General features: G+C 71.2%; 54 protein-coding genes and 4 tRNA genes (2 of these 58 cut by a window edge). 29 read left to right on the top strand and 29 right to left on the bottom strand.

What is annotated here, in order from left to right; genetic code table 11:
- Window positions 1-554, top strand: the 3' portion of a protein-coding gene (locus IG05_RS0132885) for a hypothetical protein (protein WP_030347708.1). 7 nt of this gene lie to the left of the window's left edge; only the last 554 of its 561 coding nucleotides appear in the window; the start codon falls outside the window, past its left edge; it ends in the stop codon at window positions 552-554.
- 8 nt (window positions 555-562) lie between these two features.
- The gene (locus IG05_RS0132880) at window positions 563-1,228 is read left to right on the top strand and encodes a class F sortase (protein WP_030347707.1); all 666 of its coding nucleotides are present in this window, start codon (window positions 563-565) and stop codon (window positions 1,226-1,228) included.
- Window positions 1,229-1,339: 111 nt separating this feature from the next.
- Here IG05_RS0132880 and IG05_RS0132875 read toward each other — a convergent pair whose 3' ends face one another.
- Together IG05_RS0132875 and IG05_RS0132870 are read right to left on the bottom strand one after the other, a co-directional pair.
- Window positions 1,340-2,029: a FadR/GntR family transcriptional regulator gene (locus tag IG05_RS0132875; protein ID WP_030347706.1), complete on the bottom strand. Its 690-nt coding sequence runs from the start codon at window positions 2,027-2,029 to the stop codon at window positions 1,340-1,342.
- A 76-nt stretch (window positions 2,030-2,105) separates the two neighbouring features.
- Window positions 2,106-2,179 (bottom strand) — tRNA-Lys (locus IG05_RS0132870).
- 186 nt (window positions 2,180-2,365) lie between these two features.
- Between IG05_RS0132870 and IG05_RS0132865 the strand changes: the two genes are divergently transcribed.
- From IG05_RS0132865 to IG05_RS0132850, 4 genes are all read left to right on the top strand, one after another.
- On the top strand, window positions 2,366-3,643 hold the full coding sequence (locus IG05_RS0132865; protein ID WP_030347705.1) for a peptidoglycan-binding protein: 1,278 nt from the start codon (window positions 2,366-2,368) through the stop codon (window positions 3,641-3,643).
- A gap of 74 nt (window positions 3,644-3,717) precedes the next feature.
- Window positions 3,718-4,854 (top strand): SPFH domain-containing protein, encoded by a 1,137-nt coding sequence (locus IG05_RS0132860; protein WP_030347704.1) that lies wholly within the window; start codon window positions 3,718-3,720, stop codon window positions 4,852-4,854.
- Between the two features lie 125 nt (window positions 4,855-4,979).
- On the top strand, window positions 4,980-5,585 hold the full coding sequence (locus IG05_RS0132855) for a lytic polysaccharide monooxygenase auxiliary activity family 9 protein (RefSeq protein ID WP_030347703.1): 606 nt from the start codon (window positions 4,980-4,982) through the stop codon (window positions 5,583-5,585).
- Between the two features lie 119 nt (window positions 5,586-5,704).
- The gene (locus tag IG05_RS0132850) at window positions 5,705-6,172 is read left to right on the top strand and encodes a DUF3592 domain-containing protein (protein WP_030347702.1); all 468 of its coding nucleotides are present in this window, start codon (window positions 5,705-5,707) and stop codon (window positions 6,170-6,172) included.
- Between the two features lie 80 nt (window positions 6,173-6,252).
- Here the strand turns inward: IG05_RS0132850 and IG05_RS0132845 are convergent.
- The 7 genes from IG05_RS0132845 to IG05_RS0132815 all read right to left on the bottom strand — a co-directional run bounded on the left by IG05_RS0132845 (window position 6,253) and on the right by IG05_RS0132815 (window position 11,441).
- Window positions 6,253-6,326: transfer RNA gene (locus IG05_RS0132845), tRNA-Lys, on the bottom strand.
- A gap of 91 nt (window positions 6,327-6,417) precedes the next feature.
- Window positions 6,418-7,170 (bottom strand): IclR family transcriptional regulator, encoded by a 753-nt coding sequence (locus IG05_RS0132840; RefSeq protein WP_030347701.1) that lies wholly within the window; start codon window positions 7,168-7,170, stop codon window positions 6,418-6,420.
- Between the two features lie 195 nt (window positions 7,171-7,365).
- The gene (locus tag IG05_RS0132835) at window positions 7,366-8,148 is read right to left on the bottom strand and encodes an amino acid ABC transporter ATP-binding protein (protein WP_030347700.1); all 783 of its coding nucleotides are present in this window, start codon (window positions 8,146-8,148) and stop codon (window positions 7,366-7,368) included.
- Entirely contained in the window at window positions 8,138-8,788 is a 651-nt protein-coding gene (gene ehuD / locus IG05_RS0132830; RefSeq protein WP_030347699.1) for an ectoine/hydroxyectoine ABC transporter permease subunit EhuD, read from the bottom strand. The genes IG05_RS0132835 and ehuD overlap by 11 nt, the downstream gene beginning before the upstream one ends.
- Window positions 8,785-9,432, bottom strand: coding sequence for an ectoine/hydroxyectoine ABC transporter permease subunit EhuC (gene ehuC / locus IG05_RS0132825; protein WP_030347698.1), 648 nt, complete (start codon window positions 9,430-9,432; stop codon window positions 8,785-8,787). Before ehuC ends, ehuD begins: the two co-directional genes overlap by 4 nt.
- The gene (gene ehuB, locus IG05_RS0132820; RefSeq protein WP_199808422.1) at window positions 9,432-10,346 is read right to left on the bottom strand and encodes an ectoine/hydroxyectoine ABC transporter substrate-binding protein EhuB; all 915 of its coding nucleotides are present in this window, start codon (window positions 10,344-10,346) and stop codon (window positions 9,432-9,434) included. Before ehuB ends, ehuC begins: the two co-directional genes overlap by 1 nt.
- A 141-nt stretch (window positions 10,347-10,487) precedes the next feature.
- A complete protein-coding gene (locus IG05_RS0132815) occupies window positions 10,488-11,441 on the bottom strand; it encodes a D-2-hydroxyacid dehydrogenase (protein ID WP_030347696.1) in 954 nt (317 codons plus the stop codon).
- Between the two features lie 269 nt (window positions 11,442-11,710).
- On the opposite strand from IG05_RS0132815, the gene IG05_RS0132810 reads away from it, so the two are divergent.
- The 4 genes from IG05_RS0132810 (at window position 11,711) to IG05_RS0132795 (ending at window position 13,633) form a co-directional block, all read left to right on the top strand.
- The gene (locus tag IG05_RS0132810; RefSeq protein ID WP_030347695.1) at window positions 11,711-12,415 is read left to right on the top strand and encodes a decarboxylase; all 705 of its coding nucleotides are present in this window, start codon (window positions 11,711-11,713) and stop codon (window positions 12,413-12,415) included.
- 106 nt (window positions 12,416-12,521) lie between these two features.
- Window positions 12,522-12,890, top strand: coding sequence for a hypothetical protein (locus IG05_RS0132805; protein WP_030347694.1), 369 nt, complete (start codon window positions 12,522-12,524; stop codon window positions 12,888-12,890).
- Between the two features lie 109 nt (window positions 12,891-12,999).
- Window positions 13,000-13,569: a bifunctional DNA primase/polymerase gene (locus tag IG05_RS44150; RefSeq protein WP_030347693.1), complete on the top strand. Its 570-nt coding sequence runs from the start codon at window positions 13,000-13,002 to the stop codon at window positions 13,567-13,569.
- A tRNA-Lys gene (locus tag IG05_RS0132795) sits at window positions 13,560-13,633 on the top strand. The genes IG05_RS44150 and IG05_RS0132795 overlap by 10 nt, the downstream gene beginning before the upstream one ends.
- An 85-nt stretch (window positions 13,634-13,718) precedes the next feature.
- On the opposite strand, the gene IG05_RS0132790 is transcribed toward IG05_RS0132795, so the two are convergent.
- Window positions 13,719-14,978 carry a M6 family metalloprotease domain-containing protein gene (locus tag IG05_RS0132790; RefSeq protein ID WP_030347692.1) on the bottom strand — a complete coding sequence of 420 codons (1,260 nt, stop codon included), beginning with the start codon at window positions 14,976-14,978 and terminating at the stop codon, window positions 13,719-13,721.
- A 331-nt stretch (window positions 14,979-15,309) separates the two neighbouring features.
- On the opposite strand from IG05_RS0132790, the gene IG05_RS0132785 reads away from it, so the two are divergent.
- Window positions 15,310-17,115: a putative bifunctional diguanylate cyclase/phosphodiesterase gene (locus tag IG05_RS0132785; RefSeq protein WP_030347691.1), complete on the top strand. Its 1,806-nt coding sequence runs from the start codon at window positions 15,310-15,312 to the stop codon at window positions 17,113-17,115.
- On the opposite strand, the gene IG05_RS0132780 is transcribed toward IG05_RS0132785, so the two are convergent.
- On the bottom strand, window positions 17,094-18,191 hold the full coding sequence (locus IG05_RS0132780; protein WP_030347690.1) for an LLM class flavin-dependent oxidoreductase: 1,098 nt from the start codon (window positions 18,189-18,191) through the stop codon (window positions 17,094-17,096). The genes IG05_RS0132785 and IG05_RS0132780 overlap by 22 nt on opposite strands.
- 248 nt (window positions 18,192-18,439) lie before the next feature.
- Here IG05_RS0132780 and IG05_RS0132775 point away from each other — a divergent pair, with 248 nt between their 5' ends.
- Both IG05_RS0132775 and IG05_RS0132770 read left to right on the top strand, forming a co-directional pair.
- Window positions 18,440-20,197: a recombinase family protein gene (locus IG05_RS0132775; RefSeq protein WP_078894660.1), complete on the top strand. Its 1,758-nt coding sequence runs from the start codon at window positions 18,440-18,442 to the stop codon at window positions 20,195-20,197.
- A 70-nt stretch (window positions 20,198-20,267) separates the two neighbouring features.
- On the top strand, window positions 20,268-20,879 hold the full coding sequence (locus IG05_RS0132770; protein WP_030347688.1) for a hypothetical protein: 612 nt from the start codon (window positions 20,268-20,270) through the stop codon (window positions 20,877-20,879).
- 188 nt (window positions 20,880-21,067) lie between these two features.
- Here IG05_RS0132770 and IG05_RS0132765 read toward each other — a convergent pair whose 3' ends face one another.
- Window positions 21,068-21,454: an STAS domain-containing protein gene (locus IG05_RS0132765; RefSeq protein ID WP_030347687.1), complete on the bottom strand. Its 387-nt coding sequence runs from the start codon at window positions 21,452-21,454 to the stop codon at window positions 21,068-21,070.
- 311 nt (window positions 21,455-21,765) lie between these two features.
- On the opposite strand from IG05_RS0132765, the gene IG05_RS45930 reads away from it, so the two are divergent.
- From IG05_RS45930 to IG05_RS0132745, 5 genes are all read left to right on the top strand, one after another.
- Window positions 21,766-21,993: a helix-turn-helix transcriptional regulator gene (locus tag IG05_RS45930; protein WP_324605032.1), complete on the top strand. Its 228-nt coding sequence runs from the start codon at window positions 21,766-21,768 to the stop codon at window positions 21,991-21,993.
- Window positions 21,994-22,022: 29 nt separating this feature from the next.
- A complete protein-coding gene (locus tag IG05_RS48050; RefSeq protein ID WP_158839070.1) occupies window positions 22,023-22,367 on the top strand; it encodes a hypothetical protein in 345 nt (114 codons plus the stop codon).
- Between the two features lie 14 nt (window positions 22,368-22,381).
- On the top strand, window positions 22,382-23,290 hold the full coding sequence (locus IG05_RS0132755; RefSeq protein WP_030347686.1) for a hypothetical protein: 909 nt from the start codon (window positions 22,382-22,384) through the stop codon (window positions 23,288-23,290).
- Window positions 23,291-23,788: 498 nt separating this feature from the next.
- A complete protein-coding gene (locus IG05_RS0132750) occupies window positions 23,789-24,523 on the top strand; it encodes an Lsr2 dimerization domain-containing protein (protein ID WP_030347685.1) in 735 nt (244 codons plus the stop codon).
- An 88-nt stretch (window positions 24,524-24,611) separates the two neighbouring features.
- Window positions 24,612-26,018, top strand: a complete 1,407-nt coding sequence (locus IG05_RS0132745) for a DUF3987 domain-containing protein (protein WP_030347684.1) — start codon at window positions 24,612-24,614, stop codon at window positions 26,016-26,018.
- A 53-nt stretch (window positions 26,019-26,071) separates the two neighbouring features.
- Here IG05_RS0132745 and IG05_RS0132740 read toward each other — a convergent pair whose 3' ends face one another.
- Entirely contained in the window at window positions 26,072-26,557 is a 486-nt protein-coding gene (locus IG05_RS0132740) for a hypothetical protein (protein WP_030347683.1), read from the bottom strand.
- Window positions 26,558-26,642: 85 nt separating this feature from the next.
- A complete protein-coding gene (locus IG05_RS0132735) occupies window positions 26,643-26,867 on the bottom strand; it encodes a hypothetical protein (RefSeq protein WP_030347682.1) in 225 nt (74 codons plus the stop codon).
- A gap of 801 nt (window positions 26,868-27,668) precedes the next feature.
- Between IG05_RS0132735 and IG05_RS0132725 the strand changes: the two genes are divergently transcribed.
- From IG05_RS0132725 to IG05_RS0132715, 3 genes are read left to right on the top strand one after another with little or no spacing between them, the layout of a single operon-like run.
- Window positions 27,669-27,923 (top strand): hypothetical protein, encoded by a 255-nt coding sequence (locus IG05_RS0132725; protein ID WP_030347680.1) that lies wholly within the window; start codon window positions 27,669-27,671, stop codon window positions 27,921-27,923.
- Complete coding sequence (locus IG05_RS0132720) at window positions 27,895-28,410, top strand: DUF6879 family protein (RefSeq protein ID WP_030347679.1); 516 nt, start codon at window positions 27,895-27,897, stop codon at window positions 28,408-28,410. Before IG05_RS0132725 ends, IG05_RS0132720 begins: the two co-directional genes overlap by 29 nt.
- A gap of 14 nt (window positions 28,411-28,424) precedes the next feature.
- Window positions 28,425-29,273 carry a helix-turn-helix domain-containing protein gene (locus IG05_RS0132715; RefSeq protein ID WP_030347678.1) on the top strand — a complete coding sequence of 283 codons (849 nt, stop codon included), beginning with the start codon at window positions 28,425-28,427 and terminating at the stop codon, window positions 29,271-29,273.
- A gap of 21 nt (window positions 29,274-29,294) precedes the next feature.
- Here IG05_RS0132715 and IG05_RS0132710 read toward each other — a convergent pair whose 3' ends face one another.
- From IG05_RS0132710 to IG05_RS0132695, 4 genes are read right to left on the bottom strand one after another with little or no spacing between them, the layout of a single operon-like run.
- Window positions 29,295-30,632, bottom strand: coding sequence for an AAA domain-containing protein (locus tag IG05_RS0132710; protein ID WP_030347677.1), 1,338 nt, complete (start codon window positions 30,630-30,632; stop codon window positions 29,295-29,297).
- On the bottom strand, window positions 30,629-32,218 hold the full coding sequence (locus tag IG05_RS0132705) for a hypothetical protein (protein WP_030347676.1): 1,590 nt from the start codon (window positions 32,216-32,218) through the stop codon (window positions 30,629-30,631). The genes IG05_RS0132710 and IG05_RS0132705 overlap by 4 nt, the downstream gene beginning before the upstream one ends.
- Entirely contained in the window at window positions 32,209-33,396 is a 1,188-nt protein-coding gene (locus IG05_RS0132700) for a hypothetical protein (RefSeq protein WP_078894656.1), read from the bottom strand. Before IG05_RS0132700 ends, IG05_RS0132705 begins: the two co-directional genes overlap by 10 nt.
- Complete coding sequence (locus IG05_RS0132695; RefSeq protein WP_030347674.1) at window positions 33,293-34,237, bottom strand: phosphatase PAP2 family protein; 945 nt, start codon at window positions 34,235-34,237, stop codon at window positions 33,293-33,295. The genes IG05_RS0132700 and IG05_RS0132695 overlap by 104 nt, the downstream gene beginning before the upstream one ends.
- 241 nt (window positions 34,238-34,478) lie before the next feature.
- On the opposite strand from IG05_RS0132695, the gene IG05_RS0132690 reads away from it, so the two are divergent.
- Window positions 34,479-35,075 (top strand): histidine phosphatase family protein, encoded by a 597-nt coding sequence (locus IG05_RS0132690; protein ID WP_030347673.1) that lies wholly within the window; start codon window positions 34,479-34,481, stop codon window positions 35,073-35,075.
- A 10-nt stretch (window positions 35,076-35,085) separates the two neighbouring features.
- Here the strand turns inward: IG05_RS0132690 and IG05_RS0132685 are convergent, their stop codons facing one another.
- Window positions 35,086-36,588 (bottom strand): hypothetical protein, encoded by a 1,503-nt coding sequence (locus tag IG05_RS0132685; RefSeq protein WP_030347672.1) that lies wholly within the window; start codon window positions 36,586-36,588, stop codon window positions 35,086-35,088.
- Between the two features lie 266 nt (window positions 36,589-36,854).
- Between IG05_RS0132685 and IG05_RS0132680 the strand changes: the two genes are divergently transcribed.
- Both IG05_RS0132680 and IG05_RS0132675 read left to right on the top strand, forming a co-directional pair.
- Window positions 36,855-37,262, top strand: a complete 408-nt coding sequence (locus tag IG05_RS0132680; RefSeq protein ID WP_051790527.1) for a hypothetical protein — start codon at window positions 36,855-36,857, stop codon at window positions 37,260-37,262.
- A gap of 48 nt (window positions 37,263-37,310) precedes the next feature.
- Entirely contained in the window at window positions 37,311-38,177 is an 867-nt protein-coding gene (locus tag IG05_RS0132675; RefSeq protein WP_030347670.1) for a spermidine synthase, read from the top strand.
- Between the two features lie 96 nt (window positions 38,178-38,273).
- Here the strand turns inward: IG05_RS0132675 and IG05_RS0132670 are convergent, their stop codons facing one another.
- Window positions 38,274-38,786: a hypothetical protein gene (locus IG05_RS0132670; protein WP_030347669.1), complete on the bottom strand. Its 513-nt coding sequence runs from the start codon at window positions 38,784-38,786 to the stop codon at window positions 38,274-38,276.
- A 98-nt stretch (window positions 38,787-38,884) separates the two neighbouring features.
- Between IG05_RS0132670 and IG05_RS0132665 the strand changes: the two genes are divergently transcribed.
- The 3 genes from IG05_RS0132665 (at window position 38,885) to IG05_RS0132655 (ending at window position 42,566) form a co-directional block, all read left to right on the top strand.
- Entirely contained in the window at window positions 38,885-39,604 is a 720-nt protein-coding gene (locus IG05_RS0132665) for a response regulator transcription factor (RefSeq protein ID WP_030347668.1), read from the top strand.
- The gene (locus IG05_RS0132660; RefSeq protein ID WP_030347667.1) at window positions 39,601-41,004 is read left to right on the top strand and encodes a sensor histidine kinase; all 1,404 of its coding nucleotides are present in this window, start codon (window positions 39,601-39,603) and stop codon (window positions 41,002-41,004) included. The genes IG05_RS0132665 and IG05_RS0132660 overlap by 4 nt, the downstream gene beginning before the upstream one ends.
- A 110-nt stretch (window positions 41,005-41,114) precedes the next feature.
- Window positions 41,115-42,566, top strand: a complete 1,452-nt coding sequence (locus IG05_RS0132655; protein WP_030347666.1) for a cellulose binding domain-containing protein — start codon at window positions 41,115-41,117, stop codon at window positions 42,564-42,566.
- Window positions 42,567-42,619: 53 nt separating this feature from the next.
- Here IG05_RS0132655 and IG05_RS0132650 read toward each other — a convergent pair whose 3' ends face one another.
- From IG05_RS0132650 to IG05_RS0132635, 4 genes are all read right to left on the bottom strand, one after another.
- The gene (locus tag IG05_RS0132650; RefSeq protein WP_030347665.1) at window positions 42,620-44,050 is read right to left on the bottom strand and encodes a GH1 family beta-glucosidase; all 1,431 of its coding nucleotides are present in this window, start codon (window positions 44,048-44,050) and stop codon (window positions 42,620-42,622) included.
- A 100-nt stretch (window positions 44,051-44,150) separates the two neighbouring features.
- The gene (locus tag IG05_RS0132645) at window positions 44,151-45,041 is read right to left on the bottom strand and encodes a carbohydrate ABC transporter permease (RefSeq protein ID WP_030347664.1); all 891 of its coding nucleotides are present in this window, start codon (window positions 45,039-45,041) and stop codon (window positions 44,151-44,153) included.
- Window positions 45,038-46,063, bottom strand: coding sequence for a carbohydrate ABC transporter permease (locus tag IG05_RS0132640; protein ID WP_030347663.1), 1,026 nt, complete (start codon window positions 46,061-46,063; stop codon window positions 45,038-45,040). The genes IG05_RS0132645 and IG05_RS0132640 overlap by 4 nt, the downstream gene beginning before the upstream one ends.
- Entirely contained in the window at window positions 46,060-47,385 is a 1,326-nt protein-coding gene (locus IG05_RS0132635) for an ABC transporter substrate-binding protein (protein WP_030347662.1), read from the bottom strand. The genes IG05_RS0132640 and IG05_RS0132635 overlap by 4 nt, the downstream gene beginning before the upstream one ends.
- A gap of 309 nt (window positions 47,386-47,694) precedes the next feature.
- Between IG05_RS0132635 and IG05_RS0132630 the strand changes: the two genes are divergently transcribed.
- The gene (locus IG05_RS0132630; RefSeq protein WP_030347661.1) at window positions 47,695-48,750 is read left to right on the top strand and encodes a LacI family DNA-binding transcriptional regulator; all 1,056 of its coding nucleotides are present in this window, start codon (window positions 47,695-47,697) and stop codon (window positions 48,748-48,750) included.
- Window positions 48,751-48,918: 168 nt separating this feature from the next.
- Here the strand turns inward: IG05_RS0132630 and IG05_RS0132625 are convergent.
- The 4 genes from IG05_RS0132625 to IG05_RS42720 form a co-directional block, all read right to left on the bottom strand.
- A tRNA-His gene (locus IG05_RS0132625) sits at window positions 48,919-48,991 on the bottom strand.
- A gap of 127 nt (window positions 48,992-49,118) precedes the next feature.
- Window positions 49,119-49,721, bottom strand: coding sequence for an oligoribonuclease (orn, locus tag IG05_RS0132620; protein WP_030347660.1), 603 nt, complete (start codon window positions 49,719-49,721; stop codon window positions 49,119-49,121).
- A 143-nt stretch (window positions 49,722-49,864) separates the two neighbouring features.
- The gene (locus IG05_RS0132615; protein WP_030347659.1) at window positions 49,865-51,085 is read right to left on the bottom strand and encodes a helix-turn-helix domain-containing protein; all 1,221 of its coding nucleotides are present in this window, start codon (window positions 51,083-51,085) and stop codon (window positions 49,865-49,867) included.
- A gap of 378 nt (window positions 51,086-51,463) precedes the next feature.
- Complete coding sequence (locus IG05_RS42720) at window positions 51,464-51,733, bottom strand: hypothetical protein (protein ID WP_199808421.1); 270 nt, start codon at window positions 51,731-51,733, stop codon at window positions 51,464-51,466.
- 314 nt (window positions 51,734-52,047) lie between these two features.
- On the opposite strand from IG05_RS42720, the gene IG05_RS0132605 reads away from it, so the two are divergent.
- Window positions 52,048-52,575, top strand: coding sequence for a universal stress protein (locus tag IG05_RS0132605; protein WP_030347657.1), 528 nt, complete (start codon window positions 52,048-52,050; stop codon window positions 52,573-52,575).
- Between the two features lie 272 nt (window positions 52,576-52,847).
- Here IG05_RS0132605 and glmS read toward each other — a convergent pair whose 3' ends face one another.
- A protein-coding gene (gene glmS / locus IG05_RS0132600) for a glutamine--fructose-6-phosphate transaminase (isomerizing) (RefSeq protein WP_030347656.1) crosses the window boundary here: on the bottom strand, window positions 52,848-54,560 show its 3' portion. The gene runs 105 nt beyond the window's last position; 1,713 of the gene's 1,818 nt are visible here — the last part of the coding sequence; its start codon lies beyond the right edge, outside the window — the gene reads right to left on this strand; the stop codon is at window positions 52,848-52,850.

Here is a 54,560-nt window from a genome sequence, read left to right as displayed (position 1 = left end):
CACTACGCCTCACTCTCTGCACCGGACTGCTCGCCGCGGCCGCGTCCGCCGCGGCCGCCCCGGTGGCCCACGCGGCGGACGGCGGATCCGTCGTCGTGACCCCCGCCGTCCCGGCCCCGGGAGACGACATCACCCTGCGGGTCGGGGGCTGCACCGGCGAGCAGGGCACCGCCGCCTCGTCCGCCTTCGTCAGCGACGCCCGGCTGACCGGAGCCCAGGGCAGCCTGACCGGTGAGACCCGGGTCCGCTCCGCCCTGCCCCCCGGCCCCTACACCGTGAAGGTCACCTGCGCCGGCTCCGTGCGCACCGGCACGATCACGGTCACGGAGGCGGGTGGCACCGGCCGCGAGGAAGAGCCCGTCGAGCCGCCCGCCGGCACCGCCTCGCCCATCGCGCCGGTCCCCGCGGGCGGCGGCGGCACCGCGCACTTCGCCACGGTGGCCACCAGCGGTTCCGGCCCCGACACCCTGCAGGCGGTGACCGGCCTCGCGCTCGCCGGGATCGCCGCGGTCGCCGTCGGGCTGCGCGCCCGCCGGAGCCGCGACTGCCGCTGAGTGCCGCCGTGTCCGACGACGACGGGCGCACCACCGGCACCGGACGGCTCGTCACCGGCCTGGCCTGGGCGCTGCTGCTGTTCGGGCTGTGGCTGTGGGGACGCGGGGTGACGGACGCGGGCGCGGGCCGGCCGGCCACCGGTGACGTCCTCGCCATCGGCCGGGACGCCGACCCCGCCCGGCTGCCGCGCCCGGCGAAACCCCTGGCCGGCGCGGTGCCCCAGCGCGTCGACATCCCCCGGCTGGGTGTCCAGGCCCCGGTGGTGGCCCGCGGGCTGGACGCCCGTGGCGCGGTGGACCCGCCGCCGTACGACCAGGCGGGCGTGGTCGGCTGGTACGGCGCCGGTCCCGAGCCCGGCGCGGCCGGTGCGGCCCTGCTGGTGGGCCACGTCGACACCGCGACGCGGCCCGCCGTCTTCTACCGGCTCAGCACCCTCAAGCCCGGCGGGACGGTCCGGGTCTTCCGCGCGGACGGCAAGGTGGCCGAGTTCACCGTCGACGACGTCCGCGTCCTGCCCCGCGACACCTTCGACGCCCACCAGGCCTACGGCCCGCGCGTCCCCGGCCGTGCCGAGCTGCGCCTGATCACCTGCGGCGGCACCTTCGACCGCGCCGCCGGCAGCTACACGGCGAACGTCGTCGTCTCGGCGTACCTCACCCGCACCACCGGCTGATCCGGGCCGCACCGCACCCCCCGGGGCCCGGCCGGAACCCGCCCGGCCGCTCCCGCCGCGCCGGCACCGGACCCACGGCCCCGCGCGCCGGCCGGGACCGCTCCCGGCCGTTCAGCCCTTGGCCGCCGTCGCCGGGGACAGCCGGGTGCGGACGTTGCCGAAGTGGTCGCGTATGGCCCGTTCCGCGCGCGGGGAGTCACCGGAGCGCACCGCGTCCAGGATCTCCCGGTGCTGGCGGCAGGTGACCCGCGGATCCTGCGCCACCTCCACGAGGTCCTGCTGCACCCGGTGGAAGGCGTCCCAGAACGCCTCCAGCACCTCGCCGAGCAGCACGTTGTCCAGCCCCCGGTAGAGCGTGGCGTGAAAGGCGCGGTCGGTCTCGGCGAGCCCGGTGCCCTCGGCGGCCTCCCGCTCCATGCGCTCCACGAGCGCCTCCAGCGCCACCAGGTCCGCCTCCGGCAGCCGCCCGGCCAGCCGGGACACCAGCCCGGTCTCGACGGCCTCGCGCAGCTCCAGCAGCTGGAGCAGGGAGTCCTCGCCGCGGTAGTGGCCGGCGACGGTCCGGAAGGCCAGCCCCTCGATCATCGGCGCGAACGACATCGAGCCGACGTACGTCCCGAACCCGTGCCGGATCTCCACGATGCCCATCGCCTGGAGCGCCTTCAGCGCCTCCCGCACCGAGTTCCGGCTCGCCCCTAGGAGCCGCATCAGCTCCGGCTCGGTGGGCAGCGGGGCACCCGAGGGCAGCCGCTGGTCCACGATCAGCTTCTTGATCCGCTCCTGAAGGTCCCGGGCTGCCATGGCCAGAGGGTATCCGGCCATTCGGGCGGAGGGCATACGAAAAGCCCCCCGCTTGCGCGAGGGGCTTTCCGGTCGGTGCGCCGCCAGGGACTCGAACCCCGGACCCGCTGATTAAGAGTCAGCTGCTCTAACCAACTGAGCTAGCGGCGCCTGCTGACACGGAAAACTCTACCCGACCTCCAGGGGTGCTCCTGACCACCGGGAGGGGGCGGGGCACCCGCCCGGAGGACCGCGTACATCATTCGGATCGTCAAAATGCGCGTTCCGTACCCAGTTGGGAAACTGATCAACGTGCACACTCGCGGACAAACCACCCCCGAATGTGAGGCAGATCGCATGACCGCTCCCGTGTTCGAGGACATCGACCCGGCGAGCGACTGCGACTGTCCCGGCTGCGCCCACGAGCGGCCGGCCCTCCGTCCCCTGCCCGGCCGCAGCCGTCCGGCGGCCCGCGGAGTGGTGGTCGTGGCCGCCGCGTCCGCCGCACTCGGCACCGTCCCCCAGGCCGCCGCCCTCACCCCCGACCACTCCCCGCACCGCCAGGCCCTGCCCGGCGACGGCGAGCCCGACACCCCGCAGGGCACCAAGGCCCCGCTGCACGGCCCGGCGGGCAAGCCCGGGGGATCCCCGGCCGCCCCGCTCCCCGCCACCACCCGGACGGCGATCATCAACCGGGCCAAGACCTGGGTCGCCGCGCAGGTGCCGTACAGCATGTACGCCTTCTGGTCCGACGGTTACCGGCAGGACTGCTCCGGCTATGTCTCCATGGCCTGGGGACTGCCGAACAACGAGTGGACCGGCAGCCTCGGCGCGTTCGGCGTGAAGATCACCAAGGAGGAGCTGCAACCCGGCGACATCCTGCTCTACCACAACCCCGACAACCCCGAGAAAGGCTCCCATGTCGTGATCTTCGGCGGCTGGACGGACTACACGCACACCTACTACACCGTCTACGAGCAGACGCCCCCGCACACCCGCCGCCAGGCCACGCCCTACCCCTACTGGAGCAACGTCACCAAGTACGTCCCCTACCGCTACAAGGGCCTCACCAAGGCCGCGGCCACTCCCGCCCCGGCGGCCGGCGGGAAGGCGGCGGTGGCCTACCCGGGCGCGGCCTACTTCGGCCCCGGCGCCCGCAACAAGTACGTCACCCTGCTCGGCGAGATGCTGATCGCCAGGGGCGCCCGCTCCTCGTACACCCGGGGGCCGGGGCCGGTCTGGGGCGAGGCCGACCGGCGCGCCACCCAGGCCTTCCAGCGCGCCCAGGGCTGGACGGGCGCCGACGCCGACGGGATCCCCGGCCGGCGCACCTGGGACCTGCTGGCCGGGGGCCAGGGCAAGGACGTCACGGCCACCGGACCCGCCTCGCACGGGGTCCCCGGTTACCCCGGACGGCAGTACTTCCGGCCGGGCCGGAGCAACGACCACATCACCCGGCTCGGCGCCCAGCTGGTGAAGAAGGGATTCGGCCGGTTCTACGGCCTCGGGCCCGGCCCGCACTGGGGCGAGGCGGACCGGCGGGCAGTCGAGGCCTTCCAGCGCGCCCAGGGCTGGCGCGGCGGCGCGGCGGACGGCTACCCCGGACCGGAGACCTGGCGCCGCCTGTTCGCCTGACCGGGCCCCACCCCCACCCCCACCCCAACCCTTTTCCCGTTCATGACGCGTCTGGCGCGGAGGCTGGAGCACGCATGAGTACGACCACATCCCACACGCCGCCCGAATCCGAGGGACGGTCGGACGGCGGGGCCGCCGGCCCCGCCGTCCGGCCGGCCCGCCTGATCCAGAACGAGGTGACCACCGAGATCCCCGTCCACCTGCTGTTCCGGGACGACCCCGACCCGGTGAAGGTGCCCCTCCGGCCGGCCGTGGTGGCCCGCCGGCAGGGCACCGGCGAACAGCCGCGCCAGCGGCGCCCGGTGCCGGTGCGCAGGCGCCCGCTGCCGGAGACCGACCCGGAGCTGGCGGAACGCCCGGCCCGGGTGCTGCCCGGCGCGGCCGGAGTGCTCGCCGGGGCCTGCGGGGTCACCGGCTGCCTGGCCACCACCTGGTGGGCGGGGCTGCTGCCGCCGCTGGCCACCGAGGCGCTGCGGCTGCCGGCGTCCACGGGCGCCGGTCTCGGTCCCGCGCACTGGGCCGCGTACGCCGGGGCCGGGGTGCTCGGGGCGTTCGGCTTCGGCGGGCTGGCCCGGGGCCGGGCCGGCCGGGCGTGGGTGCTGGGCCTGTTCGGGCGGTACCGGGGGACGGTCCGGCGCACCGGGCTGCTGTGGGTGAACCCGCTGGTGCTGCGCCGCCGGGTGGACGTGCGGCTGCGGCACTGGCGCAGCGAGTCGATGCCGGCGACCGATCCCGACGGGGTGGCGCTGCGGGTGGTGGTGCTGGTGGTCTGGCGGGTGCGGGACACCGCGCGGGCCCTGCTCGGCATCGACGACCACGAGACCTATCTGCGCGAGTGCGTGGAGGCGGCGCTGGCCCGGGTGCCGGTGGAGCCGGCGGGCGGGACGCGGGGCGGGACGACGGCGGCCGGGGACGCGCTGACCCGGCTGGTGGCGACGGAGACCGCGCCGGTCGGCGTGGAGGTGTTCTCGGTGCAGCCGGTCCGGGTGGACTACGCCCCCGAGGTGGCCGCCGCGATGCACCGGCGCCGGATCGCCGCGCTGGACGCCCGGCAGCGGGCCAGCATGCTCAGCTCGGTGGTGGACTCGGTGGAGGACACGGTGACCCGGCTGACCGTGCGCGGCCTGGTCGAACTGGACGACTACGAACGCAAGGTGCTGGTCCGCGACCTGACGGTGGCGTTCTGCTCGGGGCGCGCGGAGCCGGTGTAGGGGCGGGTGCACAGACGGCCCGCGATTGGTATGGACATGTTCAACTCGCGGTAATAATCTGAGACTTGGTCTAGACCTACTCTGCACGGCTCACCGAACTCCCCACGTTCTCCAGGAGCGGCAGCATGCGCACCAAGACCAAGTTGTCCGCCGTCGTGCTGGGCGCGGTCACCGCGGGAGCCTTCGCGCTCTCCACCGGCGGCGCCAGCGGGCACGGCTACACCGACCTCCCCATCAGCAGGCAGAAGCTCTGCCAGAACGGCACCGTCGCGGGCTGCGGCCAGATCCAGTGGGAGCCGCAGAGCGTCGAGGGCCCCAAGGGCTTCCCGGCCGGCGGGCCCGCCGACGGCCAGCTCTGCAACGCGGGCCTGAGCCAGTTCGCCCCGCTCAGCTCGCCGAAGGCGCCGTCCGGCGCGGCCTGGCCCACCACCAAGGTGACGGGCGGCCAGTCGTACACGTTCCGCTGGCAGTTCACCGCCATGCACGCCACGACGGACTTCAAGTACTACATCACCAAGCCGGGCTGGAACCAGAACCACAACCTCTCCCGCTCGGACCTCAACCTCACCCCGTTCCTGACGGTGCCCTACAACGGCCAGCGCCCGCCGGCCACCCTCAGCCACAGCGGCACCCTGCCGAGCGGTCTGAGCGGGCACCACGTCATCCTCGCGGTGTGGACGATCGCCGACACGGGCAACGCGTTCTACGCCTGCTCGGACGTCACCTTCTGATCCCCGCTCCGCCACGGGACGGAAACTGAGGTTCCCTTGAGGCCCGGCGCCCCACGCGCCGGGTAGGTTCCCGCCAGGCCGCTCGACCGACAGCGGCCGGTCTTCCTCGGGGGAACCTCATGTTCGAGTCGCTCTTCTACGCCGTTCCGGCCTTCATGCTCGCGTGCATCGTGTCGGCCGCGTACCTGATGGTCCGCCGCGCCCGGCGGATCAGCAGGACGTGGGCGCACGGCCTCACCGCCGAGGCGCGCTGCCTGCGGATGTTCACGACCACCAGCGGGGGCGGCGGGGACACCTCGGTGCGCACGACCGTGCACCACGTCTACGAGTTCACCACCCGTGAGGGCGGCGCGGTCCGCTTCGAGGAGGAGGACGGCCCCGCCACCGTCCTGGAGGGCGACTTCGTCACCGTGCGCTACCTGCCGGAGCTTCCCGAGCGCGCCACCGCGCTGCCCCCGGCGCGCGGCCGGCTCGCCGCCGGGACCGGTGCCGGACTGGTCTTCCTCGGCGTGGCCGGCTCCTTCTGCATCGGCTTCATGGTCGTGGCCCACGCGATGTTCTCCGACTCCGCCGGCATGCTGCCGTAGCCCTCCGCACCCGACGGCGATCGACAACCGCCGAGGACGCCGAAGGGCCCCTCGCTTCCGCGAGGGGCCCTTCGATCACGTGCGCCGCCAGGGACTCGAACCCCGGACCCGCTGATTAAGAGTCAGCTGCTCTAACCAACTGAGCTAGCGGCGCATGACTCCCGCCTGCCTCGGACTTTCCTCCGTGGCCGGCGACGAAGAAAATACTACCCGGTCCCGCGGGGTGCTCGTGACCACGGCCGGATCTAGAGCGTCAGCGACAGGACCACCGGAGCCGCGCTCCGGTTCAGGGCCTCCGCCGCCTGCTTCAGCCGGTGCGCGTGCTCCACCGGGAGCGACACGGCCAGGCAGCCCACCGCGGACCCCGCGGTGAGCGGCACCGCCGCGCAGACCGTGCCGACCGCGTACTCCTGGAGGTCCAGGACCGGCACCGTCGGCGGCTGCGACTCCAGCCGGGACAGCAGCAGCTTGTCGCTGGTGATCGTCCGCGAGGTCAGCCGGGCCATCTTGTGCCGGGACAGGTGGTCGCGGCGGGCGTTGTGGTCCAGCTGGGTCAGCAGGCTCTTGCCGACGGCGGTGGCGTGCGCGGAGAAGCGGAAGTCCACCCACTCGTTGACCGCCGGGGTGGCCGGCCCGGCGGCGTACTGGGTGACCCGGACCTCGCCGTCGAGGTACCGGCTGAGGTAGACCGCCGCGCCGACCGAGTCGCGCAGCCGGTCCAGGGTGTGCTGGAGCCTGTCGCGCAGGGCTCGCTCCCGGTCGTGCGCCGAGGTGAGCCGGCGCAGGGTGTCGCCGGTGACGTACGCGCCGTCGGTGATCTGCTCGACGTAGCCCTCGCGGCGCAGCATCCGCAGCAGGGCGGTGAGCCGCTCGGTGCCGAGGCCGGTGCGGCGGGCCAGCTCGGTGTCGGTGACGCCGGCGGAGTGCCGGGCCACGGTCTCCAGCACGCGCAGCGCGTCCTGGGCGGAGTGGTACGGGGCGGTCGGCTCGATCCTCATGTCGGTCCCCCTCGGCCGCGATCCGGGTCGGCGGATCCTCTCCACGATAGCCGTGAAAGGCTCGCGGACGAGAGGGTGTTGGCGAGATTGTGCGGGCGCGGCCGGGCCCCCAACCGGGGCGGAGATCCGCTGGCATATGCCAGTGTCATGACCCAGTGAGCGGACCTCGGCTCCTGCCGTCCCGGCCCCGCCTCCTCACAGCACCGCGCTGATGAACTCCCGGGTGCGCTGCCGCTCCGGGTCGCCGAAGATCTTCTCCGGCGGCCCCGCCTCGATGACCCGGCCCCCGTCGAACATCAGCACCTGGTCGGAGATGTCCCGGGCGAAGCCCATCTCGTGCGTCACGCACAGCATCGTGATGTCGGTGCTGCGCGCGATGTCCCGGAGCAGGTCCAGCACGCCCGCGACCAGCTCCGGGTCGAGCGCGGAGGTCACCTCGTCCAGCAGCAGCACCTGCGGCCGCATCGCCAGCGCCCGGGCGATCGCCACCCGCTGCTGCTGCCCGCCGGACAGCCGGGTCGGCTTCGCGTCGCACTTGTCGGCCAGGCCCACCAGGTCCAGCAGCTCCCGGGCCCGCTCCTCGGCCTCGTCCTTCGACAGGCCGAGCACCCGCACCGGCGCCTCGGTCAGGTTGCGCAGCACCGACATGTTCGGGAACAGGTTGAACTGCTGGAACACCATCCCGATCTTCTTGCGGACCTCCCGGACCTGCTTCTCCGGCGCCGGGAACAGCCGCTGCCCGGCCACGGTGATCGTGCCCTCGTCCGGCTTCGCGAGGGTCATCAGCAGTCTGAGGATCGTGGTCTTGCCGGACCCGGAGGGGCCGATCAGGGTGACGTGCCGGCCCGCGTCCACGGACAGGTCCAGGCCGTCGAGGACGGTGTTGTCCCCGAACCGCTTGGTCACGCCCTCCAGACGGATCAGCTCGGTCGGCAGGGTGCCGGCCACGGCCGGCTGCTTGCTGGTCTCAACGGACAAGGCGTCGCTCCAGGGTGCGCAGACAAAGGGAGGCCAGGTACGAGACGACGACGAAGGCGACCCCGATCACCGTCAGGGGCTCGGTGAACTGGAAGTGCTGCTGCGAGACGAGCCGCGCCCGGCCCAGCATCTCCAGCACGCCGATCGTCATCAGCATCGGCGTGTCCTTCAGCATCGCGATGACGTAGTTGCCGAGCGGCGGCACCACCCGGCGCACCGCCTGCGGCAGGATCACCGCCGTCCAGGTGCGCCGCACCGGCAGGCTGAGCGCCGTCGCGGCCTCCCACTGACCCGGCGGCACCGCCTCGATGCCGGCCCGGTAAACCTGCATCGTGTACGTCGAGTAGTGCAGCCCGAGCCCGAGGACCCCGGTGACCAGCGGGGACAGGGTCACGCCCGCCTCCGGCAGCACGTAGAACAGGAAGAACAGCTGCACCAGCAGCGGGGTGTCCCGCACGAACTCCGTGAACGCCCCCACCGGCCAGCGCACCCACCGGGTCGGCGCGCGCAGCAGCAGGGTCCACACCAGGCCCAGCGCGAACGAGATCAGCGACCCCAGCGCCAGCGCCTCCAGGGTGACGGCCAGGCCCTTCCAGAAGTACGGCAGGAAGTCGGCGACGGCTCCCCAGTCCCAGCTCATCGGGCCACCTCCGCCTTCAGCCGGCGCTCCAGTGCCCGCATCCCGCGGGTCAGCAGGAACGCGATCACGAAATAGACCAGCAGCAGGTACGCGTAGATCCGGCCGCTCTCCTGGAGCGCGAGGCGCACCAGGTTGCCGCTGAACGCCAGGTCGCCCATGCCCGTGATGGACACCAGCGCGGTGCCCTTGAGCAGCTCGACCAGCAGGTTGGAGAAGGACGGGATCATCTCCGGCACCGCCTGGGGCAGCAGGACCAGCCGCAGGCGCTGCCAGGGCGAGAAGCCGAGCGCGATCCCGCCCTCCCGCTGGGCCGGGTCCACCGCCGCCAGGGCACCGCGCACGATCTCCGCGCCGTACGCGCCGTAGGTCAGGCCCAGGGCGAGCGTGCCGGCCCACATCGGCACCAGCTGCCAGCCGAAGGCGACCGGCAGCACGAAGAACACCCAGAAGATCATCACCAGCGCCGAGATGCCGCGGAACACCTCGGTGTAGCAGGCCGCGAGGAAGCGGACGAGGCGCGAGCGGTGGGTGCGCGCGGCACCGGCGGCGAAGGAGACCACGAGGGCGAGCAGCGCGCTGTACACCAGCAACTGCAGCGTGGTGCCCAGGCCCCGGAGGACGAGTTCCCAGAGTCCCGCAGTCATCAGCCGCACAGCTCCTTCGCGGTCAGGGTCGTCATCTCGGCCTCGGTGAACCCGAAGGGCCGGACGATCCGGTACAGCTCGCCGCTGCGGCGCAGCTTGTGCAGCTCGGTGTTGAAGGCGTCCCGCAGCCGGGTCTCGGCCGGCCGGAACGCGAACGCCCCGCCGTCCGCCTTCGGCCGGCCGTCGACGAGCGCGACGAACGGCTCGGTCGACTCGGCCCTGGCGGAGCCCCGGGCGACGAGCCGGGCGGTGACGGCCGTGGCCGCGAACAGGTCGACCCGCCCGGACTCCACCGCGTTCAGCCCCGCGACCTGGTCCGGCACGATGACGAGGTCGTTCTCCCGGTAGCCCGCCTCCACCGCGTGCTGGATCTGCGCGTACCCGGTCCCGGTGGCCACCTTGGCGTGCCTGCGCAGCGCGTCCGCGTAGGTGCGCAGGCCCAGCGGATTGCCCTTGCGGACGATGAAGGCGTCCGGCATCCGGTAGTCCGGATCGGCGAAGATCACCTGCTCGCAGCGGTCCGGAGTGACGTACATCCCCGCGGCCACCACGTCGAACTGCTGCGACTTCAGCCCCGGGATCAGCGAGCCGAACTCGGTCGGCACCGGCTGCACCCGGTCCACACCGAGCCGCTTGAAGATCACCCGTGCCAGCTCGGGTGCCTCCCCGGTGAGCTTCCCGTTCCGGTCGATGTACCCGAAGGGGATCTCCCCGGCGATCCCGAGCCGTACGACACCCTGCGCGCGCAGCCGCTCCAGCAGATCGCCGCCGCCCTTGCCGGACGCCGACGCCACCCTGGTGCAGCCCGCCGCGCCGAGCGCGCCGAACGCGGCGAGACCCGCGAGCACCGAGCGCCGGGTGTGTCTGTGGTCCGGCCGGATCGTGTGTACGTCGTTGCCAAGTGGTGGAGCCATGGCGGCGCGGCTACCCAAGGCGCATACGGGGTATGCACCCCGGTTTTCCTGGGCGGACGATTCGTCACCGTCTCGCGATCCGCCCCCTTTTCCCGCCCTTCTCCTCCACGGGACCCCCACCGGAGGACCCCGGCCGGGGGTTCAGTGACCGGGCACGTAACCACGTGTCTTGTCGACCACGTTCGGCAGGGTCCGGCCCGCCGCCCACCGTTCGTACAGCTCCACGAACTGCGCGCCGAGCTCGTCCCGCCAGCCGATCGTGTCGCCGCTCATGTGCGGGGACACGATCAGCCCCGGCAGCTCCCACAACGGGCTGTCCGCGGGCAGCGGTTCGGCGGCGAACACATCCAGCGCGGCGCCCGCTATCCAGCGCCGGGCCAGCGCCCGGGCGAGGGCGTCCTCGTCGACCAGGTCGCCCCGGCCGACGTTCACGAAGAACGCCGAGGGCTGCATCACGCCGAACCGGCGGGCGTCGAACATGCGGTACGTCCGCTCGGTCAGCGGGGCCGCCGCGATCACCCAGTCCGCGCGCGAGACCAGCCGGTCCAGGTCGTCCGGCCCGTGCACGCCGGTCCGCGGCTCCCGGCCGACCAGCGCCGTCGTCACGCCCAGCGCCTTCAGCGCGCGGGCGATCGCCCGGCCGATCGGACCCGAGCCGACCACGCACGCGCGCGTGCCCGCCACCCGCCGGGTCTCCCGGTGCCGCCAGGTCCGCTCCCGCTGGTGCTCCAGCGTCCGCGGCAGGTCCTTGGCGACCGCCAGCACCAGGGCCGCCACGTACTCGGCGACCGGCCGGTCGAAGATCCCGCGCGCGTTGGTCACCACCGTGTCCGACGCGGCCAGCTCCGGGCACATCAGATGGTCCACACCCGCGCTCGCCGTGTGCACCCAGCGGGGCCGCGGCCCGCCCCCGGGCCACGCCTCGCGCACCGCGGACGAGGCGAAGTCCCACACCAGCAGCACGTCCGCGGCGGGCAGCCGCTCGGCCAGGTGCGCCGCGTCCGTGCGCACGATCCGGGCGCGCCCGGTGAGGCGGCCGAGCCGGGGCGGGGGATCGGCGTCGAGGACCAGCACGGTGGGCACGGTCGGCGTCATGCGGGGCGGCTCCCGGCGTCTGACATGCGCGGATGGACCACGCTCGCACCCGGACCCACCGTCGTCAACACGGGCGCACCCACCATCCGTTGCCCGCTCGTGTCGCAGCGTGAGCCGGAGCGGCCCGGGCCCTTCCGGCCGATCAGGTCACGAGGTGGGCTGTGCCGCTCCGGCTGGGTACCCGAACGGCAGGGCCCTGGCGGGCGCCGCCGGAACACGGCTGCCCGCGGACGGCCCGTACCGCCCGCAGAACGACAGGAAGGCTGGACATGACCGCACTCGGATTCCTCCACCCGGGCCACCTCGCCGAGGACGACTATCCGCGCATCGAGCAGCTCCTGGGCAGCGACATCCGGGTGGAGCTGAGCCACACCGGCCCCGGCGGGGACGCGGACTCCGCCGCCCGGCTCGCCGAGGGCGTGGAGGAGCTGCGGCTGGCCGGGGCCGAGACGGTGGTGTGGGCGTCCGCCAGGGGCAGCTTCGCGCACGGCTGGGAGGGCGCCCAGGAGCAGGTGCGGACCCTGGCCCGGCTGGCCGGGATGCCGGCCTCGGCGACGTCGTTCGCGTTCGTGCACGCGGCCCGGGAGATCGGCGTACGGCGGATCGCCGTCGGCACCACCTACCCGGACGACGTCGCCGCCCTGCTCGCGGACTTCCTGCGGGCCGGCGGCCTGGAGGTGACCGGAGCGCGCTCCCCGGGCGCCGTCACCGCGGCAGAGGCCGGCGGCTGGGGGGAGGAGGAGGTGCTCGCACTGGCCCGCGCGGCCGACACCGCCGACGCGGAGGCCGTGCTGCTGCCGGACACCGCCCTGCACACCGCCGCCCACCTCGGCGCGCTGGAGAAGGCCCTGTCCAAGCCGGTGCTCACCGCCAGCCAGGTCACGGTGTGGGAGGCGCTGCGCCTCGCCGACCGCCGGGTGAACGCGCCGTTGCTGGGCCGCCTCTTCACCCGCGAGCCGTTGGTGCAGGTGTAGCCCCCCGTTCCTCCTCGCCCCGGGTCCCCCTTGCGCGGGCGCGGGACAATGGACGGTGGCCCACCCGAAGGCGGGGCCGGTGAACCGTACGAGGAGGAGACACGACATGGCGGAGCCCACGCCGCGCCGGAACGAACCGCGGCTACGCCCCGCGCCCCTGCTCTTCGAGCCCGCGGAGGCGGCCGGGGATCCGGAGCACTTCTTCGACCTGGAGTCGATCGAGGATCCGCGGGCGCTGCTGACCCGGGCGACGGAGCTGACCCAGGCGTTCCGCGCGGCCGCCGACCGGGCGGTGGAGTTCCAGGCCATCGCGGCGGCCCAGCTCGCCGACCCGCGCCGCTTCGACCGGCTGACCACGGCGGACATCGCCGAGCGGGCGGAGTGGACCGAGGACTACGCGAAGAAGATGGTCGAGTTCGGGCGGGACCTGATGCGCGGCGATCCGGAGGGACGCACGCCCGCCGATCCGGTGTAACACCCGGTCGGCATATGCCAGGCGGGCAAGATACTCCTCCCAGGCGACCTCTGTCCCGGTTTTCGGCAACCCAGAAGAACGAGCCGCTCACGGCCTGTACACGTAGTACATGAGCAGCGCACCGAACGTCACCCGTGTCAGCTCCGACGGCGCCGCCTGGCTCGCCTCGGCAGGAACGTATGCGCGCAGCACCCTGGCCCTGTGGGAGGAGCACCCGGACGCCCCGGTCGTGCTGCCCTGTGGCACCGCCTTCGACGTGGTGAGCGCCCCGGCGGTCTTCGGGCGCCGCATGCTGGACCGGCTGTGGGACGAGGGTGCGGGCTCGGGCCCGGTGGCGGCCTTCCGGGGCCGGATGCTGCTCTTCGCCGCCCCGGGCACGGCCCAGCGGCTGCCCTCGCTGCTGGACTGGGAGGAGTGGGGGTCGCAGCGGGCCCAGGCGGTGCCCCCGCTGCTGTGCCACGGAGTCGGCGACGCGGTGACCGTACCGCCCCTGAACTGCGACGACGCCTCCGGCACGGCCCGCTGGCTGGTCGCCCCGGACAGCCGGCACCCCTGGCTGCCCGGCCCCGAGGTGCTGCTCTGGGCGGCCGTGCGCGCCGCCCGGGCGGCGGTGCGGATTTCGATTTTTCCTCCTGCCGACCAGGATGCTAATGTCTACGACGTCAGCAGGCGCCGCTAGCTCAGTTGGTTAGAGCAGCTGACTCTTAATCAGCGGGTCCGGGGTTCGAGTCCCTGGCGGCGCACGCGAAGGAAACGGCGGGGCCGGGTTGAAAGAATCCGGCCCGCCGTTTTCGTATACACCTGCGGCCGCCCGCGGCGGCCGGCCCCTCAGTCCCCGGCCCCCGGGGTGATCTTCACCGTCCACGCCCCCGAGGCCGTCCGGCCCTCCGCCTCCACCTGCACGCCCTCCCCGGGCACGGTGAAGCTCTCCCCGAGGAAGACCGGCGCGTCGGCGAGCGGCGGGTAGACCGAGTTCTCCCAGCAGGCGTCGGTGTGCGGGTGGGCGTCCACGACCTGGACCGGTCCGTCGCCGGACTCGGCGCCGCCGTGCACCCGGTAGACGAGGATCCCCTGCCGGCAGGACGCCCGGTCGTTGCCGGCCGCACCGCGCACCTCGACGGCGAGGACGGTGTCCGGGCCGGTGCGCACGACGGCCAGTTTCACGCCGTCGCCGAGACCGAAGGCGGGGGTGCCGCCCGCGCCCGGCACCGTGACGCCCGGCCCGGCCGCGAGGGGCTCCAGGGTGAGCCGGGTCGGCGTGGTGCCGCGCACGCACACCACCTGGCGCGGGCCCAGCCAGCCCAGCCGCCACTTGTGCCAGCCGAACAGGTCCGGCGCCAGTCCGAACTGGCTGCCCATCAGGTCCCAGTCACCCACGTAGGTGTCCCAGTCGCCCTTGCCGTCGACCGGACGGTGGTACAGGTCGGGCAGGTCGAAGACGTGGCCGGTCTCGTGGGCGAGGACCAGCCGGTCCGGCGGATGGTGTTCGAACACCGTGACGACCCGGTGGATGTCGGTGCCGTCCACGTGCAGGGGCGTTTCGAGGTTCACCACCTTCGTGGCGTCCGAGTCGACGCCGGGCGCGTCCGGGTCGGCGACCAGGTACACCACCGGGTAGCGCGAGAAGTCGACCTCCTTGTCGGCCACCGCGAACGCGTCCCGCAGATACGCGGCCCGGTCCTCGGCGTTCCAGTCCCGCCGCATGGCGTACGACGTCGACGGGCGCGGCATGCGCAGCCAGTGCCGCAACGGGTGCGGGCGCAGGGTGAACCTGCCGTAGGACGCCTGTTCGTAGAAGCGGCTGGTGGCCGGGAAGTGGTCGGCGGTCAGCTGGGCGGGGGTGGTGCGCGGGGTGGCGTCCGGGAAGGAGAGGAAGACCATCACGGCGTCGACTGCGCCGGCCGGGCGGGTGTAGGCGGGGTCCCAGCCGTCCACGCCCTCGGAGTGGTGCGCCTCGGTGCGGTGCAGCGCGCAGGGGGCCGTCGAGAACGGCTCGGCGGACGACGGACCGGTGAGGATCGAGGTCGCGGCGAGCGCCGACATCGTGGTGAACACGGCGGCGGTGCTGCGCAGCTTGGGCACGGACATGACCTCCGGATGCGGTTCGCGGGACCCGCACCCAGATTGCTGGTATTCACCGTGTTTTGCCCTGTTTGCCTGCACCAGAAGGGTGAGTGCGCCCCCGAAGTACTCCGGCGCGCCCCGGCGCCCGACACCCCGAAACACTCACGGAACGTCACAACTGGTCGGGGGCCTGTAGAACCCGTCCAGGTGCGGGCAGAAACGATCTGTCAGAACCTGTGGTCCGTCCGGGACACTGGACAGTGGCTGGAAGGGCCGGGGGCCAGCCTCTATGATCGGCACACTTTCCGGCACGGACAGGCACGGACACAGATCGAGTGCACTGCGGGAGCGAGCGGTGAGCGGAACGTCCGAAGGGCCGACGCCCGCGGCAGACCTCGACCGGTCGGCCGTCACAGACAGTCACCACACCACCTACCACCGTGTCTTCGCGACCGCGCCGCTCGGCATGGCGGTCGTGGCCCCCGAGGGCTACGTCGTCAGCGCCAACGGCGCCCTCGGCGAGCTGCTCGGCACCGACCCGGACGCCCTCGCCGGGCGGGTCGCCGCCGACCTGGTGGACTTGTCCTCCGACGCCCGCAGCTGGCACGCCTACCGCGAGGTGCTGCGCGGCCGGCAGGCCCGTCTGCGCTGCACCCGCCGCCTCAAACGCCCCGAGGGGCACTCGGTGTGGGTGCAGGTCACCGTCGCGCCGCTGACCGGCGGCGAACCCGGCGTCCTGATGTCGGTCGCCGACATCAGCTCCCGCCGCGAACTCCAGGCTCAGCTGCGCCACTTGCAGATGCACGACCCGGTGACCCGGCTGCCCAACCGCACGCTGTTCTTCGAGCGCCTGACGGCCGCGCTGGAGGCGGAGTCGTACGAGCAGAGCGGCACCGGCCGGATCGGCCTGTGCTACCTGGACCTCGACGGCTTCAAGGCCGTCAACGACACCCTCGGCCACCGCGTCGGGGACCGGCTCCTGGCGGCCGTGGCCGAACGCCTGAACCGGGTCGCCGATGAGGCCGGGTACGCCCGCGCGGCAACTCCCCTGGTGGCCAGGCTAGGTGGCGACGAGTTCGCGCTGCTCGTGGAGGACTCCACCGGCACCGAACAGCTCGCCGACCTCGCCGAGTCCGCGCTGAAGGCGCTGCAGGAACCCTTCGATCTGGCCGGCCAGCGGCTGTCGTTGACCGCGTCGATCGGTGTCGTCGAGCGGCACGCGGCCGGTACGACGGCAACGGGCCTGATGCAGGCGGCCGATACGACGCTGTACTGGGCGAAGGCCGACGGCAAGGGCCGCTGGACGCTGTTCGACCCCGAGCGCAACGCGCACCGGATGACCCGTCAGGCCCTGTCCTCCACGCTCCGTCCCGCCATCGAACGCGGTGAGTTCGTCCTCGACTACCAGCCGTTGGTGGCCATGGAGGACGGCCGGCTCAACGGCGTGGAGGCGCTGATCCGCTGGCATCACCCGCAGTTCGGCACCTTGACGCCGAATCGGTTCATCGGATTGGCGGAGGAGGACGGCTCGATCGTGCAGCTCGGCCGCTGGGCGCTCGCCACCGCCTGCCGGCAGGCCCGCCGCTGGCAGCTGGACCGCCCCGGCGAACCGCCCATCTTCGTCAGCGTGAACGTCGCCGTACGGCAGGTGTGGGACTCGGACCTGGTGGCCGACGTGGCGGAGGTGCTCGCCGAGACCGGGCTCGCCCCGCACCTGCTCCAGCTGGAGCTGACCGAGTCCGCGGTGATGGGCTCGGCGGGCCGGCCGCTCCAGGCGCTGCAAGCCCTGAGCGACATGGGGGTGCGCATCGCCATCGACGACTTCGGCACCGGCTACTCGAACCTCGCCTACCTGAGCCGGCTGCCGGTGTCCACGCTGAAACTGGACGGCTCCTTCGTGCGCGGCTTCCAGTACGAGGGCGACAAGAAGGCGGTCGCCCCCAACCCGGCCGACGAGGTCATCGTGGAGGCGATGATCCAGCTCGCCCACCGGCTCGGCCTGACGGTCACCGCGGAGTGCGTGGAGACCTCGGCGCAGGCCACCCGGCTGCGCCGGATCGGCTGCGACACCGGACAGGGCTGGCTGTACTCCCGCCCGGTGTCGCCGGATCGTATCTCCGAGCTGCTGGGCGAACAGGCCTACGCGGTCGGCAATCCGTAGGCGTCCGCGATCAGCTCGTAGGACCGCAGGCGCAGTTCGCCGCGGTGCGCGTGCGAGGTGAGCATCAGCTCGTCCGCGCCGGTGCGCTTGTGCAGGTCGTCCAGGCCGGCTCGGACCTCGTCGGCGGTGCCGTGCACGATGTTGGCCGTCCAGGAGGCGACGAACTCCTCCTCCATCGGGCTGAACCGGTGGCTCTCGACGTCCTCCGGGTCCGGGAACAGGCCCGGGCGGCCGGTGCGCAGCCGGAGCATGTTCAGGGCCACCGCGCGGGTCTGCCGGCGGGCCTCCCGCTCGTCGTCCGTGGCGATCGCCGAGACGCCGATGAGGGCGTACGGCTCGGACAGCACGGCCGAGGGCCGGAAGCTCTGCCGGTACAGGTCCAGGGCCGGGATGGTGTTCTGCGCGGAGAAGTGGTGCGCGAAGGCGAACGGCAGGCCCAGCATGCCGGCCAGCTGGGCGCTGAAGCCGGAGGAGCCGAGCAGCCAGATCGGCGGGCGGTGCGGGGACTGGACGCCGCCGGGGGTGGTCCCCTGCACGGGGCCGGGGACCGCGTGGATACGGCCGTACGGGTGCCCGTCCGGGAAGCTGTCGTCCAGGAACCGGGTCAGCTCCGTGAGCTGCTGCGGGAAGTCGTCGGCGCCCTCGCCGGGGGTGTCGGTGCGGCGCAGGGCGGCGGCGGTGGCCCCGTCCGTGCCCGGCGCCCGGCCCAGACCCAGGTCGATCCGCCCCGGCGCCATGGCCTCCAGCGTGCCGAACTGCTCCGCGATCACCAGCGGGGCGTGGTTGGGCAGCATGACGCCGCCCGAGCCGAGCCGGATGCGGTCGGTGTGGGCGGCGAGGTGGGCGAGGATCACGGCGGGCGAGGAGGAGGCGACGCCGGGCATGGAGTGGTGCTCGGCGACCCAGTACCGGTGGAACCCGCGGGCCTCCGCGAACCGGGCGAGCGCGACGCTGGTGCGCAGGGCGTCCGTCGCGGTACTGCCCGCGCCGACGGTCACCAGGTCCAGCACGGAGAGGGGAGCGGGGGCGGTGCCGTGGCTGCTTCCCCGGATCTCGTCTGCCTCGTCTGCCACCACGGTCTGAGCCTCCTGTTCCGAACCTGAGCTGTCCCGGTACTAACAGGAGAGCCTCTCCGCTTATTCCGGCACCCGCCCGGTGCCGTCAGTGGAGCCGGGTCGGGGCGGATGCCGTGGGGGTGGTCAGGGGCGCCAGCTGACGCGGTGTTCTGCCAGGTGGGACAGGACCGCGTGGTTCGCCTCCCAGCCCTGGGAAAACAAGATCACCAAATTTGGACCCCAGGGCTCCGGTAACGGAAGGTGAGGCTATGTCCAGTGCACGTCTCTTGCCCGGTATGCGGGTCCTCAAGGTGCGGCGTATCAGCCGTGACACCGAGGACAGCTCCGCCCTGCTCCGCCAGGGAGAGGAGCTGGACCGCGCGACCGAGGAAGCCCGGTTCACCGTGGCTGGAGAGGTCGAGGATGTCTGTGTCTCCGGCGCGGTCAACCTGGACGACCGGCCGAAGCTCGGCCGATGGATGAAGGACCCGCTCTGGCACGAGTGGGACGCGATCATGGTTACGTCGCTGGACCGGATCACCCGGGATCAGCACCACTGGGACAGGTTCGCGGAGCGTTGCCACAAGGGCGGCAAGGAGATCGTCTGTCTCGATGATCCGAGCCTGGACATCCACACGCCCACGGGCCGGATGATCGCCTACATCAAGGCGACCCAGGCACAGGAGTACCGCGAAGCGATCGTGAGGAAGCGTCGGAACCAGACGCAGTACTACCGTGACGCGAGCCTGTGGGGCGGCGGCACCTGGCCCTTTGGCTACCGGCCTGTCTTGGTGGATCACCACGGCAAGCAACGCTTCAAGCTCGTGATTGACCCGGTGACCGGTCCTCTCGTCCGTGAGGCGTACGAGCGAATCGCGGAGCAGGGGTGGTCCATGGGTCAGCTCTGCACCGACTGGAACGCCCGTCCCCGGCACGTCGCGGAATGCGTCGACCAGGGCAGCGAGACGCCGCAGTGTGACTGCCCGCGCGGAGTTCTGACCTCTCAGGACTACCAGCGGAGCATCAACGCCCAGGAGAACAAGGCGGGCGTCAAGACGCACATCAAGGGCACCAAGTGGAGCACGTCCACCCTCGGCAAGATCCTGAAGAAGCCCACGCTCAAGGGCGTGGCAATGCACAAGGGTGAGCCGCTGCTCAGGGACGGATTGCCCGTGCGATGGGCTGACCCGATCCTGACGGACGAAGAGTTCGACAAGCTACAGATCGCCGTCACCGAGCTGGGCAAGTACAGGGCGGGCATCAAGTCGAACGCCTCGCCCATGACGGGAGTCTTGTACTGCCCGTGCGGCATGAAGATGTACGAAAACAGCTCCCTGGTGAAGCTGAGCACGGGGGACACGAAGAAGCACAAGTACTTCCGCTGCGCCTCTTGGTCCAACGGTGACGCTTGCCAGTTCTCCACATCGTGGCACCAGGAAGAGATCTACCAGGCCGTAGAGGAAGCGTTCCTCTCCAAGCTGGGAGACGAGTACATAACGGAACGCTCGTACGTGCCCGGCAAGGACAACAGGCAGCAGATCAAGGAACTGGAAGCGGCCATGGAGAACCTCTCCCAGGCCATCGCCCAGGCTTCTTCCGCCGCCGCTGTCACGGCGCTCACGGCGACGCTTGAGCGCCACGCTACGAACCTCGCAACGCTTCAGGAAGAGCCCTTCGTCCCAGGCCGCTGGGAAGAGACGAGCACCGGCCAGACCTACCGCGCCAAGTGGCAGCAGATGGCCGACTGGAAGGAGCGAGGCCCGTTCCTCCGCAAGGCCGGTTTCCGGATCTTCCTCGTAGGTAGCCCCAGGGCTGGCCTGTCCATCGGCCTCATCACCCCGAAGGATCTGCAAGAGCGGGCGAGTGGCGCTCTGCAAGGCAACTGGGCGTCGAGCGAGGGCGAAGAGTACGAGCGGGGCGCTCACGCGGCTTTCTGTAGCTTGCTCGCTGATCAGCTTCACCAACTGACCGATCTGGAGGAACTGAAGCAGGAGAAGTACAGGGATGACTTCGACCCCGAGCCGTAGCCATCCCGCCTGACCCCTCCCAGGACCCCGGGCTTGTTCCGGGGTCCTCCCCTTTGTTTAGGAAGTGCGAATGACTGAGACTCCGTGGCCCCGCCGCCTGGTTGCTGCGACCCATGACGTGAAGACCGAGTGGACCCGAGCCCTGTTCGATGCCTTCGGACCGGGTGGCCTACTGGCCCGAGAGGCACCCGAGTTCGGGCGTGAACATCTGCTGTGGGCCCTGGCCCAGCTCCGGCATACGAACGGCCGGACCGGCCTGATGTTCACCGGGGATACGACGATCGCAGATGAGCTGGGCTACAACACGAACGACCACCCTGGGAAGAGGTGCCGGGACGTGCTGACGCGGTTCGGGTTCTTCACCCAGCAGGGCAAGCAGGGGCGGGCGGCGAAGCTGCGTTTGTCAGTGCCCCTGGTGCTGCTGGACGCTGATGACGCCTACCCTGCGCTGGCGAACTCCGTGGACGACGAGGTCATCACCGTGGCCGACACCATGCCGAGCAAGCCCAGGAAGAAGGCAGCGCCGAAAAACGGAGCGTCACGGCCGGCTGAACCCTCCGAGACGGGAAGCGTCGAGGTCTGCTCAGTTCACCCGGGAGGAGACTGCCCTGATCCCACCGACCCGTTCAGCGCGGCGCCACCCTGGGGCCCGGTGGTCTGTCGAGCTGCCCTTGGCGTCTAGCGTGCTCGTTTTCCCGTTGAACCAGGAACTTAGTTAGTAGTGGGTAGTACGTAGCTCATAGAGCGTAGGTAGTAGTGAGTAGGGGCCCCTCTGCCGGGGCCCTCTCTCATTTCCTGTTCAGTTCAGGACCTTTGGGGTCCTGAGTGAGCCAAGGCAAGTGGAGTTAGGCAACTGGTTGCCAACGACACCTAGGGCTTCTCGGCCATGGAAGCGTCTTCCAGGGAGGCGCGTACATCTAGGACGGAATCTGCTTCGGTAATCTCAAGCACCCGTTGAAACTGCGGTGCGGGAGCAACGAGCCGAAGACTGGTCTGTGAATGAACGCGAAGCAGTAGATTCAAGAATGTCGAGTCTCCGAAGGTAACCCCGGCGACGTCCAGCACCACAATCGAGTGCTTTCGCGCGGCGGTCTCCAGCGCATCGGCGAGGGGAGCGATCGTGTTCATGTCGTACTCCCCGTGAGCGACGACTACCCACGCTCCGTTCAGCTCGTACTGAACGAGGCCAGCGGACGTCGGAGCGGCCCCGCTGAGCTGCGGCTCTGCCTGCTCACCATGCCTCTCACCTTGACTCATGGGTAGCAGTATGCCTGACGGGACACGGCCCGACGAGAGGTCTCTTGCCCTCCCGCAACTGTTCACACACTCGTGACATGCGTCTCATTCACTGATGGTGCTGTCCCAGCCGGGACGTTTTGACACCGACATCTGTAGTGAGAGCAGGTTTCCTATGGTGTCCGTCTCACTTCCCCCTCGTGGGGGCAGATTCGCGCGACAGGACACATACATCAATAGTGAGAGCCCATCTCACGGGACTTGATCGACCCCGGCCGACTTGGCCGGGGTTTTCTTTATGCCTGTCGTCGCGCATTCCTGCATTGACTGGAATGGAGTCATCAATGTTTGATCGTCATTTCTTCGCTGCCCGCCGTGCGGCTCTAGGGCTTTCCGTAGAGGCCCTGGCCGAGCGAATGCGCGTAGCCCCGTCCACAGTGCGCCGCTGGGAGTCCGGTGAGACGTGTCCGAGTCTTCGCACTCTTGCACTGGCCGCCAGGCATCTCCGTATCCCTCTGTCCTCACTCATGAGTGAGGCAAAGAGTAACCGGGCTGCCTAAACCCGAATTCTTAGTTAGGAGGTGTCGCCATGAGCGACGCACAACCGACCCCCCAGGCCATGCCGGCCGACCCTTCCCCTTCGGTCCGATCCGAGGTCGAGCGGGAGTATTCCGGGAAGCTGGCACGGGCTGAACTTAAGGGCTACGCCGCCCAGGCCGGAATCACTCTCCCGGAGGGATTCACCGAGTACCTGGATGGTTCCAAGCTGCTTGGTGCAGACGGCAAGCCTTCAGCCGAGGCCATGGACAAGGCCCTTGCGCCTTTCAAACCCAAGGACCCGGCGTTCCCTCATCTTGTCGGCTCCGGCCCAAACCGCGGTGGCGGCCCTCTTCCTGAGCCCCGCCGCGTTTCTCTCGACGTTCGTAAGCGATAACTAGGAGTACCTCTATGAGCCTTGCCTATCAGCAGCCCGGCACTACCACTTTCATCCCTGAGATTTGGGACGCGGAACTTCTCACGCAGTTTGACCCACTTCTTGTCTGGGCGTCTCCGTTCGTGTCCAACAACAAGTACGAAGGGGAGATTCGGCAGAAGGGCGATGTGGTCCACATCAACAGCCTTCTTCGGCCCACCGTGGGCGATTACACGATCGCTGATGGGATGACGGCCCAGCGGCCGGAAACCGTGGATCAGAAGCTCACTATTACTGAGGCGAAGTATCTACAGGTTTTGGTCGAAGATGCGGAACGGGTTCAGCTTGCCGGTGGCCTGGACTCGCCCATCAATCAGCAGATGATCCGGGCCCTGGCTCGTGAGGCTGACTCGTTCATGGGCAACATCATCGCCAACGGGGCGACGGCGCTTCCTGTCGTTGTGCCGACCGCTGACAACATCCCTCAGAGCCTCTACAGCGCGATCCTGGACATGATGCTGGAGCTGGACTCCAGTGACATCCCGGCGGGCCGTTACGTGGTCGTCTCGCCGCGCGTGAAGCGGTACCTCATCGAACACCCCTCGGTCGCTAACGCTGCTGCGTATGGCGAGGGCGGCGTGACTGCCAACGGTGTTGTTGCTCGGCTTGCTGGCTTCACCATCCTGACGACCACCGCCATGCCCGCCGGTGTGGACATCGTGGCGGGTCACTCGGAGTTTGCCACCTATGCCAGCCAGTTCACCGGCTTCCGTGAGGGGCAGTCGGAGAAGTACCGCGCTGACTACATCGACACTCTCCACCTGTACGGTGGCAAGATCGTGCGTTATCCGGAGCTGGACACCAAGAAGGCCGATAGCACCTTCGATGAGTCCAAGCCCACCAAGGGAATCGTCAAGGCTGCTGTCACCTGGCCCACTGCCTAGGAACAGGGTTGGTTCGGGCCCTTGCACCCAACAGGGGCCCGTTCCTCTCACGTTCAGTCGACCGAGAGGCGTGCCGGCCGTCGACTCGCTGTGACGAGAACCAAGAGTCAGGATGCGCAACTGGTGTCCATTTCTGTTTTCTGGGACACCACCCGCCAAAAATGTGACGGACCTCTCTCATTTTCGCCTCTTTAGCTCCCGAAGTGCCCCTTATTGGAGTCAATCTGAGGTCATTCGGGTCCCCTGGTCCTGGAAATCGATGAGCTGCGAAAATTTGAAACCCGTACACGCAAGAAGGACAGCACCCCCGGTGGGTCCTTTCCTTATCTAAATTGACATTACCCCCGGTATTCATAAACATTTGAGTAATGCTTCAGTTGTTCGTTAGTTACCATTCCGTGATAGGGGCATGGAAGAATGGTGGTCAAGCGGGGAAGCCGTAGAGCAACGCTCCGGACCCTCACTCAGACTTCCGTACTAACGAAGGAATGCAGCGCTATGCGTAAGACGGTGCTTGTGCCGGTTGAGTACACCTTTTGCGATGCGCACATTGCGCGTGATGGTTCTGAGGTTGAGGCCACTTCATCGCTGACACTGGGTAAGGACACCTGGCACCTGTGCCTTGAACACGATGTTTCGTTCGGCAGGTACCTCTGTGACGCTTTGGGCGCGCCCTCTGAGCGAGAGGCCGTACAGACTGAGGGTGAGTCCGTGTCGGTCGTTGAAGCTGTTCCGGCTCCGGAACCGGAGCCGGAAGCGGCTCCCGTTGTGGAGTCCGAGTCCGACCCTGAGTCGCTGCCGTCCGTGATGATCGCTGGTGAGGTTCCGGGATACGACTGGGAAGACGCACGGGAAGCGGTGCGCAACCTGGGCTATGACGTGGTTGGCCGTGCCGGTGACAGCACGGTCCTGCTGATCCTGGGGGAGGGTGGCGAGCGGAACGCCACCAAGCTGCGGGACGCTTCCGAGCGCGGCATCCCTGTGATGGACGTGCGTGAACCCGGACGCTTCAGGTCGGCTGTCCGCTCCGGTGCGTTGATCGGTGGTGACCCACTTCCGGAGCCTGCCAAGGTCGACCGCTCCGAGATGAGCGAGCGGGAGCGCAACCGTGCCGTACGAGCGTGGGCGCGAGAGAACGGCTTCACCGTACCTACCAAGGGCCGTATCCCGATGCACGTGCGTCACGCCTGGGAGCACCGGGACGCATCGGAGGGAAAAGCGGCAGCGGCCTGACCGCCGCCCCCGCTGTGCCGGGCGTCGAGTACGCCCGGCCTCCCCGGCCAAAGGCTAACCAACCAACGTTGTTCGAGATTGAGGCAGCATGAGCACGCCCGTTCTGTACGGCCCTATCGGTCGCGCAGTCCGCAGGATCGCCCCGTTTGTTGAAGCGGACCCCTTGGGGGTGTATGTGGCCGCCCTGTCGATGTGGTCGGCCGCTATCGGTGGCTCGGTAAAGGTGTCCTCCCGTGGTCCCCGGCCCGTGCTGCTGTGGTCCGCTCTGGTGGCCGGTACGGGGCGCGGTAAAGGAACCGCGCTCCGGGCCGCTCATCACGTTCTGGACAAGGCTCTGGGCCGCTTCCTGGCCACGCACACCACGTCCGGCATCACGTCCGGGGCGAGCATGGTGAACCACCTGTGGGAGCAGCAGGAAGCGACGGCCGAGACCGAGCACGGACGTGACGTGCGCACTCTGGTAGTCGAAGAAGAGTGGTCGGAAGTGCTCCGCCGGGTGAAGCGGGATGCATCGTTCACGACCAAGCTGCGGACTGCATGGGACGGTGCGACGCTGCGGAACACGACCAAGGATGAGGCGCAGGAAGTACGCGACCCGGCAATGGTCCTGCACTGTCACGTCACGCCCTCTGACTGGTCCAAGTACGTCGGTGAGTCGGAAGCGGCCGGAGGCTCCTACAACCGCATCCTCCCCTTTCTGCTGGGGTCGGTGCCGCTGCTGGATGACGATCGGGTGAGCCTGCCGGAAGTGGATGGGCGGGACCTGTCCGACGCCTACGGCTGGGCCACTGCCCGACCGCGCGTGATCACGCTTGCAGAAGACGCCCGTCCGCTGTGGCGGGTGGTTCGCCGGTACGCCCGCATCCTGGGTGAGACCCTGCCCGAAGGACAGGCAGTGTTCATCGAGCGGACGGCAGAGCAGACGCTCAGAGTCGCGGCCTGCCTGGCAGCGTCCGAGTGCTCGGAGACGATCACGGAAGACATGCTGTCTGCCGCCTTCAGCCTGGTCCGCCGGTCGGTGCAAGACGCCGTCCGCATAACCAAGGGAGCGACCTCCCCCAAGGTGAAGCGGCAGCCGCTCACCCTTGAGGACAAGGTGCGGGCCCGGATCGAGATGCACGGCGGTCGGGCCACCTCCTCCCAGGTGCTCCCGTACGTGGGAGCGACCGCAGCAGAGGTCAAGGAACTGCCCGGCATCGTCGTGACCGTGGAACGGTCTGGGAGAACCGGCCGACCGGCCACCGTTTTCACGCTCCGCGGGGACAGTTCTCGTGACTCTGTGCCGCAGCCGGCCAGCGCGGAGCGTGAGCAGAACGGGAGCACTTCCGGTCACGCAGAGGTGCGGCCGGCAAGCGCGGAGTGTGAGCAGAACCGTGCCCGGGTCGTCCGTCTGGACACTTACCGCCAGACACCCAAGCAGGCCCCGAAGCCTGCGCCCGAACCGAAGCGGTCGGAACCGCTCGGGGACACAAATCCGTTCCTCGCGCTGCTCTAACGAACCGATGAAAGCCCCGGCCGTTTTTGGCCGGGGCTTCTTTGTTACTTCGACTAGGCGACTGGGCAGGCCAGTTCAGGGTTCGAGCGATTCGGGGAGCACCTCACCACTGCCAGGGACAGATACGAGGGGCGCTCCAGATAGAAGCCGTAGGACACATCCGTACCCGAGTGCAGTTGCTCAGCAGCAACGCTCACCAGTCGGGCCAGACGCGTGGTGTCTCGGTCCCTCTCCGATGCGAACCGGGGCGCGTACTCGGTCAGCCGTTCGCCGATCCATGCTGCCGCTTCCTTGGGCTCGTCCCAGGTGCCACGAACTAAGGAACGGGGCTTGATGAGCCAGTACGCCGTTTCGATCGGCGGCAGATCGGATGTCGGGAACTCGGCCACCACTTCCCGGTAGCGCTTGAGTAGCTGCTCTGCCTTCACGTCCTCATCGGACACCGGAGCCGGTGGAGGCTGAGGATGTGGGGGACGCCGTAGAGCCTCATTGTCGAAGCGCTCTTTCGGTCCGGTCCATAGGTAGCCGTGGTGGTGCACCAGTCGTTCCCGTTCGAGTGGTGCCAGCCGGGCCGGACCCCGGGACGGGGGATGGACCCGGCCCGACTGGCGGGAGGGGGGAGGATCAGACGTTCAGGCCGAAGCGCGCCGGGTCGATACCGGCCGCGCTCAGCTCCTCCGTGGTGAACCGCAGCGGCTGCGCCTCCGGCCGCTTGCTGTCACCGAGCGCCCAGAGACCGTCGCCGATCTGGGCCAGGGTCACGCACCCCTCCGAGCAGGGGCCGCCGCACGCCTGGACGAACGAGGCCCCGCTGATGTCGAGCGCGTACAGGTCGGTTCCGTTCTGCATCACTGCACCTTCCTGCTAACTGATCACGGCCTTGTTGGCCGTCGCCACCCGTACCGGGCGGGAGTTCGGGTTTTCCACCGCTGTGGTGGGGGCTTACTCGGCGCGAACCACCATCGCGAACGATGTCCGGATGCGTCGGAAACCGGCGTGGCCAGACCGGCCCGTGTGGCTCATGCACTCAACGTCGACGGGTGCCGAGTCATCGGCGGGGGTGGCCTTCCAGCCGCAATGCAGGCACTCGGCCTCGAATGTCACGTCTGTGTCGGGGTGCTCGGTGATCCGGTGCATCACGTACCGCATGGCGGCTCTGATGCTCACAGCCCGCCCCTACGGCTCCGCGCGTTGACCTCAGAAACTCTGGTGCGTAGTCCCTCTGTCGGCCTAGTCGGCGGGGCCTTGTAGTCAGGGCACTTCGGGCTCCCGCACTCGCACCGGGGCCAGTGCAGGGCCGAACTGGGAGCCATATCGGCCCCTTCCGGGCCAGGACCGTTCTTCTGCACCATGAGCACTCCGTTTACGCCGAATGCTCCGGAGAGGCGGGAGAGGAACTGTCGGGCCTCACTGCTGCCCAGACGAGCAGCCGCTTCGGTGTCCTGTGCCTTGCTCTCGCCCATCGCACCGCACCCTCCCGATCGGTTCCGCATCGATGTGGCGACGGTAGGAACTGGCGAGTGTCGGGCTCCACAAACTTGCACGAGCTTGCAGGCCAATTGGCTTGACCAGTCGCCCTATTGACGCTGTCTCCGCAGTTCAACGAAGCTGATGCAAGCCCGAGCAAGCGCCTAGACCAGGGAGCTAGTCATGGCCGTAGAGTTCATCGGAATCGACCCCGACACGGACCGGGACCACTGCCCCACCGTGTGGGCAGACGCAGAAGCTCAGGAGATCTTGTTGCAGGGGTGGAAGCCCAGCACCGAGACTCAGGCGGAGTGCGAGGCGAGTAGCCCCGCGAACGGCTCGGTACCTGACAGTGAAGCCATCGTCAGGATTCCGGCTCGGATGATCCCGATGATCAGGGAGGCGTGTGATGCCGTCGAGCGTGCCCAGCTTCGCTGAGCTGCTTGGCCAGTGCGAGCGGTCCGCCGTGCACCTGGAGCTGCGTGACTCGTACGCCCCGACCGACCGGTTCGAGGCATGGCAGCGGGGCGAGCGGATCGACTGGGAGGACCGCGCATCCTGGTGGCATCCGTACGACCAACTGATCGCGGACACCGTGACCCGGGGAGTGGTAATCCGCCGGGCCCGGGTGGTCTCCGAGCCTGTATCGGATTACATCCGCTGGGAGCACTACGTCACCCGCGCCAACGTCACAGCGGGCGAGGAAGTGCGGTGGTTGCCACGGCGACGGGCTACGACTATCGCCCTGCCGGGCAATGACTTCTGGCTCTTCGATGGCACCCTGCTGCGGGTGCACCACTTCTCAGGTGATGGAGTGGTGGTGGAAGACGAGATCACGGCGGACCCGGAAGCCGTGAAGCTGTGCTCCGCCGCCTTCGAGGCGGTCTGGGAGCGAGCGATCCCGCACCACCTGTACGAGATCTGACGAAAGCCAGCTCCATGCCCCCGCACCCCTCCTCACGCGTTCAGAAGGCCCGTGAAGAACTGGCCGGCCGTCTGCGTGAGATCCGGAAGGACGCCGGGATCAGCGGGCGGGAGCTGGCCGTCAGGTGCGGCTGGTCAGAGTCGAAGTCATCCCGGATCGAGAACGCCAAAACCCCTCCCTCCGATGCGGACATCAAAGCCTGGTGCCGAGCCTGCGCCGCTGATGACCAAGCTCCCGACCTGATCGCAGCCAACCGACAGTCCGCAGATGCTCATGTGCAGTGGAGGCGACTCCAGCGAAGCGGTCTCCGTCGTTTGCAGGAGTCCACTGGGGATCTGTACCAACAAACGAAGATATTCAGGGTCTACGTCTCCGACGTGATCCCCGGTTTCCTTCAGACACCCGGATACGCCGCCGCCCTGCTGTCCTCCATCGCACACTTCCGTGGGACTCCGGACGACGTGAGCGATGCCGTGGCGGCCCGTATGAGGCGTAACGAGGTGCTCGGCAACGGCGCACGCCGGTTCTCGTTCGTGCTGGAGGAATCGGTGTTGCGGTACCGGCTGTGCAGCGCGGAGACGATGGCGGCACAGCTTGGACACCTGCTCGGGGTCATGGATCTCCAGAACGTTGCCGTGGGGCTCATCCCGTTCTCGGCTCAACGAGCCGTGTGGCCCATGCCCACCTTCACGATCTTCGACAACGCCAGGGTGCACGCGGACACCCTGGACGCTGCCGCCACCCTCACGCAGCCCAGCCAGGTGGAGCTGTACGGCCGAGCCTTTGAACGGCTGTCACAGGAAGCCGTGAGGGGAGCGGCTGCACGTGCTCTCGTAGCCGGTGCGCTGGCGTCCCTGGACTGACCGCCTGCGCGTCACCGCAGCTCAGGGACGCCACGACACACGGTGCTCCAGCAGATGCAGGTATGTGGTAAACATTGCATCCCAGCCGTCCGGGAACTTCACCAGCGTGCCGAGCTGGACCGGTTCCGTGGAGGGGTAGTCGTCCAGGAGGTCGGTGACACCGGCGCGGCAGATCATGATGCAGGCGTGGCGGTGCCGGGAGGCCAGGACGCACAGACGGCCGGTCTCCAGGTGGAACGCGGTGGCGTCGGGGCGGCCGGAGAGCGGGTGCAGGACCACCGTGACGTCGTACTCCCGGCCCTGCAGGCGGTTCGCGGTGTCGACGGTCACGTCCGGCACCCCGAGGTCGGCCAGCGCCGTGCGCACCGCCGCCGCCTGGTCGCGGTGGGCGGTGCCGACGGCGATCCGGTCCGCGGTGAGCGGTGCCGGCTCCGGCGCGCGCTCCGAGACCGCCGCGCCGCCCCTGTCGAGCAGGCGCCGGACGACCGTCGCGACCGCCCGCACCGCCTCCGGGTCTGTGCGCGGGGTGTGCCGGGCGGGCAGCTCCAGCAGGCCCCAGCCGGACTCCGCGGCCTCGTCGATCACCCGGTCCGGGCCGGAGCCGTCCGAGGCGACCGCGAAGGTCAGCCGGCGGTCGCCGTGGGACGTGCCGCTGCGGAAAGGCGTGTACGGGTAGAAGGCCGTCGAGACCAGGGGGGCCGCCGAGGCCGGCAGGCGCCAGGAGACCGGGAGCCGGTGCTGGGGCAGGTCCGGGTTGTGGGCCAGGAGCGTGGTGACGGCGGACGCCGAGGGGTCGTACGACAGGCCCGCCCACTGCTCGCTGCCGACGATGGAGAAGGGGTCCAGCTGCCCGGGGTCGCCCACGAACAGCGCCCGCTCGAACAGGCCGGCCACGGCGAGCAGGGAGTCCGAGCGCATCTGGTACGCCTCGTCCACGATGGCGTGCCGCCACGGCTCGTCCACCTTCACGTGCGCCCACTTCGCGGCGGTGGACAGCACGACCGGCAGACCGGTCAGCTCGGCCGCCTTCGCCGACGTACGGACCTGCGGCAGGGCGTCCAGCGCCTTGTCGTACGCGTCGGTGTCGCTGCTGTGCAGCCGGCCCACGGGCAGGTCCGGGTCCTTCTCGGCGAGCCGCAGGACCAGGTCGTCCACCTGGGCGTTGGTCTGGGCCACCACCATCAGCGGGCGGCCCGCACCGGCGAGTTCCAGGGCCGCGCGGACCACCAGGGTCGACTTGCCGGCGCCCGGCGGCGAGTCCACCACCACCCCCCGCCGGTCGCCGTGCAGCGTGTCCTCAAGGATCGCGTCGGTGGCGCGGGCGGCCTCGGCTCCGGGGTCGAAGTCGACGGTCGTCACAGCACGTCCTCCTCGGTCACGGGATCGGGGGCCTCCGGCGCCGGCTCGCCCGGCGGGCCGCCGTGCGTCCAGGGCGTCTCCTCGGGGTCGGGCAGCTTCGCGCCGCCGCGCTGCTCGTGCTCGAAGAGCGTGCAGCAGATCCGGTCGCCCTTCTCCGGCACCGACCCGGGCTCGGGCTCCTTGCCGCGGCCCATCCGGTCCAGGATCCGCAGCACGAGGACGCCCTCGGCCTCCTCACCCACGAACTCCGCCGACTGCGGCTTGCCGCCCAGCGAGCGGTACACCCGCGTCCGCTCCGCGAGATGCGGCCGGTCCTCCGTGCGGACCGTCACCAGCGGGCGCGGGCTCGGCCGCTTCCCCTCGCTGTACGCCATCTCGACACCGGTCACCTCGCCCGCGAACGCCTCCCCGGCCAGCCGCCGCCCCGCCATCACCAGCGGATCGTCCAGCGCCTCCTGCGCCTCCAGCCGGGCCTGCTCCCGCTCGCGCGTGGCCAGCTTGTTCGCCGCCGTCACCGCGTCGTCCCGGCGCGGCTGCGGCGGCTCCCCGGCCAGCACCCGGTCCCGGTGCGCGGTGAACGACCAGCGGTCCCGGGTCCAGCGCCCCTCCACGTGCGCGCCGGCCGGCAGCGTCCGCAGCAGGTCCAGGCCCCGCCACACCGCGTCCCAGGCGGGCCGGGTGCGGCTCTCGACCAGATCGCGGATCTCCCGCTCCGCCCGGGTGAGCGCGGCCAGCCGGCCGTCGGCCTCCAGCGGGTCCTCGGCGGCGGCCAGCGCGGTCCGCGCGCGGTCGTAGCGCTCGATCGCCGGGGCCAGCAGCTTGTTGTCGAACGCCGGGTCGGTGGCGGGGCCGGCCGGCGGGCACAGCAGCTGCCCGTCGGCGTCCCGCGCGAGTTCGGCCCGGCGGGCGGCCTCGGCGCCGGTCAGGCCCTCCGGGGGGTCGATCCAGCCGAGCAGCGCGCCCAGGTGCTGGTCCTCCAGGCCGGACTGGCCGGTCGCCCAGTGCCGGGACAGCACGTCGGTCAGGGCCAGCAGCAGCGAGGAGCCGGGGACCCGGGCCCGCTCGCCGTAGTGGGTCAGCCAGCGGCCGAGCAACGGCACCCGGGGCGGCGCCGGGTAGGGCGCGTCCGGATCCTGCTCGGCGGTGCGCCGGAACCGCATCGAGCGGCCCAGCAGCCGGACGAGGTCCAGGCCGGTGCGGCTCGGCACGATCAGCTGGGGCGCGTCCGCGCACAGCTCGGCCGCCACCTTGACCCGCTTGCCGGTCTCCGGGTCGGTCTCGGTGCGCTCGGCCTCCTCCACCGACGAGGCGTACGCCTCGATGTACGGCAGGACGATGTCGGCCAGCTCGGCCAGGAACGTGAAGCGCAGATCGCGGTCCCGGGGCTGCGGCACGACCAGCAGGCGGGGCGCGTCCCGGTCGGTGCCGACCAGCGCGCCGAGCGGGGCGCCGGTCTCACCGGCCGTGGTGAGCGGCACGAACACCAGCGGACGGTCGGACAGATGCCGGTGCCGGACGGTCGCCGCGGGCTGCGCCCGGCCGCTGCCGACGGCCTCCAGCCGGGCGAGGGTGGTGATCAGGGACACGCGGGCACCTCCGCGGCCGCCGCCAGCGCCTCCGCGCGCAGGGCCGCGGCCCTGCGCAGGGCGGCCACCGCCGGGTCGTCCGGGTCGCCGCTCTCGCCGCGGGCGGCGGCCAGCACCTCCTCGACCGTGGCCAGGCCGCCCAGTTCGGCCCGCAGGGGCCGGCCGAGGCGGGTGACCGCGCCGGCCGCGCGGGCCCGGTCCCGGCAGTGGAAGGCCAGTTCGCAGGCGGACAGGCACTCGGGCGCGTAGGCCGCCGGCACCGCCTCCACGGCCGCCGTCAGCTCCTCGGCGGGCCGGTCGGGCGCGAAGCAGGTGCCCTCGGGCAGCGCGCCGGCGAGTTCCTCGATGCGGGTGAGCCGGGCCAGCTGGCGGGCGGTGACGGCACGCTGCCTGCGGATGTCGACGGCGGAAGCGGCGGGCAGGTTCGAGAAGTCCTTCGGGCACACCAGCAGCACCCGGTGCCGTACGCGCGGTGCGGGATCCAGCCGCGCCGCGACCTCCTCCAGGGCGAGCACGTACACCGCGGCCTGCCGGGCCGCCGCGCCCACCTTCGCCGGGTCCGCGGAACCGTCCACCATCGGGAAGGACTTGATCTCCACCACCGACCAGCTGCCGTCCGGGTGCACCACCACCGCGTCCGGCTCCAGGAAGGCGGGCGAACCCGCCACGTCCAGGGCGAGCATCGGATGGTCCAGCAGCGTCCAGCCGCCGGCCTGCGCGGCCTCCCGCAGCGCCAGCGCCGTACGGGCCGTACGCCCCTCGGGGCCGTGCGCGCTCAGGTCGGGTACGGCCGCCCCGGCGGGCGGTTCGGCGCCCGGGTCGAGCCGGCCGTGCACCAGCCGCAGCAGCTCCGCGCCGCCGTCCGCCTTGACCCGCGTCTCGAACGCGTTGCCCCGGGTCAGCGCGAACTGCGACTGCCCGAAGCCGGACGGCGCGCCCAGCGCGGTCGCCAGCCGGGCCTTGTCCACCCCGGCGCCGTCCAGCACCGCCCGCCGCGCGCACCCCGGATTCGCGGCGAGGGCGGCGAGGGCACGGGCGTCCAGGGACTTGGCCGGTACGTCGGGACCGCGCAGCTCAGCGAGCCGGTGCCGGAGTCCCTTCGCCCGCGTCGCTGGGGGAGGCGTCCGGTCCGGCCGCGGGGTCGTGCCGCGACTCGCGCTGCCGTGGAATTCGCTCACCCGCCGAAGTCTGGCATCCGGCACTGACAATCGGGGAAACCGTGGCGTCCGGGGCCGGTGCGGTGCTCCGGGACAGCCGGACCCGGACCAGGTCCGCGGCCTGCATCACCCGCGGCGCCAGCAGGAGGCCCACGCCCATCACCGCGACGCCCGCGGCCGCGTCCAGGAAGTAGTGGTTGGCGGTGCCCATGACCACGATCGCGGTGAGCAGCGGGTAGAGGACACCGAAGACCTTCGCCGTGCGGGTGCCGCCGTACCGCCACAGCATGACCCCGCACCACAGCGCCCAGCCGACGTGCAGACTCGGCATCGCCGCGTACTGGTTGGTCATGCCGCCCATGCCGCGCGGGGCGCTGGCCTCGCCGCCCCACCAGCCGTACGAGCTGTACTGGGCCATGGTGTCCACGAAGCCGTGGCCGGCGGAGAGCAGGCGGGGCGGGCAGGTCGGCAGCAGGGTGAAGCCGATCAGACCGATGAACGTGGACGACATCAGCCAGGTGCGGGCCGCCCGGTAGTGCCCGCGGCGGGCCCGGAACAGCCAGACGAGGACGACCGGCGTGACCAGGTAGTGCAGCGAGGCGTACCAGAAGTCGGCGGGCACCCCGAGCCAGGCCTCGCGCGTGAACAGCCGGTTGAGCGGGTGCTCGGCGTTGAGGTGGAGGGCCTTCTCGACGCGCAGGATCGCCAGGCCGTGGTCCACGGCGCTGCCGACGTCACCGCGCGCGAGCAGCCGGCCGGCCGAGTAACAGCCGTAGACCAGCAGGATCAGGGGCAGCTCGGTCCACCAGCGCAGCCGGGTTCGCGGGACCACCTCGGTGCCCGGTGTCTCGGTCTGCGGCATCCGATCGCCCTCCCCCTTCTGCTGTACGGCGCCCCGGCGGGCGACCGTGCCACTTTACGGTGTCCCTACTCGGCCCATGAGGGGAGCTCCGGACTCCTTCGGCGCGTTTTCAGTCCTCCACGAAGACGCCGGGATCGCCCGGCGGGTTGCCCGGAATCGGGGTGCGCGATGATGGAAGAACCGCATCCACTCGTTCCGGGCTCCGCCTCCCGGACCCGCTCGCCCACCGGAGAGGTCTCGCATGGCACCGCGCATCCTGCTGGCCCGGCACGGACAGACGGCCTGGTCGCTGTCCGGCAAGCACACCGGCAGGACCGACGTGCCGTTGCTGGAGGAGGGGCGGCGCGGGGCCAAGCTGCTCGGCGAGCGGCTGCACCGCTCGCCGCTGGACGGGCTGGCGGACGCCGAGGTGCGCACCAGCCCGCTGTCGCGTGCGCGGGAGACCTGCGAACTGGCCGGTTTCGGCGACCGCGCCACGACGTGGGACACGCTCATGGAGTGGGACTACGGCGCGTACGAGGGCATGACCCCGGCCGAGATCCAGGCCGTCCGGCCCGGCTGGCTGATCTGGCGGGACGGGGTCCCGCAGGGCGAGACCCTCGCCGAGGTCACCGCGCGCGCGGACGAGGTCGTCGCCTGGGCCCGCTCGGCCGACCGCGACGTGCTGGTCTTCGCCCACGGGCACATCCTGCGGTCGATCGGCGCGCGGTGGCTGGGTCTGCCGCTGGACTTCGCGGCGCGCATCCGGCTGAACCCGACCTCGCTGTCCGTCCTGGGCTGGGCCTACGGGGAACCGGCGATCGAGAGCTGGAACGACCTGGGGCACCTGGCGGGCTGACGGGGCGCCCCTACACCCGCCGGGGCAGCGAGGCGTGGCGGTCCAGGAACTCCGACACCCCCGACGCCCGCCGGTGCGGCAACAGCACCCGCGCGGTCCCGGCGAGCATCGTCTGGATGCGGGAGGACTGGACCTGGTCCAGCAACGACAGTACCCGCAGCCCCGCCTCCGCCGCCTCGTCGGGACGGCCCTCGCGGGCGAGGTCGTCGGCCAGCTCCGCGGTGTAGAGCGCGATGTTGCGGGTGAAGTGCGGATCCTGCAGGCGCGCCGCCCGCCGCGCGTGCCGGGACGCCCGCCCCCAGTCGCCCAGCGTGGACCAGCACTGCGCCTCCAGTCCCTCCAGCTCGGCCTCCCCGTAGAAGCTCATCCACTCGGGGTCGGCGTCCGAGCGGCCCCGCTCGAAGAGGGCGTGCGCGCGGGCCAGCGCCTGCGCGCAGCCGGTGCGGTCGGCCAGCCCCGCCCAGCCGCCCGCCTCGCGCAGCGCGAGCAGGGACATCAGCCGGTCGGAGCCGAGCGGCCGGGCGGCGCGCTGCGCGGCCTGCGCGGCCCGGACCGCCTCCCGGGGGCGCCCGGCGTCCCGGGCCAGGAACGCGGTGTTGCAGAAGGCGTGCGCCTCCAGGGCCGGGTCGCCCGTCATGCGGGCGGTGGCCAGCGCCTCCGCGTAGTGCGAGCGGGCGTCGTCGAAACGCCCGGAGTCGTGGGCCAGCCAGCCCACGGAGATGGCGAGTTCACCGGCGCCCGCGTGCAGCCGGTCGGCGGTGGTCTGCCGGGTCGCGCCGGCGTCGAGCAGCGCGTAGGCGGCGCGCAGCGGGGCGGCCGCGCGCCGGTACAGGCCGTCCGCGCCGTGCCGGTCGTCGAGCAGCCGGATCCGGCGGACGGCCTCCTCCAGTGCCGTCGCCTCGGGGGTTCCGACCCGCCGTGGCGGCCGTCCGGCCGCCGCGGCGCCGGTGGCGAGCCCCAGCGGGGCCAGTGTGGCGGCGGCCACCGTGGCGCCTCCGCCGGTCATGAATGCGCGACGCAGCACGTCGCTCTCCTCGTGGTTCAGGGGGTCTTCCGCACAGGGTTCGTGCGGTTCGTGCGGTTCGTACCGTTCGTGCGGTTCCAGCGGATCGTGCCTGCCCTGCGTGTCGTGGGAGTCATACGGCTCCCCGGCCGCGCGTGACTCACCGGGCGCCGCGTCCGCGGTGCGCGGCTGCGGCGCCTCCACGTCCGTCCGCGCCGTGCGGCCGCGGACGGACGAGCGGGGGGCGAAGCCGAGGTCGGTGAGGGTGCGGCCGGGGAACATGTGCAGGAACACCCGTTCGTACGCGTAGTTGGGGCAGCGGATCTCGCCGGCCTCGACCCGGCCGATGTAGCGCGCGTCACAGCTCACCCGCTCACCGATCTCCCGGGCCGCCCGCCGCACCAGCGCCGCGAACTCGGCCGGTGAGCGCCGGCCGCGCAGCTGCCGGAAGGCGAGGTTCGGCCGGGCTGGTCGTTCGGGCTGTGACGAGGTCACGGTTGACGACGCCATGGCCGGGTCCTCTCGTGCGAACCGTCGAACCATGCCGGGACCGGGATGATTTCGGGACGAGTCGCCCGTGTGATGCCCTGGTTCCGGCGGGCATGAACGTACCTGTTGTGAAGGTCGCGCCACGCGGTGTTTGGCTACAAACCGGATATCTCATCCACGATCTGCCATGAAGTGCCATCCTTTGCGGCGCACTTGTGCCGTAGCCGTTGACGCGCTCACGCGTTGAACCCCATGGACCGCAACAGGGCTGTGTGGTGGAGGCCGGCATGGAGACCAGCCAGAGCAACGAACCGTGTACGTCGCCGTCGTTGTCATGCGCGGTGCGTAACGCGGCGTGCGACCTCGTGACGGTGCCGACCCGGCAGGGGCTGGAGGCGGTCGACATCCTGCGGCGGGGAGCCGCGGACGCGGTGGGACCCGTGCTGCACGACGACGGCTGCGGCACCCTCGGCTTCCTGGTGCCGGCCGGTACGGCCGCCGGCTGGGACATGCCCGGCAGCACCTGCACCGAGACGGACGGCCGCGGGCTGCGGCTGGCCCCCGAGCCGCCGGTGGAGGGCTCCGACTGGCTGCTGCCGCCCGGCGAGGCCTACCTCGCCACCGACCCGGTGGTGCTGCGCCGGGCGCTGGGCGAGGCGGCCCGCCTGATCGAGGCCGCCGACAACTGCCGCTGACGCCCGCCCGCGGCCGCGACCGCTCGCGGCAGCTGCGAAAATGGCCCCATGGGCAGGTCCAGGAACACGCGGCGCAGACCGGCCGCCGCCGTCGTCGAGGAACCGGTCGACGGCGGGACCGCGCGGCTCGTGCCCGACCCGGACCGCGGCCGGGCCTGGACGCTGCTGATCGACGGGGCGCCCCAGTCGCACGTCGACCTCGACGACCCGGCCCACCTCTCCTTCGAGTACCAGCGCCGCCTCGGCCATGTCATCGACCTCGTCGCCCCGCCCGGCAGACCCGTGCACGCCGTGCACCTCGGCGGCGGCGCGTTCACCCTCGCACGGTACGTCGCCGCGACCCGTCCCCGCTCCACCCAGCAGGTCGTGGAGCGGGACGCGCGGCTGGTCGACCTGGTCCGCCGCGAGCTGCCGCTGGACCCGAACGCGCGGGTCCGGGTGCGTGCCGTCGACGCGCGCGCGGGCCTGGCCAAGGTGCCGGACGGCTGGGCCGACCTGGTCGTCGCGGACGTGTTCGGCGGCGCCCGCACCCCCGCCCACCTCACCTCCACCGAGTTCCTGGACGAGGTCCGCCGCGCCCTGAAGCCCTCCGGTGTCTACGCGGCCAACCTGGCCGACGGTCCGCCGCTCGCGCACCTGCGCGGGCAGATCGCCACCGCCGCGGCCCGGTTCGGCGAACTCGCGCTGATCGCCGACGCGGCCGTGCTGCGCGGCAAGCGCTTCGGCAACGCGATCCTGGTCGCCGCCGACGCCCCGCTGCCGCTCGCCGACCTCACCCGCCGCGCCGCCTCCGACCCGCACCCCGGACGGGTCGAACACGGCAGGCAGCTCACCGACTTCACCGGTGGCGCCCTGCCCGTGACGGACGAGACCGCGGTGGCCTCCCCGGCCCCGCCGCCCTCGGTGTTCGGCTAGGGCCCCGGCCGCGGACCGGTCGCCGCCGCGACCACGGACCGCCGCGAACGATCGCCCTGCCGGGGCGGCAGGCCGGTGCGCCGGGGCGCCGCGGAGTCAGTACGTGCCCACCTCCACCCGCGGTGGCCCGTCGTGCCAGGTGCAGAACACCGACACCCGGTCCGCGCCCCGGCTGAACTCCACCCGGATCCAGCTCTCCGTCTTCCACACCTGCATCCCCCAGCCGGTCCCGGGCGTCGCCGAGACCAGCGTCGCGTCGGCCGGACCAAGGTCGAACACCGCCCGGCCGCCGTCGGTGTCGTAGGCCCTGACCCGGCCGGTGGCGGTGGCGGTGGCGGTGGGCGAGGGGGACGGGGTACGGGCCGGGGTGCGCGTCGGCGTGGGCGCCGGCCGGGCCGGGCGCGCCTGCGACGGGGTCGGAGAGGCAGAGGGCGTCCGGGACGCGGGCCGCACCTCCCGGGCGTCCCTGTCGGCCGCCGTCACCGGCAGGGCGCGCGGCGGATCGTACGCCGTCCCCGCCATCACCGCGTGCACACCCCACCACGACAGCGTGGCCGCCGCTCCCGTCGCGAACAGCCACGCCAGTACGTGTACGAGTCCTCTGCGCATCGCGGGCCATACTGCCCCAGCGGTACCGCCGTGTGCACATGCGCCGGGTTGTCCACAGGCTCCCGCCCGGGCCGTCCGCATGGCGTACGGTGCGGCGCATGGCAAGTGTGCTCGTGGTCGAGGACGACCAGTTCGTACGCTCGGCGCTCATCCGGCATCTGACCGACGCCGCACACACCGTGCGCAGCGTCGGTACGGCACTGGAGGCGCTGCGCGAGGTCGCCCATTTCCGCTTCGACCTCGTCATCCTGGACCTCGGACTGCCCGACCTGGACGGCTCCGAGGCCCTGAAGATGCTCCGCGGCATCACCGACGTGCCCGTCATCATCGCCACCGCCCGGGACGACGAGACGGAGGTCGTCCGGCTGCTGAACGCGGGGGCGGACGACTACCTCACCAAGCCCTTCTCCGTCGAGCACCTCTCCGCCCGGATCGCGGCCGTGCTGAGGCGGGCCCGCTCCGCCGGCGCGGAGGCCCCGCCCCCGGCCGTCCTGCGGGTCGGCGGCCTGACCGTCGACCCGCTGCGCCGTCAGGCCGCGTTGGACGGCGTCCGGCTCGACCTGACCCGCCGGGAGTTCGACCTGCTCGCCTTCCTGGCCGGCCGCCCCGGGGTCGTCGTCCCGCGCAGGGAACTCCTCGCCGAGGTCTGGCAGCAGTCCTACGGCGACGACCAGACCATCGACGTCCATCTGTCCTGGCTGCGCCGGAAACTGGGGGAGACGGCCGCCCGGCCGCGCTATCTGCACACCCTGCGCGGCGTCGGCGTGAAGCTCGAACCGCCCGCGGACTCACCGGCCGACGGGCAGGTCCCGGGATGAGGTGGGCCCTGGTCAAGGTCTGCCTGGCGGTCACCACGATGGTCGTGGTCGCCTTCGCCGTCCCGCTCGGCCTGGTCGTCAAGGAGATGGCCCGCGACCGCGCCTTCTCGAACGCCGAGCGGCAGGCCGCCGCGGTCGCGCCCGCGCTGTCCATCACCACCGACCGGGACGAGCTGGAGCGGGTGGTGGCCTCGGCCGGCGCCGACTCCGGAATGGCCGTCCACCTGCCCGCCGACGGCGGCCGGAGCGCGCTCGACCTCGGCCGGCAGCGCGCCGCCGCCCGCGACATCCAGGCCGTACGGAGACTGGGCCGCGCCTCGACCACCACCGTCCCCGGCGGCTCCACCCTGCTCCAGCCGGTCGCGCTCGGCTCCGGCACCATCGCCGTGGTCGAGGTGTACGTCCCCGAGTCCGAGATGAGCCACGGTGTCGGTACGGCCTGGGCGGTGCTCGCGGCCGTCGGCCTCGCGCTGATCGTCGGTTCGGTGGCCGTCGCCGACCGGCTCGGGGTGCGGATGGTGCGGCCCGCCCGGCGGCTGGTCGAGGGCGCGCACGAACTGGGCGAGGGCAGGCTGGGCGCCCGGGTGCGGGAGGAGGGCCCGACCGAACTCCGGCTCGCCGCCGTCGCGTTCAACTCCATGGCCGACCAGGTCGTGCAGCTCCTCGCCAACGAGCGGGAACTGGCCGCCGACCTCTCGCACCGGCTGCGCACCCCGCTCACCGTCCTCCGGCTGAACGCGGCCTCCCTCGGCGCCGGGACGGCCGCCGAGCAGACCCGTGCCGCCGTCGCCCAGCTGGAACGCGAGGTCGACACCATCATCCGCACCGCCCGGGAGGCCAAGCCGCAGACGGCCGCCGCCGGGCCCGGCGCCGGGTGCGACGCGGCCGAAGTGGTGCGCGAGCGCATGGAGTTCTGGTCCGCGCTCGCCGAGGACGAGGGCCGCAAGTGGCGGGTGGCCGGCGTGGACCGGCCGGTGCGCACACCCGTGGCCCGCGCCGACCTGGCCGCCGCCCTCGACGCCCTGCTCGGCAACGTCTTCCGGCACACCCCCGAGGGCACCGCCTTCGCGGTCGACGTGCACAACGGCGAGGACGCGGTGATCGTGCTCGTCTCCGACGCGGGCCCCGGCATACCCGACCCCGAGGCGGCGATGGCCCGCGGCCGGGGCTCCGGTACCACCGGCTCCACCGGCCTCGGCCTGGACATCGTGCGCCGGCTCGCCGAGTCCACCGGCGGGGACGTCCGCATCGGCGCCTCGGTGCTGGGCGGCACGGAGGTGCGGATCTGGTTCCAGCTGGACGCGCGGGGGCCGGTGGGGCGCGGACGGCGGGGGGTGCCGCGAAGACGCCGACCGGGCAAATTGGTCTCGACCTTTAACCGGCCCCGATCTCTCCCTTAAGCGAACCCTAAGTCCCCGAACCGACGGCCGTGACAAGCCATTTGTCCATTTCCCGCTCGCTAGCGTGCTGCCGCACCACACCCCCGTGAACAGCGAAGGCAGGCACGCGCATGAGCACGCACCGGCGCAGGATCAGTGGCAGGAACAAGGCGATAGGCGGCCTGGTGGCCGCGGCCGTGGCGGGCGGCGGCGCGGTCCTGCTCACCGGCACCGCGAACGCGGCCGGGGTGAACGCGGCGTACACCAAGACCAGCGACTGGTCGACGGGCTACAGCGCCCAGTACGTCGTCACCAACAACACCGGTGCGGCCGAGAAGACCTGGACGCTGGAGTTCGACCTCCCGGCGGGCGCCAAGCTCGGCTCGCTCTGGAACGGCGAGTCCAGCGTGAGCGGTCAGCACGTCACCGTGCAACCGGCCAAGTGGGACACCGCCGGCCTGGCCCCCGGCAAGTCCGTGACCGTCGGCTTCGTGGTGAACGGCAGCGGCGACCCGACCGGCTGTCGCATCGACGACACCCGGTGTTCCGCGGACGGCGGCGCCACCCCCGAGCCCAGCGGCCGGCCGACGCAGACCACGCTGGCCCCCACGCCCACCCCCACCAAGTCGACCGCCACCCCCACCGCCACGCCCACCCCCACGGGCGGCACCGGAACCGGCACCACCGGCTCCGCCGGCTTCGCCCCGTACGTCGACACCAGCCTCTACCCGGCCTTCGACCTGCTCGGCGCCGCCGAGGCGACCGGCGTGAAGAACTACAACCTCGCCTTCCTCACCGACGGCGGCGGCTGCACCCCCAAGTGGGGCGGCGTCACCGACCTCACCGGCGACGCGGTGGCCGCGCAGATCGGCTCGCTGCGCGCCAAGGGCGGTGACGTCCGGGTCTCCTTCGGCGGCGCCTCCGGCTCCGAGCTGGCCACCACCTGCTCCTCCGCCGACGCGCTGGCGGCGGCCTACGGCAAGGCGGTCGACGCGTTCAAGCTGACCAAGGTGGACTTCGACGTCGAGGGCGGCGCACTGCCCGACACCGCCGCCAACACCCGCCGCGCCCAGGCCATCGCCAGGCTCCAGGCCCAGCACCCGGGCCTGGACGTCTCCTTCACCCTCCCGGTGATGCCCGAGGGACTCACCCAGGACGGCGTGAACCTCCTCGCCGACGCCAAGGCCAACGGCGTGAAGATCTCCACCGTCAACATCATGGCGATGGACTACGGGCCCGCGTACAGCGGCGACATGGGCACGTACGCCGAGCAGGCGGCGACGGCCACCCAGGCCCAGGTCAAGAGCGTGCTGGGGCTGTCCGACACCGCCGCCTGGAAGGCCGTCGCCGTCACCCCGATGATCGGTGTCAACGACGTCTCCTCCGAGGTCTTCAAGGTCGAGGACGCCACCCAGCTGGTGAACTTCGCCAAGTCCAAGGGCCTCGGCTGGCTCTCCATGTGGTCCGCGGCCCGCGACCAGAGCTGCGCCGGCGGCACCAAGCCCACCGCCGACGCCACGTGCAGCTCGATCCTCCAGGAGAAGTCCGCCTTCGCGAAGGCGTTCGCGGCGTACCAGGGCTGACTGCCGCTCCCGAAGGGCGCGGCCCGCTCCCACGACGGGCCGCGCCCCGCCTGTCACACGGTGGTCTCCACCGCCGGCAGCACCCCTGTCCGGGCCGCCTCCGCGTACCACCGCGCGCTCGACTTCGGCGTCCGCTCCAGCGTCGCGTAGTCCACGTACACCGCGCCGAACCGCTTGCCGTAGCCGTACGACCACTCGAAGTTGTCCATCAGGGACCACAGGTAGTACCCGCGCACGTCGGCGCCGTCGGCGATCGCGCGGCGCACCGCCGACAGGTGCCCGTGCAGGTAGGCGATCCGCTCGGGGTCGTGCACCCGGCCGTCGGGGTCGGGCTTGTCGTCGTAGGCCGCACCGTTCTCGGTGACGTACAGGGGCAGGCCCGGCGCCTCGCGCGTGTACCGCATGATCAGGTCGTACAGGCCCGTCGGGTCGATCGTCCAGCCCATCTCCGTGCGCTCGCCGGGGGTCTGGTGGAAGAGGACGTCGTCCGCGGCCGGCCAGGGCGAGTGCTCGCTGGAGCCGTGACCGTCCGCCCGGGGGCCCTTGGCCCCGCCGGACGCGGCCGAGACCAGGGTCGGCGTGTAGTAGTTCAGGCCCAGTGCGTCCAGCGGGGCGTTGATCGTGCGGACGTCGCCGTCCAGGACGTACGACCAGTCGGTCACCGAGCGCGTGGCCTCCAGCAGCGACGACGGGTACGCGCCGTGCAGCATCGGGCCGTGGAAGACGCCGTTGGCCAGGTCGTCGATCCGGCGGGCCGCGGCCAGGTCCGCCGGGTCCTGGGAGAGCGGCCGTACGACGGAGGAGTTGAGGCTGATCGCGATCTGGTTGCGGGCCGGCATCACCGTCCGCAGGGCCGAAGCGGCCAGCCCGTGCCCCAGGTTGAGGTGGTGGGCCGCGCGCAGCGAGGCCGCCGGGTCGGTGCGCCCGGGCGCGTGCACCCCCGAGCCGTAGCCGAGGAAGGCGCTGCACCACGGCTCGTTGAGGGTGATCCACTGCTCCACCCGGTCGCCGAGCGCCTCGCCGACGAGCTGGGCGTACTCGGCGAACCGGGAGGCGGTGTCCCGCACCGGCCAGCCGCCCGCGTCCTCCAGCTCCTGCGGCAGGTCCCAGTGGTAGAGGGTGAGCGCCGGCTTGATGCCCCGCGCCAGCAGCTCGTCGACCAGCCGGCGGTAGAAGTCCAGCCCCCGCTGGACCGCCGGCCCCCGGCCCGTCGGCTGCACCCGGGACCAGGAGACGGAGAAGCGGTACGAGCTCAGGCCCAGCTCCGCCATCAGCGCCACGTCGTCGCGGTAGCGGTGGTAGTGGTCGACCGCGACGTCCCCCGTCTCGCCGGCGGCCGTCTTGCCCGGCGTATGGCTGAAGGTGTCCCAGATCGAGGGGGTGCGGCCGTCCTCCCGCACCGCCCCCTCGATCTGGTACGCCGAGGTCGCGGCGCCCCAGAGGAAGGCGGGAGGAAACGTCACGGACGAAACGGAGTCTGGCATGGAAGCGCTCCCATGAAGGGTCGGAGGAGCCGACGGATGAAGTGGGGGAGGAGGGGCCGGGACGGCGGTGACCCGGCCCCCGTGAAACCGTACGGGCCGATCAGCCCTTGATCGCGCCCTGCATGATCCCGCCCACGATCTGCTTGCCGAACAGCAGGAAGGCGACCAGCAGCGGCAGCGTACCGAGCAGCGCGCCCGCCATGATCACCGCTTGGTCGGGGACGTACCCGGTGCCGAGCGAGTTCAGGGCCACCTGCACGGTCGGGTTCTGCTGGGTCAGGGCGATGATCGGCCACAGGAAGTCGTTCCAGGCGAACACGAACGTCAGCAGGCCCAGCACCGCCATCGCGGGCCGCGCGGCCGGGAAGACCACGTGCCACACGATCCGCAGGCTGCTCGCCCCGTCCACCCGGGCCGCCTCGATCAGTTCCGTCGGCAGCGCCTGCACCAGGTACTGCCGCATGAAGAACGTACCGAACGCGGTCACCAGGCTCGGCAGGATCACCGTCTGGAGCTGGTTGGACCAGCCCAGGTCCGACATCCACAGGTACAGCGGTACGACGGCCAGCTGCGGCGGGATCATCATCGTGCCGATGGTCAGCAGCAGCAGCACGCTGGAGAACCGGAACCGCAGCTTGGCGAAGGCGAAGCCGGCCAGCGTGGAGAACAGCACCGTGCTCACCGTGATGGTGCCCGCCACGATCACCGAGTTCAGCATGGCGGTGCCGAGCCCGGCCTGGTCCCAGGCGGCCTGGAGGTTCTTGAAGAGGTTGCCGCCGAACCACAGCGGCGGCGGGGTCTGGGCCAGCCGCCGGTCGGTGCGGGAGGCGGCGATCGCCGTCCACACCAGCGGGGCCAGCGAGACCAGCGCGAACACGGTGAGCACCAGGTAGGTCACCGGACCCGCGTGCAGCTGCTTGCCCGCGCCCATCCGGCCCCGGCCGCGGCGCCGGCCCGCCTCCCGGGGCAGGGTCAGTTCAGTGGTGGTCATTGGGACTTCCTCAGCCGTCGGGTGAGCAGCAGGTTGACCGCGGCGATGATCAGCAGGATCAGGAACATGGACCAGGCGATCGCGGACGCCTTGCCGAGGTTGCCGATGATCCAGCCCTGGTCGTACATGTACAGACCGAGCGTCTGGTACTGGTGCTCCGAGCCGCCCTTGGACCCGCTGACCCCGCCGAACAGCAGCGGCTCACCGAAGAGCTGGGTCGCGCCGATGGTGGAGACGACCACCGTGAACAGGATCGTCGGCCGCAGCTGCGGAACGGTCACGTGCCGGAACTGCTGCCAGCGGTTGGCGCCGTCGATCGCCGCCGACTCGTACAGGTCGGCCGGGATCGCCTGCATGGCGGCCAGGTAGATCAGCGCGTTGTACCCGGTCCACCGCCAGATCACGATGGACGACACCGCGAACTGCGAACCCCAGTCGGACTCGCGCCAGTTGACCGGGTCCACCCCGAAGAAGTGCAGGACCCAGTTGACCATGCCGCCGTCCCACGAGTACAGCAGCGTGAACACCAGGGTCGCCGCCGCCACCGAGGTGGCGTACGGGGTCAGCATCACCACGCGCCACATGGTCGAGCCGCGCAGCTTGTAGTTGAGCAGGTGCGCCAGCGCGAGCGCGGCCAGCAGCTGCGGCACCGTCGAGATGACGCCGATGCTGAACGTGTTCTTCAGGGCGTTCCAGAAGAAGTCCGAGGACAGCAGGTTCTTGTAGTTGTCCAGGCCCGCCCAGGTCTGGTGGTCGAGCGCCGACAGCTGCACGTCGTGCAGCGAGTACCAGGCCGTGTAGAGCAGCGGGATCAGCGAGAAGGCCCCGAAGAGGAGGAAGAAGGGGGCGACGAAGGCGTACGGCGACGCCTTCATGTCCCAGCGGTACAGCCGGCTGCGCCAGGAGTCGGGCGCCGCCGGCGCACCGCGACCGCGAGCGCCCCGGGCCGCGCCCGGCGAGGTGCCGGGCGCGGCCTCGGCGCTCGACGCGGTATGCGCGAGAGCCTGCTTGGAGCTGCTCACTGGCCGAGCACGTCCTTGATCTCGTTCTTCGCGGCGTCCCAGCCCTGCTCGGGCGACTTGCCCTTCTGCTCGACCTGGAGGATGCCGACGTCGGTCAGCGCGGTGTTGATCGGCTGGTCCTTGACGCCGAAGTACTGGACCGGGATGGTCTTCGCCGAGTCGGCGAAGATCTGCGTGATCGGCGCGTTCGAGAAGTACGCCGTGGTGTCGGCGGCCGGCTTCAGGGTCGCGTACGCCGACGGGGTCGACGGGAAGCTGGCCTGCTTGGCGAAGACCTTCGCCTGCTGCTCCGGCGCGGTCAGCCACTTCACCAGCTCGACGGCCTCCTTCTGGTGCTTGCCCGCCGTCGGCACGCCGAGGAAGGAGCCGCCCCAGTTGGCCGCGGTCGGGGCCGCCGCCACGTCCCAGTTGCCCTTGCCGGAGTCACCGGACTTCTGCTCGATGTAGCCGATCATCCAGGCCGGGCAGGCCACGGTCGCGAAGGTGCCGTTGGCGAAGCCCTGGTCCCACGGCTTGTCGAACTGCTTCAGCTTGGCCGACATGTCGCTGGTGGCGACGGCCATCGCCGCGTCCCAGGACTTCTTCACACCGTCGGACTTGTCCCAGACGATGTTGCCGTCCTTGTCGTAGTACCGGGTCTCGGCGCCGCCGAGGGCCGCGTTGTACACCGAGGAGGCGGAGTCCACGAACTTGGTGCCGTTCGGCGCCTTCTTCATGTACTGCGTGCCGACGTCGACGTACTTCTGCCAGTCGCCCTTCCACTGGGCGGCCAGCTTGTTCCGGTCCGTCTCCAGACCGGCCTTCTTGAACAGGTCCTTGCGGTAGCAGATCGCCATCGGGCCGATGTCCGTGCCGAGGCCGATGGTCTTGCCGTCCTTGGTGGTGGCCTGCGCGAGCTTCCAGTCCAGCCACTGCGACTTGTCGACCTCCTTGCCGAGGTCGACGAACTTGTTCGCCTGGGTCTGCACGGCCTCGGTGACGTTGCCGACTTCGATGGCCTGGACGTCGTCGGTGCCGGCGCCGGCCTGGAGGCGGGTGAGCACCTTCGGCCAGTAGACGTCGGTACGAGTGGTGACGTTCTCCTTGATGTTGATGTCCTTGTGGAGCTTCATGTACTCGTCGTAGAGGCCGGCCTGCTTGTAGCCGAAGACGCCGAAGGTCCCGATGGTCAGCGTGATCTTGCCCTTGCCGCCACCGCCGCCCGAGTTGCCCGACGAGTCGTCGTCCGAGTCGCTGGAACAGCCGGCCAGCAGCCCGGTGGTCAGTGCGGCCACGGCCGTGAAGGCCATCAGCCGATGGGACCGGCGGATGCTCGTGCGCATTACGTCCTCCTGTTGCCTGACGTGCCGACCCCCCGGCCAACTGCTGGAATTGGGCCCGTTCGTACTCGCTGCGGCTCGGGCGGGGAACGTGCGGGTTGTGTAGGTGTCAGGTACTGTGGGAGCGCTCCCACAGGTGATGTGTTGAAGGGTCGTCGGTTCCCGGCGGGGTGTCAAGGGAGCGGACAGAGCGAACCGCGTTCAGTTATCTGCCTGTTAACTGCCCTCACGGGCCACCCGGTACTGCTCACCACTCTGGCCAGGACTGTTAGATTCCAGCCAGAACAGGACACGGCGAGAAAGGCGGAGCCCATGGCAAGCCACGGAGGGCGGGGCCGGAGCGGAGGGCGGCCCACGCTCGAAGAGGTCGCCGCGCGGGCCGGGGTCGGACGGGGCACGGTCTCCCGGGTCATCAACGGTTCCCCCCGGGTCAGCGACGCCACCCGCGCCGCGGTCGAGGCGGCCGTCGCCGAACTCGGCTACGTCCCCAACACCGCCGCCCGCGCCCTCGCGGCCAACCGCACCGACGCCATCGCCCTGGTCGTCCCCGAGCCGGAGACCCGGTTCTTCGCCGAGCCGTACTTCTCGGACATGCTGCGCGGGGTCGGCGCCGAGATCTCCGACACCGAGATGCAGCTGCTGCTGATCTTCGCGGGCAGCGACCGCGAGCGGCAGCGCCTGGCCCAGTACCTGGCCGCCCACCGCGTCGACGGCGTCCTGCTGGTCTCCGTCCACGCCGACGACCCGCTGCCCGACCTCCTGTCCCAGCTGGAGATCCCCGCCGTGATCAGCGGCCCGCGCTCGGCGGCCGAGTCGCTCACCTCGGTGGACTCGGACAACTACGGCGGGGCCCGCTCGGCCGTGGAGCACCTGCTCGGCCGGGGCCGCCGCCGGATCGCGCACATCACCGGCCGCCTGGACGTCTACGGCGCCCAGCGCCGCGTCGACGGCTACCGCGAGGCCCTGCGCGACGCGGGCCACCCGGCCGACGACCTGCTCGTCCAGCCGGGCGACTTCACCGAGGAGGGCGGCCGCCGGGCGATGACGGCCCTGCTGTCCCACCACCCCGACCTGGACGCGGTCTTCGCCGGTTCGGACGTGATGGCGGCCGGCGCCCGCCAGGTGCTGCGCGAGGCGGGCCGCCGCATCCCCGACGACGTCGCCCTGGTCGGTTACGACGACTCCGCCATCGCCCGGCACATGGACCCGCCGCTCACCAGCGTCCGCCAGCCCATCGAGGAGATGGGCCGCGCGATGATCGACCTCCTCCTCACCGAGATCGCCGACCGCCGGCCGCCCGCTTCCCGCGGCCTGGACCGCCGTCGGGCGGTCCTCCCGACGGAACTGGTGGTCCGGGCGTCGTCGTAGCGGGAGAGTCCGGCAGGTCCGTGCCACCGGGGCGCGGCGAAGCCGCAGGCCGGGTCGGCGGGGGCTGGAACAGATCTGCCGATCCGGCCTGCCCGTGGTCCGAACGGGCGCCGGAACGCGTTCAGCCGGTGACCCGTCTTGCGACGCAGTCACCGGCTGAACGTTCAGGGTGAGTGACGGGACTCGAACCCGCGGCATCCTGGACCACAACCAGGTGCTCTACCAGCTGAGCTACACCCACCATGACCGGCGGTGGAACTTGTCGTTTCCCCGACCGGCCGAGAAGAAGTCTACAGGGTCCGAAGGGGTGCTCGCGCACAGGTTTTCGCGCGGGCCGCCGAGCGGCCCCGGGGAGGCCGCGCGGGCGGCTACTGCGCGGGCAGGACGTGCTTGGCGGCGATCGCCCTGGCGGTGTCGGAGTCCGGGCCGGGCTGCGGCACGAAGATGGCCTCGCGGTAGTAGCGCAGCTCGGCGATCGACTCGCGGATGTCGGCGAGGGCCCGGTGGTTGCCGTTCTTCTCCGGGCTGTTGAAGTACGCCCGCGGGTACCAGCGGCGGGCCAGCTCCTTGACCGAGGACACGTCGACGATCCGGTAGTGGAGGTAGTCCTCAAGGGTCGGCATGTCCCGCAGCAGGAAACCCCGGTCGGTGCCGACCGAGTTGCCGCACAGGGGCGCCTTGCCGGGCTCCTTCACGTGCTCCTTCACGTACGCCAGCACCTGCTCCTCGGCGTCCTTCAGGGTCGTACCGTTCTCCAGCTCGGCGAGCAGCCCGGACGCGGTGTGCATCTGGCGGACCACCTCCGGCATCGTCTCCAGGGCCCGGGCCGGCGGCCGGACGACGATGTCCACCCCCTCGCCGAGTACGTTCAGCTCGGAGTCGGTGACGAGGGCGGCCACTTCGATGAGCGCGTCGTCGGACAGCGAGAGGCCGGTCATCTCGCAGTCGATCCACACCATGCGATCGTTCATGCGTCTCACCTTACGGCGCGCCGCGCTGAGCTGGACCGACCGTGCGCCCACCTTGTCGGTGCGCGGACACGCGAAGAGCGGCGGACACGCCAAGGGGAGCGGAGTCCCGCTCCGCCCCCCTTGGCGCTTCGTGCACGTACCGCTCAGTTGCCGCTGCGCGGTCCCGGCAGCAGCCCCACCGCGCCGGCCGCGGCCCGGCGGCTCTGCAGCGGCACTCCGCCGTCCCGGTGCTCGTGCAGCAGGGCCGGTGGCGGGCCCACCGGTCCGGTGCCGGACAGGCCCGCGGGCGCGCCCTGCTGGCCGGACGGCATCGCCGGCTCCGCCTCACCCGGCGGCTTGTCGCCCTGCGGACGACGGGCCCGGTAGGCGGCCCGGTAGGCGGCCGGGGACGAGCCGAGCTGGCGGCGGAAGTGCCCGCGCAGCGCGACAGGTGAACGGAAGCCGCACCGCCCCGCCACCTCGTCCACGGAATAGTCCGACGTCTCCAGCAGCCGCTGCGCCTGGAGCACCCGCTGCGTGATCAGCCACTGCAGCGGAGCGCTCCCGGTGAGCGAGCGGAACCGGCGGTCGAACGTACGGCGGCTCATGTAGGCGCGTGCCGCCAGGGTCTCCACGTCGAACTGCTCGTGGAGGTGTTCCAGCGCCCAGGCGACGACCTCGGCGAGCGGGTCGGCGCCGATCTCCTCTGGTAAAGAGCGGTCCAGGTAGCGCTCCTGACCGCCCGAACGGCGCGGTGGGACCACCAGGCGCCGGGCGAGCGCGCCGGCCGCCTCGTTGCCGTGGTCCGTCCGCACGATGTGCAGACAGAGATCGATTCCGGCCGCCGTACCCGCGCTCGTGAGCACGTCGCCGTCGTCGACGAACAGCTCGCGCGGATCGACGTGCACCGACGGATAGCGCTTGGCCAGCGTCGGTGCGTACATCCAGTGTGTGGTCGCCGGGCGGCCGTCCAGCAGTCCGGCCGCGGCGAGCACGAACGCGCCCGTGCACAGCCCGACGATGCGGGCGCCTTCCTCGTGTGCCCGGCGCAGCGCGTCGAGTGCCTCCTCCGGTGGCGGTGAGGTGATCGAACGCCAGGCCGGTACGACGACCGTCCCGGCGCGTGAGATCGCCTCCAGCCCATGCGGTGCGGTGAGTTCCAGGCCCCCTGTGGTCCGCAGCGGGCCTTCCTCGCCGGCACACACCAACAGGCGGTAGCGCGGCACGCCGGCGTCCTGGCGGTCGATCCCGAACACCGACAGCGGAATGGAACTCTCGAAAATGGGGCCGCCGCTGAACAGCAGCACCGCGACGATCTCCTTGCGGCGTCGCCCGGACAGTTTCCGGGCTGCGGCGTCCGGCGAGGCAGTGGAGTCGTGGCTCATACTGCTAAGCCCCCCTCGGTGGTCGCGGCTCCTCGGTTGTGTCGCTCCTGCACGTTTCCCCTCGGTCCTGCACGAGTCCCCCGCCGTAAGACAGTCAAGATCGAATTTACTGGCTCCCGCGATCGGGCGGTGACCAGTTCCCCACGCGGCACATTGTCGACATGACAACTTGGCGTGAAGCATTCGATCACGAAGCGTTGCACTCGTGAGGCGCGCAGGGAAGTGCGCCTTGTCGCAGTGGCCAAACCGCGTAGGGTGCGCAGCGGCCCGTAGACCCTTTCCGTGCAGGTGGAACGGGGGTTGGAGGGTGGTCCGGGCCCCCCTTGGGCGATATCCAGAAGTTGGCTGAAAAGCAGCGTTCAGAGGCGCGGAAACAGGTCAGTCGACCGGTGTCTGCTCCCGGGTGTGACGTCCGCCTCTTTGCGCGGCGCAACGCCGGGCGCCCCGCTCGGAGCGGCGCAGCAGCACCCGGCAGACGGCCGTGACCGCGGCGAGCCCCAGCGCGGACCCCGCGGCGCCGGCCAGCGAGGTGCCGTACCAGACGAGCACCACGGGCACGAGCACGCAGCTGAAGGCCGCCCAGCGGATCACATCGCTCGCGGTGTCGGGCGCGGGGCGCGGCTCGCTGCCGGGCCGGGGTGCGGGCATCTCGTACTCCCTGTGGCGGTGGCTCACCCCGATTCAACGCCCGTTCGACCCGTCGGTCACCGCAGGCACAGCTGTGAACGCTGTGCAAACCGCCTGTACGGGGCAGCAACCATTGCGTTACGGGCGCGGCTCGTGCATGCTCCGGTGAACCCCTACGGACGTCGGGGGACCGCTCACGGAGCGTGCGCGGGATCTGGGCTCAGGAGGCGTGCCGCCGTACCCTTGGGGGTATGGGCTTGGGAAGACGTTTCCCGGACACAGCTCCGCCGCACCCTGTCGTCCCTCCCAAAAAGGATCACTACGCCGAGACAGCCATGGCCGGTCACGAATTCTTCGAACCCGCGGACCGCAAGCGGCCGGTCGCCGATCCCACGGCGGCCGAGCCCCTGGCGGCGGAGGAGTCACGCCCTTCCTGCGACCCCGCCTTCCGGCACGGAGTCGTCGTCGGCTTCGACGGCTCCACCTCCAGCGAGCGCGCCCTCGCCTACGCGATCGGCATGGCCCACCGTTCCCACTCCGGTCTGATCATCGTGCATGTGGCGAACCGGCTGCCCACCACCGTGTGGGCGGGCTGCGAGCCGCCCGTCTTCGTGGACGTGCCGGACCACCGCACGGAGGTCCTGGGGCTGGAGCTGGCGTGCGCCGACTATCTGGCCGAGGTGCCGTGGATCCTGGTCGAGCGGGGCGGTGACATCTGCCACGAGCTGGAAGAGGTCGGGCGGGAGTACGAGGCCGACGCGATCGTCGTCGGCTCCACGCACGGCATCGTCGGCCGGATCTTCGGCTCTGTCGCCGGACGGCTCGCCAAGCGGGCGCAGCGGCCCGTGATCGTCATTCCCTGAGTCCCGCGACCCCCTGCCGGCTCCCTTGCCACAGCCGGGTGCCGTCCCGCCGGGTGCTGTCCGTGCAGCGCAAGACTACTCACGCGTAGAGGTGGTTCGTGCCCTTGTGAAGGGCATATAGCGCTCACCGCACCACTGGACCCGCACGAGGGGAGCCCGTCGTGCGAGGGGTGTGCTGCGGGCCGGGGGGTGACGGCCGCCGGCTGGTGAGCAGCACGGAAGGACCCCCACGCAGAAGGTGGCCGCGTGGGGGTCCGTTCTGTTCCCGCGTCCTACTCCACCGTCACCGACTTGGCGAGGTTGCGCGGCTTGTCGATGTCGCGGCCCAGGGCCTTGGCCGTGTGGTAGGCGAGGAGCTGGAGGGGGATGCCCATCAGGATGGGGTCCAGCTCGTCCTCGTTCTTCGGGACGAGGATCGTCTGGTCGGCCTTCTCCTGGTGCTGGTGGGCCACGGCGAGGATCTTGCCGCTGCGGGCCTTGATCTCCTCCAGGGCCGCGCGGTTCTTCTCCAGCAGGTCGTCGTCGGGGACGATCGCGACCGTGGGCAGGGCCGGCTCGATGAGGGCCAGCGGGCCGTGCTTCAGCTCGGAGGCGGGGTAGGCCTCGGCGTGGATGTAGGAGACCTCCTTGAGCTTCAGGGAGGCCTCGCGGGCCACCGGGTAGCCCCGGACGCGGCCGATGAAGAGCATCGAGCGGGCGTCGGCGTAGCTCTCCGCCAGCTCCTTGATCTCCTCTTCCTGCTTGAGGATCTCGGTGATCTGCTCGGGCAGCTTGCGCAGGCCCTCGATGATCCGCTTGCCGTCACGGACGGACAGGTCGCGGGTGCGGCCCAGGTGCAGGGCGAGCAGCGCGAAGGCGACCGTGGTGTTGGTGAAGCACTTGGTGGAGACGACGCAGACCTCGGGGCCGGCGTGCACGTAGACGCCGCCGTCGGCCTCGCGGGCGATCGCGGAGCCCACCACGTTGACCACGCCGAGGACCCGGGCGCCCTTGCGCTTGAGCTCCTGGACGGCGGCCAGCACGTCGTACGTCTCACCCGACTGGGAGACCGCGATGTACAGGGTGTCGGGGTCGACCACCGGGTTGCGGTAGCGGAACTCGGAGGCCGGCTCGGCGTCGGCGGGGATGCGGGCCAGCTCCTCGATCATCTGGGCGCCGATCATGCCCGCGTGGTACGAGGTGCCGCAGCCGAGGATCTTCACGCGGCGGATCTGCCGGGCCTCGCGGGCGTCCAGGTTGAGGCCGCCGAGGTGCACGGTGGAGAACCGGTCGTCGATGCGGCCGCGCAGCACGCGGTCGACCGCCTCGGCCTGCTCGTGGATCTCCTTGTGCATGTAGGTGTCGTGGCCGCCCATGTCGTAGGAGGCCGCCTCCCACTCCACGGTGGTCGGCTCGGCCGAGGTGCGGGTGCCCTCGGTGGTGTAGGTGCGGAAGTCGTCGGCCTTGAGGGTGGCCATCTCGCCGTCGTCCAGCGTCACTATCTGCCGGGTGTGGGCGACCAGGGCGGCGATGTCCGAGGCGACGAACATCTCCTTCTCGCCGATGCCGAGGACGACCGGGGAGCCGTTGCGGGCCACCACGATGCGGTCGGGGAAGTCGGCGTGCATGACGGCGATGCCGTACGTGCCCTCGACCACCCGCAGGGTCTCGCGGACCTTGTCCTCCAGCTTCTCGGCCTGCGAGCGGGCGATCAGGTGGGTGAGGACCTCGGTGTCGGTCTCGGAGAGGAACTCGACGCCGTCCGCCTCCAGCTTGCGGCGCAGGTCGGCGGCGTTGTCGATGATGCCGTTGTGGACGACGGCCACCTTCTGGTCGGCCGACATGTGCGGGTGGGCGTTCACGTCGGAGGGGGCGCCGTGGGTGGCCCAGCGGGTGTGGGCGATACCGGTGGTGCCCTTGAAGCGCGCCGGGACCTTGGCCTCCAGGTCGCGCACCCGGCCCTTGGCCTTGACCAGCTTCAGGCCGGGCGTCTTCGGGGAGCTGAC

Source organism: Streptomyces sp. NRRL S-1022, from assembly GCF_000720135.1.
GTDB lineage: Bacteria > Actinomycetota > Actinomycetes > Streptomycetales > Streptomycetaceae > Streptomyces.
The sequence above is the reverse complement of the archived record's forward strand: the minus strand, read 5'-3'. Positions and strand labels throughout refer to the sequence as shown.

What these genes read in the sequence shown, in the direction of transcription:
- IG05_RS42720 (WP_199808421.1), bottom strand. Translation starts at nt 51,733, where the DNA reads ATGCCCGCACCCCGGCCCGGCAGCGAGCCGCGCCCCGCGCCCGACACC.
- IG05_RS0132665 (WP_030347668.1), top strand. Translation starts at nt 38,885, where the DNA reads ATGGCAAGTGTGCTCGTGGTCGAGGACGACCAGTTCGTACGCTCGGCG.
- IG05_RS0132720 (WP_030347679.1), top strand. Translation starts at nt 27,895, where the DNA reads ATGCCGTCGAGCGTGCCCAGCTTCGCTGAGCTGCTTGGCCAGTGCGAG.
- IG05_RS0132675 (WP_030347670.1), top strand. Translation starts at nt 37,311, where the DNA reads ATGGGCAGGTCCAGGAACACGCGGCGCAGACCGGCCGCCGCCGTCGTC.
- IG05_RS0132650 (WP_030347665.1), bottom strand. Translation starts at nt 44,050, where the DNA reads ATGCCAGACTCCGTTTCGTCCGTGACGTTTCCTCCCGCCTTCCTCTGG.
- IG05_RS0132690 (WP_030347673.1), top strand. Translation starts at nt 34,479, where the DNA reads ATGGCACCGCGCATCCTGCTGGCCCGGCACGGACAGACGGCCTGGTCG.
- IG05_RS0132805 (WP_030347694.1), top strand. Translation starts at nt 12,522, where the DNA reads ATGGCGGAGCCCACGCCGCGCCGGAACGAACCGCGGCTACGCCCCGCG.
- IG05_RS0132860 (WP_030347704.1), top strand. Translation starts at nt 3,718, where the DNA reads ATGAGTACGACCACATCCCACACGCCGCCCGAATCCGAGGGACGGTCG.
- IG05_RS0132775 (WP_078894660.1), top strand. Translation starts at nt 18,440, where the DNA reads ATGTCCAGTGCACGTCTCTTGCCCGGTATGCGGGTCCTCAAGGTGCGG.
- IG05_RS0132840 (WP_030347701.1), bottom strand. Translation starts at nt 7,170, where the DNA reads ATGAGGATCGAGCCGACCGCCCCGTACCACTCCGCCCAGGACGCGCTG.
- IG05_RS0132715 (WP_030347678.1), top strand. Translation starts at nt 28,425, where the DNA reads ATGCCCCCGCACCCCTCCTCACGCGTTCAGAAGGCCCGTGAAGAACTG.
- IG05_RS0132865 (WP_030347705.1), top strand. Translation starts at nt 2,366, where the DNA reads ATGACCGCTCCCGTGTTCGAGGACATCGACCCGGCGAGCGACTGCGAC.
- ehuC (WP_030347698.1), bottom strand. Translation starts at nt 9,432, where the DNA reads ATGACTGCGGGACTCTGGGAACTCGTCCTCCGGGGCCTGGGCACCACG.
- IG05_RS0132630 (WP_030347661.1), top strand. Translation starts at nt 47,695, where the DNA reads ATGGCAAGCCACGGAGGGCGGGGCCGGAGCGGAGGGCGGCCCACGCTC.
- IG05_RS0132745 (WP_030347684.1), top strand. Translation starts at nt 24,612, where the DNA reads ATGAGCACGCCCGTTCTGTACGGCCCTATCGGTCGCGCAGTCCGCAGG.
- IG05_RS0132605 (WP_030347657.1), top strand. Translation starts at nt 52,048, where the DNA reads ATGGCCGGTCACGAATTCTTCGAACCCGCGGACCGCAAGCGGCCGGTC.
- IG05_RS0132735 (WP_030347682.1), bottom strand. Translation starts at nt 26,867, where the DNA reads ATGCAGAACGGAACCGACCTGTACGCGCTCGACATCAGCGGGGCCTCG.
- IG05_RS0132635 (WP_030347662.1), bottom strand. Translation starts at nt 47,385, where the DNA reads ATGCGCACGAGCATCCGCCGGTCCCATCGGCTGATGGCCTTCACGGCC.
- IG05_RS0132850 (WP_030347702.1), top strand. Translation starts at nt 5,705, where the DNA reads ATGTTCGAGTCGCTCTTCTACGCCGTTCCGGCCTTCATGCTCGCGTGC.
- ehuB (WP_199808422.1), bottom strand. Translation starts at nt 10,346, where the DNA reads ATGGCTCCACCACTTGGCAACGACGTACACACGATCCGGCCGGACCAC.
- IG05_RS0132875 (WP_030347706.1), bottom strand. Translation starts at nt 2,029, where the DNA reads ATGGCAGCCCGGGACCTTCAGGAGCGGATCAAGAAGCTGATCGTGGAC.
- IG05_RS0132685 (WP_030347672.1), bottom strand. Translation starts at nt 36,588, where the DNA reads ATGGCGTCGTCAACCGTGACCTCGTCACAGCCCGAACGACCAGCCCGG.
- IG05_RS0132655 (WP_030347666.1), top strand. Translation starts at nt 41,115, where the DNA reads ATGAGCACGCACCGGCGCAGGATCAGTGGCAGGAACAAGGCGATAGGC.
- IG05_RS0132725 (WP_030347680.1), top strand. Translation starts at nt 27,669, where the DNA reads ATGGCCGTAGAGTTCATCGGAATCGACCCCGACACGGACCGGGACCAC.
- orn (WP_030347660.1), bottom strand. Translation starts at nt 49,721, where the DNA reads ATGAACGATCGCATGGTGTGGATCGACTGCGAGATGACCGGCCTCTCG.
- ehuD (WP_030347699.1), bottom strand. Translation starts at nt 8,788, where the DNA reads ATGAGCTGGGACTGGGGAGCCGTCGCCGACTTCCTGCCGTACTTCTGG.
- IG05_RS0132765 (WP_030347687.1), bottom strand. Translation starts at nt 21,454, where the DNA reads ATGAGTCAAGGTGAGAGGCATGGTGAGCAGGCAGAGCCGCAGCTCAGC.
- IG05_RS48050 (WP_158839070.1), top strand. Translation starts at nt 22,023, where the DNA reads ATGAGCGACGCACAACCGACCCCCCAGGCCATGCCGGCCGACCCTTCC.
- IG05_RS0132645 (WP_030347664.1), bottom strand. Translation starts at nt 45,041, where the DNA reads ATGACCACCACTGAACTGACCCTGCCCCGGGAGGCGGGCCGGCGCCGC.
- IG05_RS0132695 (WP_030347674.1), bottom strand. Translation starts at nt 34,237, where the DNA reads ATGCCGCAGACCGAGACACCGGGCACCGAGGTGGTCCCGCGAACCCGG.
- IG05_RS0132750 (WP_030347685.1), top strand. Translation starts at nt 23,789, where the DNA reads ATGCGTAAGACGGTGCTTGTGCCGGTTGAGTACACCTTTTGCGATGCG.
- IG05_RS0132790 (WP_030347692.1), bottom strand. Translation starts at nt 14,978, where the DNA reads ATGTCCGTGCCCAAGCTGCGCAGCACCGCCGCCGTGTTCACCACGATG.
- IG05_RS0132680 (WP_051790527.1), top strand. Translation starts at nt 36,855, where the DNA reads ATGGAGACCAGCCAGAGCAACGAACCGTGTACGTCGCCGTCGTTGTCA.
- IG05_RS0132855 (WP_030347703.1), top strand. Translation starts at nt 4,980, where the DNA reads ATGCGCACCAAGACCAAGTTGTCCGCCGTCGTGCTGGGCGCGGTCACC.
- IG05_RS0132670 (WP_030347669.1), bottom strand. Translation starts at nt 38,786, where the DNA reads ATGCGCAGAGGACTCGTACACGTACTGGCGTGGCTGTTCGCGACGGGA.
- IG05_RS0132755 (WP_030347686.1), top strand. Translation starts at nt 22,382, where the DNA reads ATGAGCCTTGCCTATCAGCAGCCCGGCACTACCACTTTCATCCCTGAG.
- IG05_RS0132770 (WP_030347688.1), top strand. Translation starts at nt 20,268, where the DNA reads ATGACTGAGACTCCGTGGCCCCGCCGCCTGGTTGCTGCGACCCATGAC.
- IG05_RS0132815 (WP_030347696.1), bottom strand. Translation starts at nt 11,441, where the DNA reads ATGACGCCGACCGTGCCCACCGTGCTGGTCCTCGACGCCGATCCCCCG.
- IG05_RS0132660 (WP_030347667.1), top strand. Translation starts at nt 39,601, where the DNA reads ATGAGGTGGGCCCTGGTCAAGGTCTGCCTGGCGGTCACCACGATGGTC.
- IG05_RS45930 (WP_324605032.1), top strand. Translation starts at nt 21,766, where the DNA reads ATGGAGTCATCAATGTTTGATCGTCATTTCTTCGCTGCCCGCCGTGCG.
- IG05_RS0132615 (WP_030347659.1), bottom strand. Translation starts at nt 51,085, where the DNA reads ATGAGCCACGACTCCACTGCCTCGCCGGACGCCGCAGCCCGGAAACTG.
- IG05_RS44150 (WP_030347693.1), top strand. Translation starts at nt 13,000, where the DNA reads ATGAGCAGCGCACCGAACGTCACCCGTGTCAGCTCCGACGGCGCCGCC.
- IG05_RS0132810 (WP_030347695.1), top strand. Translation starts at nt 11,711, where the DNA reads ATGACCGCACTCGGATTCCTCCACCCGGGCCACCTCGCCGAGGACGAC.